General features: G+C 56.6%; 43 protein-coding genes and 1 tRNA gene. 32 read left to right on the forward strand and 12 right to left on the reverse strand.

All coding sequences use genetic code 11. The annotated features are described in order from the left end of the window. Positions 1 to 172 precede the first annotated feature (172 nt). Positions 173 to 1,228: a biotin/lipoate A/B protein ligase family protein gene (locus RUH64_RS15420; protein WP_313814565.1), complete on the forward strand. Its 1,056-nt coding sequence runs from the start codon at positions 173 to 175 to the stop codon at positions 1,226 to 1,228. A gap of 70 nt (positions 1,229 to 1,298) precedes the next feature. Here RUH64_RS15420 and pepN read toward each other — a convergent pair whose 3' ends face one another. After that, the gene (gene pepN / locus RUH64_RS15425; protein WP_313814567.1) at positions 1,299 to 3,941 is read right to left on the reverse strand and encodes an aminopeptidase N; all 2,643 of its coding nucleotides are present in this window, start codon (positions 3,939 to 3,941) and stop codon (positions 1,299 to 1,301) included. 160 nt (positions 3,942 to 4,101) lie between these two features. On the opposite strand from pepN, the gene RUH64_RS15430 reads away from it, so the two are divergent. Continuing rightward, complete coding sequence (locus RUH64_RS15430) at positions 4,102 to 4,665, forward strand: hypothetical protein (protein WP_313814568.1); 564 nt, start codon at positions 4,102 to 4,104, stop codon at positions 4,663 to 4,665. 120 nt (positions 4,666 to 4,785) lie between these two features. Then, positions 4,786 to 5,175 carry a VOC family protein gene (locus tag RUH64_RS15435; RefSeq protein ID WP_313814569.1) on the forward strand — a complete coding sequence of 130 codons (390 nt, stop codon included), beginning with the start codon at positions 4,786 to 4,788 and terminating at the stop codon, positions 5,173 to 5,175. Between the two features lie 746 nt (positions 5,176 to 5,921). Here RUH64_RS15435 and RUH64_RS15440 read toward each other — a convergent pair. Next, positions 5,922 to 6,476: a GNAT family N-acetyltransferase gene (locus tag RUH64_RS15440; RefSeq protein WP_313814570.1), complete on the reverse strand. Its 555-nt coding sequence runs from the start codon at positions 6,474 to 6,476 to the stop codon at positions 5,922 to 5,924. Positions 6,477 to 6,587: 111 nt separating this feature from the next. Here RUH64_RS15440 and RUH64_RS15445 point away from each other — a divergent pair, with 111 nt between their 5' ends. After that, positions 6,588 to 7,043: a VOC family protein gene (locus RUH64_RS15445; RefSeq protein WP_313814571.1), complete on the forward strand. Its 456-nt coding sequence runs from the start codon at positions 6,588 to 6,590 to the stop codon at positions 7,041 to 7,043. 63 nt (positions 7,044 to 7,106) lie between these two features. Here RUH64_RS15445 and RUH64_RS15450 read toward each other — a convergent pair whose 3' ends face one another. Together RUH64_RS15450 and RUH64_RS15455 are read right to left on the reverse strand one after the other, a co-directional pair. Next, positions 7,107 to 9,128: an acyl-CoA dehydrogenase gene (locus RUH64_RS15450; protein WP_313814572.1), complete on the reverse strand. Its 2,022-nt coding sequence runs from the start codon at positions 9,126 to 9,128 to the stop codon at positions 7,107 to 7,109. Positions 9,129 to 9,163: 35 nt separating this feature from the next. Then, positions 9,164 to 9,847, reverse strand: a complete 684-nt coding sequence (locus RUH64_RS15455; RefSeq protein ID WP_313814573.1) for a TetR/AcrR family transcriptional regulator — start codon at positions 9,845 to 9,847, stop codon at positions 9,164 to 9,166. Between the two features lie 74 nt (positions 9,848 to 9,921). Between RUH64_RS15455 and RUH64_RS15460 the strand changes: the two genes are divergently transcribed. The 3 genes from RUH64_RS15460 to RUH64_RS15470 are packed head-to-tail and all read left to right on the forward strand — an operon-like array spanning position 9,922 to position 13,409. Beyond that, positions 9,922 to 11,217 (forward strand): acetyl-CoA C-acetyltransferase, encoded by a 1,296-nt coding sequence (locus RUH64_RS15460; protein ID WP_313814575.1) that lies wholly within the window; start codon positions 9,922 to 9,924, stop codon positions 11,215 to 11,217. After that, positions 11,217 to 12,554: a 3-oxoacyl-ACP reductase gene (locus RUH64_RS15465; RefSeq protein ID WP_313814576.1), complete on the forward strand. Its 1,338-nt coding sequence runs from the start codon at positions 11,217 to 11,219 to the stop codon at positions 12,552 to 12,554. The genes RUH64_RS15460 and RUH64_RS15465 overlap by 1 nt, the downstream gene beginning before the upstream one ends. Beyond that, on the forward strand, positions 12,555 to 13,409 hold the full coding sequence (locus tag RUH64_RS15470) for a MaoC/PaaZ C-terminal domain-containing protein (RefSeq protein ID WP_313814577.1): 855 nt from the start codon (positions 12,555 to 12,557) through the stop codon (positions 13,407 to 13,409). A 63-nt stretch (positions 13,410 to 13,472) separates the two neighbouring features. Here the strand turns inward: RUH64_RS15470 and RUH64_RS15475 are convergent, their stop codons facing one another. Beyond that, positions 13,473 to 13,937: a hypothetical protein gene (locus RUH64_RS15475; protein WP_313814579.1), complete on the reverse strand. Its 465-nt coding sequence runs from the start codon at positions 13,935 to 13,937 to the stop codon at positions 13,473 to 13,475. Between the two features lie 180 nt (positions 13,938 to 14,117). Then, positions 14,118 to 15,239, reverse strand: coding sequence for a glycosyltransferase (locus RUH64_RS15480; protein WP_313814581.1), 1,122 nt, complete (start codon positions 15,237 to 15,239; stop codon positions 14,118 to 14,120). A gap of 492 nt (positions 15,240 to 15,731) precedes the next feature. Between RUH64_RS15480 and RUH64_RS15485 the strand changes: the two genes are divergently transcribed. After that, positions 15,732 to 15,816: transfer RNA gene (locus RUH64_RS15485), tRNA-Leu, on the forward strand. 176 nt (positions 15,817 to 15,992) lie between these two features. On the opposite strand, the gene RUH64_RS15490 is transcribed toward RUH64_RS15485, so the two are convergent. Beyond that, positions 15,993 to 16,628, reverse strand: a complete 636-nt coding sequence (locus RUH64_RS15490; RefSeq protein WP_313814582.1) for an NAD(P)-binding domain-containing protein — start codon at positions 16,626 to 16,628, stop codon at positions 15,993 to 15,995. Between the two features lie 119 nt (positions 16,629 to 16,747). Further along, positions 16,748 to 18,028 carry an Nramp family divalent metal transporter gene (locus RUH64_RS15495; RefSeq protein WP_313814584.1) on the reverse strand — a complete coding sequence of 427 codons (1,281 nt, stop codon included), beginning with the start codon at positions 18,026 to 18,028 and terminating at the stop codon, positions 16,748 to 16,750. Between the two features lie 257 nt (positions 18,029 to 18,285). Between RUH64_RS15495 and RUH64_RS15500 the strand changes: the two genes are divergently transcribed. The 5 genes from RUH64_RS15500 to RUH64_RS15520 are packed head-to-tail and all read left to right on the forward strand — an operon-like array spanning position 18,286 to position 23,888. Next, entirely contained in the window at positions 18,286 to 18,951 is a 666-nt protein-coding gene (locus RUH64_RS15500) for a response regulator transcription factor (RefSeq protein ID WP_313814585.1), read from the forward strand. After that, entirely contained in the window at positions 18,948 to 20,390 is a 1,443-nt protein-coding gene (locus RUH64_RS15505; protein WP_313814586.1) for a HAMP domain-containing sensor histidine kinase, read from the forward strand. The genes RUH64_RS15500 and RUH64_RS15505 overlap by 4 nt, the downstream gene beginning before the upstream one ends. Then, entirely contained in the window at positions 20,380 to 21,348 is a 969-nt protein-coding gene (locus RUH64_RS15510; protein WP_313814587.1) for a TAXI family TRAP transporter solute-binding subunit, read from the forward strand. Before RUH64_RS15505 ends, RUH64_RS15510 begins: the two co-directional genes overlap by 11 nt. A gap of 43 nt (positions 21,349 to 21,391) precedes the next feature. Beyond that, the gene (locus tag RUH64_RS15515; RefSeq protein ID WP_313814588.1) at positions 21,392 to 22,708 is read left to right on the forward strand and encodes a M20/M25/M40 family metallo-hydrolase; all 1,317 of its coding nucleotides are present in this window, start codon (positions 21,392 to 21,394) and stop codon (positions 22,706 to 22,708) included. 40 nt (positions 22,709 to 22,748) lie between these two features. Continuing rightward, entirely contained in the window at positions 22,749 to 23,888 is a 1,140-nt protein-coding gene (locus RUH64_RS15520; protein WP_313814590.1) for an acyl-CoA dehydrogenase family protein, read from the forward strand. On the opposite strand, the gene RUH64_RS15525 is transcribed toward RUH64_RS15520, so the two are convergent. Next, a complete protein-coding gene (locus tag RUH64_RS15525; protein WP_313814593.1) occupies positions 23,885 to 24,463 on the reverse strand; it encodes a GNAT family protein in 579 nt (192 codons plus the stop codon). The genes RUH64_RS15520 and RUH64_RS15525 overlap by 4 nt on opposite strands. Positions 24,464 to 24,475: 12 nt before the next feature. Continuing rightward, entirely contained in the window at positions 24,476 to 24,718 is a 243-nt protein-coding gene (locus tag RUH64_RS15530) for a DUF5703 family protein (RefSeq protein ID WP_313814595.1), read from the reverse strand. Positions 24,719 to 24,763: 45 nt separating this feature from the next. Here RUH64_RS15530 and RUH64_RS15535 point away from each other — a divergent pair, with 45 nt between their 5' ends. The 3 genes from RUH64_RS15535 to mshC all read left to right on the forward strand — a co-directional run bounded on the left by RUH64_RS15535 (position 24,764) and on the right by mshC (position 27,270). Continuing rightward, positions 24,764 to 24,973 carry a hypothetical protein gene (locus RUH64_RS15535; RefSeq protein WP_313814597.1) on the forward strand — a complete coding sequence of 70 codons (210 nt, stop codon included), beginning with the start codon at positions 24,764 to 24,766 and terminating at the stop codon, positions 24,971 to 24,973. Between the two features lie 79 nt (positions 24,974 to 25,052). Beyond that, positions 25,053 to 25,877 (forward strand): undecaprenyl-diphosphate phosphatase, encoded by an 825-nt coding sequence (locus tag RUH64_RS15540; protein ID WP_313814598.1) that lies wholly within the window; start codon positions 25,053 to 25,055, stop codon positions 25,875 to 25,877. Positions 25,878 to 26,004: 127 nt separating this feature from the next. Next, positions 26,005 to 27,270: a cysteine--1-D-myo-inosityl 2-amino-2-deoxy-alpha-D-glucopyranoside ligase gene (gene mshC / locus RUH64_RS15545; protein ID WP_313814601.1), complete on the forward strand. Its 1,266-nt coding sequence runs from the start codon at positions 26,005 to 26,007 to the stop codon at positions 27,268 to 27,270. A gap of 45 nt (positions 27,271 to 27,315) precedes the next feature. Here the strand turns inward: mshC and RUH64_RS15550 are convergent, their stop codons facing one another. Then, complete coding sequence (locus RUH64_RS15550) at positions 27,316 to 28,224, reverse strand: PAC2 family protein (protein WP_313814602.1); 909 nt, start codon at positions 28,222 to 28,224, stop codon at positions 27,316 to 27,318. 94 nt (positions 28,225 to 28,318) lie between these two features. Here RUH64_RS15550 and RUH64_RS15555 point away from each other — a divergent pair, with 94 nt between their 5' ends. From RUH64_RS15555 to RUH64_RS15630, 16 genes are all read left to right on the forward strand, one after another. Beyond that, complete coding sequence (locus RUH64_RS15555) at positions 28,319 to 29,032, forward strand: HAD family phosphatase (RefSeq protein ID WP_313814603.1); 714 nt, start codon at positions 28,319 to 28,321, stop codon at positions 29,030 to 29,032. Further along, complete coding sequence (locus RUH64_RS15560; RefSeq protein ID WP_313814605.1) at positions 29,029 to 30,156, forward strand: site-2 protease family protein; 1,128 nt, start codon at positions 29,029 to 29,031, stop codon at positions 30,154 to 30,156. Before RUH64_RS15555 ends, RUH64_RS15560 begins: the two co-directional genes overlap by 4 nt. 32 nt (positions 30,157 to 30,188) lie before the next feature. Further along, the gene (locus RUH64_RS15565) at positions 30,189 to 31,262 is read left to right on the forward strand and encodes a tRNA (adenine-N1)-methyltransferase (protein WP_313814607.1); all 1,074 of its coding nucleotides are present in this window, start codon (positions 30,189 to 30,191) and stop codon (positions 31,260 to 31,262) included. A gap of 242 nt (positions 31,263 to 31,504) precedes the next feature. Then, the gene (gene arc / locus RUH64_RS15570) at positions 31,505 to 33,157 is read left to right on the forward strand and encodes a proteasome ATPase (protein ID WP_313814629.1); all 1,653 of its coding nucleotides are present in this window, start codon (positions 31,505 to 31,507) and stop codon (positions 33,155 to 33,157) included. Further along, a complete protein-coding gene (gene dop / locus RUH64_RS15575; RefSeq protein WP_313814609.1) occupies positions 33,154 to 34,767 on the forward strand; it encodes a depupylase/deamidase Dop in 1,614 nt (537 codons plus the stop codon). The genes arc and dop overlap by 4 nt, the downstream gene beginning before the upstream one ends. A gap of 68 nt (positions 34,768 to 34,835) precedes the next feature. Continuing rightward, positions 34,836 to 35,018, forward strand: a complete 183-nt coding sequence (locus RUH64_RS15580; RefSeq protein WP_313814610.1) for a ubiquitin-like protein Pup — start codon at positions 34,836 to 34,838, stop codon at positions 35,016 to 35,018. 71 nt (positions 35,019 to 35,089) lie between these two features. Continuing rightward, the gene (pafA, locus tag RUH64_RS15585) at positions 35,090 to 36,463 is read left to right on the forward strand and encodes a Pup--protein ligase (protein WP_313814612.1); all 1,374 of its coding nucleotides are present in this window, start codon (positions 35,090 to 35,092) and stop codon (positions 36,461 to 36,463) included. Between the two features lie 115 nt (positions 36,464 to 36,578). Next, the gene (locus tag RUH64_RS15590; RefSeq protein ID WP_313814613.1) at positions 36,579 to 37,517 is read left to right on the forward strand and encodes an FKBP-type peptidyl-prolyl cis-trans isomerase; all 939 of its coding nucleotides are present in this window, start codon (positions 36,579 to 36,581) and stop codon (positions 37,515 to 37,517) included. Between the two features lie 34 nt (positions 37,518 to 37,551). Further along, positions 37,552 to 37,947: an FKBP-type peptidyl-prolyl cis-trans isomerase gene (locus RUH64_RS15595; protein ID WP_313814615.1), complete on the forward strand. Its 396-nt coding sequence runs from the start codon at positions 37,552 to 37,554 to the stop codon at positions 37,945 to 37,947. A 96-nt stretch (positions 37,948 to 38,043) separates the two neighbouring features. Then, positions 38,044 to 40,050 carry a WYL domain-containing protein gene (locus RUH64_RS15600; protein ID WP_313814617.1) on the forward strand — a complete coding sequence of 669 codons (2,007 nt, stop codon included), beginning with the start codon at positions 38,044 to 38,046 and terminating at the stop codon, positions 40,048 to 40,050. Further along, entirely contained in the window at positions 40,051 to 40,410 is a 360-nt protein-coding gene (locus tag RUH64_RS15605; RefSeq protein ID WP_313814619.1) for a hypothetical protein, read from the forward strand. Positions 40,411 to 40,443: 33 nt separating this feature from the next. Next, entirely contained in the window at positions 40,444 to 40,683 is a 240-nt protein-coding gene (gene tatA, locus RUH64_RS15610; RefSeq protein ID WP_313814621.1) for a Sec-independent protein translocase subunit TatA, read from the forward strand. A 75-nt stretch (positions 40,684 to 40,758) separates the two neighbouring features. After that, positions 40,759 to 41,559 carry a twin-arginine translocase subunit TatC gene (gene tatC / locus RUH64_RS15615; protein WP_396276069.1) on the forward strand — a complete coding sequence of 267 codons (801 nt, stop codon included), beginning with the start codon at positions 40,759 to 40,761 and terminating at the stop codon, positions 41,557 to 41,559. Between the two features lie 75 nt (positions 41,560 to 41,634). Then, the gene (locus tag RUH64_RS15620) at positions 41,635 to 44,421 is read left to right on the forward strand and encodes a DEAD/DEAH box helicase (protein WP_313814624.1); all 2,787 of its coding nucleotides are present in this window, start codon (positions 41,635 to 41,637) and stop codon (positions 44,419 to 44,421) included. A 71-nt stretch (positions 44,422 to 44,492) separates the two neighbouring features. Beyond that, positions 44,493 to 46,103, forward strand: coding sequence for an amidohydrolase family protein (locus RUH64_RS15625; protein WP_313814625.1), 1,611 nt, complete (start codon positions 44,493 to 44,495; stop codon positions 46,101 to 46,103). A 388-nt stretch (positions 46,104 to 46,491) separates the two neighbouring features. Continuing rightward, positions 46,492 to 47,220 carry a polyprenol monophosphomannose synthase gene (locus RUH64_RS15630; RefSeq protein WP_313814626.1) on the forward strand — a complete coding sequence of 243 codons (729 nt, stop codon included), beginning with the start codon at positions 46,492 to 46,494 and terminating at the stop codon, positions 47,218 to 47,220. 129 nt (positions 47,221 to 47,349) lie between these two features. On the opposite strand, the gene RUH64_RS15635 is transcribed toward RUH64_RS15630, so the two are convergent. Further along, complete coding sequence (locus RUH64_RS15635; protein WP_313814628.1) at positions 47,350 to 47,667, reverse strand: RNA polymerase-binding protein RbpA; 318 nt, start codon at positions 47,665 to 47,667, stop codon at positions 47,350 to 47,352. Positions 47,668 to 47,669: the final 2 nt, after the last annotated feature.

The following is a 47,669-nucleotide window of genomic DNA, read 5'->3' on the forward strand; positions in this document are numbered from 1 at the left end:
GGTCGTGTCGAGCGCTTCAACGCCCGCTTCAAGGGCTTCGGCGGCAAGAAGTAATCACTTCGCCCCTCGCAAGCTTTCGCGGCGTGCCTCCACTCAGGTGGAGGCACGCCGCCGCTGCTTTAATGACAATGGGCCGCAGGACCCACATTTCGTTGAGAGATAGAATGACAACATGACGCATCATGGTGAATACAAGGTAGTCGGTGGCAAATTAGTCGTTGTAGATCTGGAAATCGACAACGGGGTGATAGTCAAGACTTCGTTGAACGGGGACTTCTTCCTTGAACCGGATGACGCGCTAGATGATCTCAACTCGGCCATCAACGGACTTCCCAGCGATGCTACTCATTCGACTATTCGCGATGCAGTCACAGCCAACCTGCGCGAAGGAGCCGTCATGTTCGGTTTCGATGCCGACGCTGTGGCCCGCGTAGTGCGCCGCGCATTAGGTCATGCGACTAAATGGGGAGACCATGAGTGGGAAATTCTTGGCCCCGAAATCATTCCGGTAGCTGAACAAGTCGCGCTTGACGAGGTGCTTACCCGGCAGATCGCCAAGGGATTGCGCAAACCCAGCATCCGCTTCTGGGATTGGGATGAAAGTGCAGTGGTCATCGGATCGTTCCAATCACTGAAAAACGAAGTCGACATGGAACAGGCCACCAAGCATGGAATCAAGGTAGTACGCCGAATTTCCGGAGGCGGGGCGATGTTCATGGAAGCGGGAAACTGCATCACCTACTCGCTCTACGCTCCTGAGTCCTTGGTTGATGGAATGAGCTTTGCTGACTCTTATCCCTTCCTCGACGAATGGGTCATGCAGGCCTTGGCAAAGATCGGCATCAATGCCCACTACAAGCCGCTGAATGACATCGCTACCGATGCCGGCAAGATCGGCGGCGCAGCCCAAAAGCGACTGGCCAATGGCGCCATGCTGCACCACGTCACGATGAGCTATGACATCGACGCCGAAAAGATGACTCAAGTACTGCGCATCGGCCGTGAAAAGATCTCTGACAAGGGAATTACCTCTGCAGTGAAACGCGTTGATCCGCTCAAATCTCAGATTGAACTTGAACGACTAGACATCATCGAGGTAATGATGGATACCTTTGCAGAACGTACAGGAGCTACACGAGTGCAGCTTGACGACCAAGCTCGTGAGGCAGCCCGTGAACTGGCTGACACCAAGTTTAATACCGAAGCCTGGACCGCTCGCGTTCCGTAAATAACTGCTTGCGATACAAGAAGGCTCTGATCACCTGATACTGGTGCTCAGAGCCTTCTGTCATGCGTTGTTAGCGGCTGTTTCGGCTCAGCTGCTGCGCTGCGAGGGAACGCTGCAGTGAGGCGCGTTCTTCAAGCAAAATTCTCTTCAGGGCAGCGGGTGCACTTTCATGGCGTTCAAGCCACTTGTCGGCGCTGATCAACGCCGTATTCTCGGACACTGAACCTGCCAAATCTTGTGCCGCAGGGTAAAGGCCTTCAATTACGCGGGTGGAAAACTCCATGCTCATCGTTTCAAATACCGGCAAGATTGCGGCCCAGTATCGCTCTTCGAAGGGTGCCAGCAACGATGGTGAACCTAATACGAAGCCTGCAGCGGTGGCGGAAAGCGCATCATTGGACAGCGGTCCACGATCATCGCGCGCCATCAGTACAGTATCGAACGCAGCTTCCTTAACTGTGGCGTCTGGACGAGCCGCCAATGCAGTGCGAACCGCGTTGAGCGCAACACTGGTGGGGCTTGCGTTGGCTGTTTCATGCATCGCCGTTTCCGCAGTTGCATCGAGCCTGCCAGATGCGGCAACGGCGACATATGAATCCCAGAGCAATTGCTCATCCACTGGTACTTGATAAGAATTCTCACCGGCAATGAACGCGTCGACCACCTCATTGGCAACGCCAGCACGTGCAAGGCGTGCCAGTGTGCGGGCAGTGGTCATCTGCTGGTCGCTTCCTGGTTCGAAGGAAGTCAACCATCCGGTCAGCACTGTGGCAGCGCGCCGGCGCAATTGCTCGCGCCGTTCCGGTGCAGCATAGCGGGAAATGCTCAGCAGCAACTGGTCGGTAAGTACGGTAAAGACGCCGGCATCACCGACCGTCTGTGCATGATCGAGGATAGCGCTGATGTAACTCTGCGCATCCAGTGTCGCCGAACGTACCGCGTCCCAAAGGGACGCCCAGCAGGTGGCGCGAGGGAGGGAGTCGGTGAGTCCGGAGAGATTCTCGAGCAAGGTCGTCAGCGACGTTGGGTCGAATTCAATCAGGGCATAGGATTCGTCCCCGTCATTCGGCAAGATCAACGCCGGAGCCGGTTTGCCTACTAAGAAATCCAATGCGACGCTTTCGCCCGACAGCTCTACCGTCACAGCATCGGTGCGGTTTAGCCCTCCGTCAACCAGCGAATACGCTCCTACGCTGAGCACGTGTGGACGACGAATAGATTCCCCGGTCACTGGGTCGGTGCCGAACTGTACCAACGAGGCCGAGGTAATCGTTCCAGAATCGTCAGTGGTGTAGTCGACTCGCAGCTTCGGCACGCCACTGGACTTCAGCCAGGCCTGTGCCCACTGGCTCATATCGCGGCCACTGGCGGCTTCCAGCGCGTTGAGGAAGTCATCCAGCGAGGTGTTGCCATAGGCATGCTTGCGGAAGTAGGACCGGGCTGCGTCTCGGAACGCGTCGGCCCCGACGAATGCCGCCAATTGCTTCAGCACGCTGGCGCCCTTGGCATAGGTGATGCCGTCGAAGTTTTGATCGGCTGCCAGTAGGTCTGGGATGTCCGCCACGATGGGGTGGGTAGTAGGCATCTGATCGGCAACGTAGGCCCAGGCCTTGCGGCGAGCCGCAAAGGTGGTCCACGCTGTAGTGAAATCGGTGGCTTGGTCGTTGGCCAGCGTGCCGATGTAGTCGGCAAATGATTCCTTAAGCCAGAGATCATCCCACCACTTCATGGTGACCAGATCACCGAACCACATGTGAGCCATTTCGTGCATGATGGTATTCGCGCGCTGCTCATGCTGCGCTTCGGTGGCGTGCGAGGTGAAGACATAGCGTTCGGTGAAGGTGACCAGGCCAGGATTTTCCATCGCGCCCAGATTGTATTCGGGAACGAAGGCCGAGTCGTACTTGCCCCAAGGGTAGGGGTAGTCGAACAGCTCATGGAAGTAGTTCAGACCACGGCTGGTCAGTTCAAGTATTTCTTCACCGTCAAAATGCTCTGCCAGCGAAGCTCGGCAGGTTGCCGCCAGCTCAATGACAAGTTCTTCACCGTCGGCGAGTTCCTGGACATGCTCGCCCCTGACGACATGATATGGACCTGCCAGTACCGCAGTGATGTAGCTGGAGATTTGTGCGGTAGGGGAGCAGACTACGGTCTTGGTTCCATCGTCATGGAATACTTCATCCACGATCGGCTGGTTGCTGGCAAGATGCCACGCCGACGGGCCAGTCAGGCTGAAACGGTAGCTAGTCTTCAAATCCGGCTGTTCAAAGCAGGCGAAGACTCTACGGGCTTCTGAAGGCTCGAATTGCGTGTACAGATAAGTTTCGCCATCCTGCGGGTCGACGAAACGGTGCAAGCCCTCACCTGAACGTGAGTAGATGGCACGACCGGTCACGCGCACGGTGTTTGCCGCGTCGGTGAGCAATCCACTGAGATATATACGTGAGTCGAGCACCGACTCTTCGAGGTCAACTGGATTGCCGTTAACTAGAACTTCTTGTATCGATTCATGAATGAAATCAAGGAAAGTTTCTCCTGACGCGGAACTGAAATTCAGGGTAGTAACCGACGGGAAACTGGTTGCTTCCTGATCGGTGGCATTTGATAAGTCCAGCTGGACTTCGGCAAAGTGCCAGGTGATGTCCGCGGCGCGCAGCGCTGCTTCATCTCGTCGGAGATTTTCATTCGGTGCATAGCGTTCTAGTGTGTCCACCATCCCAGCTTAGCTGTGAAACGAATGTTTGAGACTAATACTCTCTGACTTTTTGTTGGATCGGAGGATTTCCGCCATCGAAATTGAAATTGGGTCGAAGTTTTCTTCTCGAATAGGCTAGGAGATTGAAACTAAACGAGCATATTTAGGGGAGCAGTCCATGGATACATTCATCAAGGGGCCATCGAAGCGCGATGTTGCAGGGATGAAGGCGGCCTTTGGCTCTGTCGCAACCGGCGACATCATTTCGGTGCTGTATAAGACTTCCCGATTTGGTAATTTCCTCATTACCGGCAAAGCACACGCCACGGTGTTGGACGATCTCATGGTTGGCGGTCTTAACGCCGCGGCAGCTGTTAAAAAGGCGAAGGGTGCTGACGGGGATGAAGTGAGCCAACGCCAACCGGATAAGGACGTGCGCGCCTTCCCGGCCGAATTCGACGGCGAGTTTGATCCAATTCCCGTTAAAACGAACGAGCTGCACCACGGCGATTTGGTAGTTGCCTCCTTCAACCAGGAGCCATATGGAGATTTTCTGGTGACCGGAGTGATTACCGAGGCAGAAAATGACCCCACTTACTTGATGGTCGGACCATGGATCGTACAAACAGACGAAGGTGCCGCCGACCGGTTGCTCGAAATTAAGCGTATTTTGGCCGGTGGAGAGCATGTTGCACCCGTTCCATCGCGACGCACCCGTGTAGAAGTTGCCGAGCTGGCTTAGCATAACTTCGCAGCCGGACAGGCAGAAGCCATGATTCCTTTGAGGGGCATTCGTGGCTTCTGCGCTTCGTGGTCATCAAAGGTGATGTAGGCTCGGGCCAAGCACCTAGTAGGAGGCCCCATGCGCCTGCATCATGTTCAGTTGTCTATGCATCGCGGAGAAGAAAGCCAAGCTCGAAGCTTCTATCAAGAAGCCTTGGGATTGGTCGAAGTCGCAAAACCAAAAGCATTAGCTGGTCGTGGAGGCTGCTGGTTCCGGTCAAATCCTGAGAACGCTGCGGTGGTGGAAATTCATTTGGGGGTTGAAGACGGTTTTGTCCCGTCAGCGAAGGCTCATCCTGCATTCGTTGTCGATTCGAGGGCTGAGCTAGACAATGTGGCGGCTCGCATCGTGAATCATGGCATGGAAGTGAATTGGGACGAAGAATTCACATTTGACGGCTTCACTCGTTTCCATTCCAAGGACCCGTTTGGAAACAGGTTGGAATTCCTCGCGCCGCTGCACGCATAATGCGTTCGAATGCCAATTCATTAATAATGATTCCCCGAAAAGTCAGGATGATCTCATTGGCTCAGGCAACACATTCTTCGGGGACCGGCACTCGGGTGAGGTGCTGAAGGTAATCTTCCACTGGTTTTGTGCCACTCTGAAACCCGAACGTCGCGAGCTTTAGCTCGGTCTTGAACAGTTGACTATGAACGATTTACCTCCCTGATGAGATTGGTCTTCCCAGTCGGCGACGAACCAAGCCAGCACTGTATATTCCGGGAGTAGGTGTACTGGCAACATCAAATGAAGAAAAGCTGAACGTAGAATTCACCGCATATCTAACTGCTGACGAGAACTTCTGGTCGGCGTTCCCAGAGGTCGAACCTAATCTTGTGGGGTTGCAAAGAGATGGGCTGAATCTTGGAGTAATGACCAACGGCAACCAAGAACAATGGCCATGAAGATTAAGCGGACCTGATTTGAGGAATCCTTGACGTGCTGGTGAGCCCGGAACAACTGGGTGTTGCTAAACTGTGGCAGGCCGCTGTCACGGGCCCTGCCATAGACAGGTATTGAACATGAATCGGTGCTCTTTGTAGCAGGCGATTATGAGGTCGACTATTACGGGACCCGCCGGCCGGTCTGAAATCTATCCAGCTTATACAGGTCGGTCCTGGCGAAGCATGGGCCCTGCCCAGCTTGGACTTGCTGTTAAGGATGAATTGCTTCCGCTGCAACTGTTGAGATTAAGCTGTCGCTCGCCAGGTTCATCTTGGTTCGTCTAATTCGAGCTCCACCAAGGTCATGCTTCGATTCCTGTTCAAGATCTTGAAGCCTTGGTCTAAAAAGCTGCTCAGTACCCCAGTGAACAACCCGGCGCTGTCTTTGGAAGTGATGGAAACATCGGTGGGGCGGGCCCGCAAGATGTGCGCACCGTTCTCTTTGGCATGCTCGATTGCCGCTTCCAGTAGAGCCTTGGAAATGCCTCGCCGTCGGAATTCTTCGCGGACCACAAAGCAGGTTGCAACCCATACATCCGCCGCCGATTGATGACCGCGCGGCTTGAACCGCGGATAGCGCTGGGCCGGTCCAACCTGCAGCCAGCCGGCGGGCTGGTCGGCGACATAGGCAATCAGTCCCGCTGGTATGCCTGTGGAGCAGACTTGCCCTTTAAGCGCTGCTTCATTGGCTCGGCCGCCCTGATTCCACTGCTGGTCGATGAAGTACTGGCACTTGCACCACGAGGGATCTCCCGAAGTTCCAAACACGGTGAGCATATCCTGCCAATGCTCATTTCGTGCAGGGAGTACACGAATTTCCATACTGTTAGCGCCTTCCTGTGCCAGACCTTCGGCACCCTATCGTGGATCGGATCGTTCGCGTAGCATCTGGGCAATCAGTACTAATGCCAATTATGAGGAAGGAAATTGCTGATGCCAACGATCAAGCGGATTGATCATGTAGGAATCACGGTGAAAGACCTAGAAGAAGCCATTGATTTCTTCCTGCTGTTGGGTCTGGAAGTTCAAGGGAGGATGGATGATTTTGAATCGGAATTCCTCGACACCGTCTGTGGTATGCCCGACTCAAAAACCAATATCGTGATGCTCGGTGTCCCAGACGGTGACGTTGGAATCGAGCTGTCGTGTTTTGACCGGCCCATTGGAGGTCCCGGCCAGCCGCAGGCGATGGCCAATGAAGCGGGTTTGCGGTCGGTGGCTTTTGAAGTCGACGATCTGCCAGGGCTGCTCATGGTTCTCGAAGAGCAGGAGTATCCGCTGGTCGGCGGCGTTGGAGAATACGAAGATGTTTGGAAAATGGCTTATGTGCGCGGGCCGGAAGGAATTATTGTCGCACTGGCCCAGCGGCTGGCTTCTACCAGCGACTAAAACCCCGTTGGGGGTGCTGGCACCGATTCGATGCCAGCACCCCCAAAGGGTGTGGGTTGGCTGCTAAGCGTGGGACTTTGCCTTTTTCAGCGACTTCTCACTGATTGGGGCATGGTCGCTGGCACGCAGCTTGCGGAAGTACTCCATCGCTTCATTCTGGCGCTCTGCTTCGCCGCCAGAGGAGATGTCTGCCCGCAGGTGGTCCTGGGTGTAGCCGAAGGCGTCGACCAGATCCTGGGCATGTGGGCGCAATCGGGCGAGCAGACGGTTGATGTACTCCGGCAGGGTGCGGGCGCGCTGCATGGACAGCCGACCGTTGGCCAGATACCAGCCGAGGTCTTGCTCGATGACCGTCAGTGCGAAGACATCGCGCAGCCAGGTCAACACCTCGCGGGTTTGCTCATCGGCAACCTTTTCCAAGGCCTCGGTGAATGCTTCCCAGCGCAGCAGCTGGCCGTGGTCGCGGGCTGCGGAAATTAGGAGGTCTTGGTTTTCATTGAATGCCGCGGCGGCCTTGGCCGGCTTCTTGCCTGCGCTGCGCAGGGCTCCGGCAACTTCTGCGACCTTTGAGTTGATGCGCGCGGCCAGCAGTTCACGCTGATTGGCGGGGTCCTTGAAGAAGTTGGCGCTCTTGCGCTCGTCATTCACGTCGGCGAACGCCTGTCCCGCGCTGCGCAGGCCGGTACGGTTCAGCGCCGTATTGCCAACCTGCTTGGCCACGAACAATGCCACGGCGCCGGTGTCCAACTTGCGGAACTCGGAGGCGTAGTCGGTCAGCAGACGCTTGCCGACAAGCTGTAGCAATACGTTGTTGTCGCCCTCAAAGGTGACGTAGATGTCCAGGTCCTGGTAGAGCTGGGTGAAGCGGTTCTTGGCAATGAATCCGGCGCCGCCGCAGGCCTCGCGGGTCTCCTGCAAGGTGTCCAGCGCGTCCCAGGTGCTCAGCGGTTTGAGCGACGCGGCCAGGGTTTCTAGGTCTTGGCGGTCCTCGTCGCTGTCTTCCCGTCCGGAGAAGACGGCATCGAACTTATCCAGCAGTTCATCGTGCGCGAAGGATGCTGCATAGGTGCGTGCCAGCCGGGTGATCAGCCGGCGCTGATGGCGCTGGTAATCGAGCAGGGTGGTTTCCTCGGTGTCCGAGGTGCTGTTGAACTGCCGGCGCTGGTTGCCGTAGGTTACAGCGATCTGCAGGGCGATCTTTGAAGCGTTGGTGCTGGCACCATCCAGGGATACACGGCCCTGAACCAGGGTGCCGAGCATGGTGAAGAAACGGCGCCCGGGGGAGGCGATGGGCGATGTGTAGCTGCCGTTGGCGTCCACGTTGCCGTAGCGGTTGAGCAGGTTGGTTCGAGGAACACGCACCTGGTTAAAGTGCAGTCGGCCGTTGTCGATGCCGTTCAGGCCGCCCTTCAGCCCGTCGTCTTCGCCGCCCACGCCTTCGAGGAAATCGCCCTGTTCATTGCGGATTGGAACGTAGAAGCAGTGCACTCCGTGATTGACGCCCTTGGTGATCAGCTGGGCGAAGACGGTGGCAGCCTTGCCATGAAGTGCTGCGTTACCGAGGAACTCCTTCCATGCCGCCTTGAAAGGGGTGTGGATGATGAACTCTTCGGTTGCTTCGTCGTAGGTGGCTGTGGTTGCCACCGCAGCGACGTCCGAACCGTGGCCGATTTCAGTCATGGCGAAGGCGCCAGGAGTTTCCAGGCTCATGGCCGAAGGCAACCATTTGGCATGGTGCTCTTCGGTCCCAAGGTGCAGGATCGCACCTGCGAACAGGCCCCACTGCACACCGGCCTTGATCTGCAGTGATGGATCAGCGGCGACGAGTTCTTCGAATGCCGCAAGGGAGCCACCGTGGTCGTCGTATCCGCCGAACTTCTTTGGGAAGGCGCGCTGTACTGCTTCTTCCTGGACCAGGATGCTCAGCTGGTCCAACACGCGTTCGCGGTGCTTTTCCATTCCCAGCAGCGGGTCGCGCTGCAGTTCCGGGCGGGCTGCACGGGCTCGGGATGCCTTGCGGATTTCGGCATAGGGGCCGAGCAGCTGCTCCGACAGGGCGTTGACGTCAATGCGGTGATCACTCATGTCTTTACCTTTCATTCACTGCGTAAATTGTTGTTTTAAGCTTTGGTTGTTGCCGCGATGCCATAGGCAAGCCAGCCGGTGAGTTCTTCGGCCAGCTCTTCGAGGCTCGGCTTCTGCTCCGACGGTGGTTGGCGCAGCCACTGTTCGCCTGCCGCGCGGACCATTCCCAGGGCCGCGCGGGGCCAAAGGTTAATCGCAGCGCTGGAGGCATTCGACGCGTAGAGCCGGGTGATGCGTTCGCTGATCAGCCCGGTGACTTCTTCGAAGAAGTCGTTGAGTGCTCCAGCAGATTCGTCCTCGGTGAACTTGGCCCCGGCAGTTCCATTCAGGACCGCTTCCGGCGGCGTTGCAGTCACGAAGAAATACAGGTTCGGGCTGTTGGCAGCGAGTTCTAGGTAGGCGGTGACCATTGCATGCAGGGCACTTGCTTCGTCGTCTTTGGCCAAGCCAGCGGAGATCACGCGTCGCCGGAAGTCGTTGATGACCATGGCACCCAATGCCTGGCGCAGACCGTCTTTGTCCCCGAAATACCGGTAATACACCGGCTTGGATGTTTTTGCGTGGTTGGCAATGTCTTCCATTGACACCTGCGGACCAAGCTTGTGCACGGCTTTGCGGGCCAGCTTCAGCAGTTCCTGATGACGTGCCGTGCGGTGGGCTTCCCAGCGCGCTGCGCGGCCGTCGGGCGCCGCGTCAAAATCTTCAGTGAGCTTGTTCACGTTACTCACAGTATCATGTACTCTTAGTTACAGTAATACTTCTCACAGCGAATTCTTTTCAGGAGTTATACAAGATGAGTCAACCCTCAGCGCGCAATGCAGTGATCATCGGCGGCAATCGCATCCCCTTTGCCCGTTCCAACACCGCGTATGTCAATGCGTCGAATCAGGATATGTTCACCGCGGCACTTGAAGGCCTCGTCGCCCGCTTCGGGCTGCAGGGACAGCGCATCGGCGCCGTCTCCGGGGGTGCGGTGCTGAAGCATTCCAAGGACTTCAACCTGATCCGCGAATCGGTGCTGGGGAGTTCGCTTGATCCGTCCACTCCTGCCTACGATGTCCAGATGGCCTGTGCCACAGGCATGGAGGCCATCGGTTCGCTAGCCAACAAGATCAAGCTCGGTCAGCTTGAATCGGCCATCGGCGGCGGCGTAGACACGACGTCGGATGCACCGATTGCGGTCTCCGAGCCGTTGCGCGCCATCCTGCTTGAACTGTCCCGAGCCCGCACCACGAAGGCCAAGCTTGCTGCGTTGGCAAAGATCCGTCCAGGTCATCTGGCACCGAGCGCACCGGGGACAGGAGAACCACGCACCGGACTGTCGATGGGCGATCACCAGGCGATCACCACCAAGGCATGGGGTATCACCCGCCAAGCGCAGGACGAGCTGGCCCTGGCCAGTCACAAGAATCTTGCCGCGGCCTACGATCGCGGATTCTTCAACGACCTGATCACTCCGTTCAACGGCTTGGCCAAGGACAACAACCTCCGCGCGGACTCCACCTTGGAAAAGCTGGGCAAGCTCAAGCCTGCCTTCGGCAAGAACCTCGGCGACGCCGCCACCATGACCGCCGGAAATTCCACTCCGCTGACCGACGGCGCGTCGGCCGTCCTGCTGGGCAGCGAAGAGTACGCAATGGAAAATGACCTCCCAATGCTGGCGAATTTCGTCGATTTTGAAGCCGGAGCGGTTGATTTTGTCCACGGTGCCGAAGGCTTGTTGATGGCCCCCGCTTATGCCACCGCACGTCTTCTCAAGCGCAACAACCTGACCCTGCAGGACTTCGACTTCTACGAGATTCACGAAGCATTTGCAGGAACAGTGCTCGCCACGCTCAAGGCTTGGGAGGATGAACAGTTCTGCCGTGAGAAGCTGGGTTTGGACGCACCATTGGGTGCGATTGACCGCAGCAAGCTCAACGTCAACGGTTCTTCGCTGGCCGCTGGACACCCCTTCGCCGCCACCGGTGGACGCATCATTGCAAGCACCGCAAAGATGCTGCATGACAAGGGGTCGGGCCGTGCGCTAATTTCCGTTTGCGCAGCTGGCGGTCAGGGAGTCGTAGCAATCTTGGAGGCACGCAACTAATGGCAGACAAGTACATGGAACTGGTCAACACGGGCTTAACTAAAAAGCTTGCAAAACTCTTGGGACTGCCACGTCCACCGCGTCTGCGCCGCTATGGGGCAGACACTCCGTTGCTACCGGGCCCCATTTTGGTTCTCGGACAGTCAGCCCAGGCCCAGGCGCTCAGCGACACACTTGTTTCTTGGGACCTCGATGTTCGCCGCCATGACGCAGGAGAGGCAAAGCTCGGCGGTATCATCCTGCTACTAGATGAGCTGACCCACCCGGAGCAGCTCTCTCCACTCATGCTTGCGGCAGGCAAAGCGCTGCGCAACCTTGTTCCAGGAGCGCGAGTCGTCTCGTTTTCACGACCGGCCATGGACAGCGACAAGCCAGCGGTGGCTGCGGTGCGCCAAGGCATCGACGGCGCAATCCGCTCGCTGGGTCGCGAAATGCGTGGCGGCGCGACCACCAACGGTATTGTGCTGGAGCACGGTACGGATCTGACAAGCCCTAGTTCATTGGGTGCTTTGAACTTCTTCCTTTCCGGACGCAGCGCGTACGTAGATGGACAGTTTCTCACCGTGAAGACCACGGACGGAACCCTGCCTGAGGACTTCCATAAGCCGTTGGCCGGTAAGGTTGCCGTGGTGACCGGCGCCGCCCGAGGTATTGGCGCCGCAATTTCGCGCACTCTGGCCCGCGACGGCGCCCAGGTGATCGTCGTCGACATGCCGCAGGCAGGTCAATCGCTGGCCGCGGTAGCCAACGAAATCGGTGCAACCACGCTGCAGCTGGACGTGACCGCAAAGGACGCGGGACAACAGATCATCGACCATGCAATGCAACGCCATGGGTCGTTGGACATCGTCGTGCACAACGCCGGGATCACCCGTGACAAGCTGCTAGCCAATATGGACGAAACCCGCTGGGATTCAGTCATCGCTGTCAACATCGCGTCCCAACTGCGCATGAACGAGGTATTTCTCGCCGCAAAGCTGCCTGGCCTGCGCATCGTATCGTTGGCATCCACCTCAGGCATTGCCGGCAACCGGGGTCAGACCAACTACGCGGCGTCCAAGGGGGGCGTCATCGGCATGGTTCATGCTTCGGCCAAGCTTTTTGCCGCACAGGGAGGCTCCATCGCCGCAGTCGCACCAGGATTCATTGAAACCGAAATGACTGCCAAGATTCCGCTGGGCACTCGAACGGTGGCACGCATGGTTCTGCCTTCGCTAATGCAGGGTGGACTGCCGGAAGACGTCGCGGAGGCTATTTCCTTCCTCAGCTCAGATGCCGCCGCGGGCCTCAATGGTCAGGTACTGCGCGTCTGCGGTCAATCATTGGTTGGAGCGTAAGTGGGGGCCGAGCTTGTTACGCAGATCCCCACAATGGGTTCGATTTATGCAAAATCGGTGAAGACTCTTGGCCGCAAACCGCGCGATCCGGCATTGCCGGAAACGGTTCTGGTGTATCAAGGTGCAGTTTCTGATGCCGGGAAACTCAATGAGTACAGGCGTGCGGTAGGCGCGTCGATGAACGGTGTGCTTCCGAGTCTCTATGTTCACACCTTGGCGTTCCCCTTGGCGATGTCGCTGATGCTGCGCGAAGATTTTCCCTTGCCGCTGCTCGGCATGATTCATCTGAGCAACTCGGTGATGGTCAGCGATCCGCTCAAGGAGGACGAGCCTTTCGATATCGAAGTTAAAAGCGAGAACCTGCAGCCTCACCACAGGGGCGCTACCTGTGATCTTGTGGTGCAGATCGTCGTCAGCGGACAAACTCGTATGGAGTTGCGCAGCACTTTCCTGGCCAAAGGGGTGAAGATTGGCGGGTCAGCTCAGCAGGCGACCGCACATGAAACGTTCACTGTTCCGACCCGAACTGCATCCTGGAAACTTGACGCAGGAACCGGACGGCGGTGGGCCGCCATTTCGGGCGATTACAACCCCATTCATCTTTATGGATTGAGCGCAAAGGCATTGGGCATGCCTCGCGCGATCGCCCATGGCATCTACCTGGCTGCACGCTCTCTTGCCGGGATCGAACCAGCGGCTGGTAGTTACCGTTGGAATATCGAGTTTAAGACCCCCGTGGTGCTTCCAGCCTCAGTTGATCTTGCCTTCGATGTTCAAGAAGACGGTTATCAAGTTCACGCTTGGAATCCGCGTAAGGGCAAACCCCACTTCGAGCTGAGTCTGGAACGTGGTTGATGCACAACCTATGACAGCGGTAAAACAGCTTCAATGCTGCTTTACCGCTGTCATAGGTTGTGGCTATCGCTGAGCCAAAAACACGCCAATTGGGACACTGAGAATGACCACGAGATAGACAACTCGTGCACACCAGGCCAACGCCGTACGCTTAGCGCCCCGTGAATGCGCCAAACACATCAGAAGCACGAAAACCAAAACAGCTCCGCCGACAATAATCAGCCATTGGAATTCGAGCAGTGCGCCCGCAATGACCAATGTGTTGCCCACAGCCCACAGCAAGGTGCGAAGCCAAAGTATTGAACTGCCGCGCGGGGGAGCGTTGAGCAGCTGCTCTTGCATGGAAACGACGTACTGCACTACTCCCGCTACCAATACTAGGTAGGCCGCGGCCCAGCTGCCCTTGTCTAGGTCCAAGGGTCCCGTCACCGCAGAGATCAGTCCTCCGGTAATGACGCATAAGATTCCAATGGTGACGCCGGTTCTGGTCGCAGACCGTACGGGAATTAAATTTTCAGGTGAACTCACAAACGTGCTTTCGTCGAACCTAATGGGCACGATTCTTCGCATGCCTTTGAGCGACACAACGAGTCGGGCGATCCAGCGGGCGAAGGCCCTCTGGATCGCCCGTTTTTCTACGCTAACACCAGTTGAGGTATGGGAATCGTGACATCTTTGACCTCGTCTTTTCTTTCGGGAGTCGGTTAGTTAGCCGAGTAAAGCTGATTGCGAAATCCTGTAGCTTGCCAGTGTTTCTACTGCTGCTCGCTCCCACGTGAATTCTCCGGAATGTTCCAAAGCGTTATGGCCGGCCCTTGTGACGGACGCTGGGTTATCCGCCAATTCGAGGAGCTTGCTCGCCCACAACTCAGCGTTCGGCGTGGGGATGAGCCAGCCTGAGATGCCGTCGCTGACCGCGTAGTTCAACCCGCCAACAGCATTGGCAATTACAGGAGTGCCACATGCCTGCGCCTCTGCGGCTACCAGACCAAAAGTCTCCGACAGTGAAGGCACCGCTACAACGTCTGCATTAGCAAAAACCGTTGCCAACTGCCTTGGCTCCAAGGGGCCAAAGAACCGGACTAGATCTTCAACTTCTTCTTGCCGGCAAATTTCTTCAAGATTGTAATCAGCGCTTCCGGAGGACGCGCCGAAGAGCGATACAGTGATTCGAACCTGTGGCTTTTCCTTTCGGGCAATACCTATCGCCTGCAGCAGTAAATGTGCGCCTTTAAGCGGTTGCAGCCTGCCTGCATACACCAGGTGGAGATCGTCGTCGCCTAAGGGGCGGCAAAGCTTGTCTTGATCGGGATGGAACACCCGGTGATTGACTCCGGGCAGCACCACGTCGAGGTTTGACTGGTCTAGGTCGTAGAACTTTATCAAGTGAGAAGCTTCAACAGGTGTATTGGCAATCACTCGATCGGCCCGACCGAGAAGTAGCTTTTCGGCGTTTTTTCGCATCGCAGGTTCGGCAATGCCGGATTCATGTTCTTTGGCCGCTGCCGACGTATGCATGGAAACGATCAATGGAACCTGAAAGAGTTCCGAAAGCTGCAGTCCAACCATGCCGGAGAGCCAATAGTGGGCATGTACTACGTCGATCTGGATCCCATGCAAGTGCTGGGCGATCGCTGCTACCGACGGGTCAATGATTTGAGGCAGCTGTTCTTTGCTCAATTGCCTGTCGGCTTCGATCTGAACGTGGTGCATCCACACACCCTCGGAAACTAGCTGAGACTCAGTTGGGTGGGCGCTGCGGGTAATCATGTGAACTTCGTGTCCGAGGGCCCCTAAAGCGAATGAAAGGTTCTGGATATAAACGTTCATGCCGCCAGCGTCTCCGGACCCAGGCTGCTGCATGGGGGAAGTGTGCAAGGAAAGCATGGCGATTCGCATCGAAGCTCCGAAGAAGTTGAAGTGGGCGTTCGTGGAAAAGTCCACGGTACTTTGATGCTATCAATTGGCAGGCCTGCACTATGGAATCGTGGCTCGCATTGGCACCTCTTTCCAGAACGCCCTGTCTACGCCACCGATGTCAATGTCATACCGAGGACGGATGCAACACCATATCCTTCTTTTTGTTTTTTGGTGTTGGTCGTCGTTGGAGCGAGGACAAAGTTTCGAGCGAAAAGTACTGTGACGCTCAACACGAAAATTCGAAAAATTGGCATGAAACCACTAATCAACCTCGAATTTTCCGCGTAATCACGGGAAATTTCTTGTATCTTGGATGCCTATCGGCCGATTGGTAATCGAGTGAAACGGGTGGTAAAGTTTTACTTCGTTGCCAGCGAAAACAACGCGAACAACAAACAACCTGCGCGGGTGGCGGAATAGGTAGACGCGCCAGCTTGAGGTGCTGGTCCTCGCTTAGAGGGTAGGGGTTCAAGTCCCCTTTCGCGCACAGGTAAACCCCTGATTGACTACGGTCTTTCAGGGGTTTTTGCATTCTCTGGATACTAGATTTTGATCATTATGGGATCGCCCAATTCTTAAAAGGCGGCGCGCAAACTACCAAACAGTTTGACGTGGTTCATAAGTCATTAGCTCTCTACGCTGAGATCCCTGCGTGCGGAAAAACTAGGAACTCATGAGTTTTTTTAACTGTGCTGAATCGAGAACTTCATTGAAAACCGGACCATCCGGTTCGAGTATCAGCCCGGACTTCAGGTTTGGAAGAATCACGGGGGAAAACCCCAGTTGTGTGGTGAGGTCCGCAGTGATTTCCGCTGCCGCGGCGTCGTCTGAGGCAATGCCTAAAGCCCGCTGGCCAGACGCTCTAGTCGTGCGGTCGGCGTCTAAATCCCAGTGGCTAATGTGATTAAACGCTTTAACGACTCTGGCCGGAGCAAATCTCGCGGCGACGACCTCGCTGCTTGAAAGCCCCGCATCCAGCATGTCCTCAAACCATGCTGGTACTGGTTCATCGTGCCATCGGTTGGTGGCGTCAATCAGAATCGAACGCGAAAACATCGATCTATCGACATCGTCCAGTTCTTCTTGTGGAACCATCAGCACGATAACTTCAGCGTTGCGCGCGAGGTCTTTCGCCATTACCGGATGGGCTTGTGGTGCGTACTGCGCCAAGTGATATTTCATCATTTGAGGTGTTCTAGTCGAAGCGATGTCGACGTCGATCTCGGACAAAGCCGCCACCCTAGCAAGGGCGGTGCCGGCACGGCCGGCGCCGAGAATCCCAATTCGTTGAATCTTCATAACACCATTTTCATGAACTTCCGACGAGGACGAAAATCAGACGATGAAGCCGGTAATCCGCGGATCCCACTATGGAGGCTGCGGACCACCGGCTTTAGCGATTATTTTGAATATTGAATCTAGCTGATCAGCGGAGCTAGGGCCTTCCACAATTGCTGACCGCCGAGAATAATGAACAAGATCGCAGTGATGGCCAATGCGCTGTTGGTGTGCCACTTATTGGCCCATTGCTTGGGAATGCGGCGACCGTTCAAGAGCCCAAGCAGGGTGACGGCAAGGAACGGCATGAACAATGCACCAAGGACTCCATAGGCAAGGATCAGCGCAATTGGCTTATCGAGAAGGAAAAGTACCATGGGCGGGAAGGTCAGCCAAAGAACATAGAACTTGAAGTACTTTCCGCCGGTCATGGTGTCCGGATGGTTTGCCGGCTTTTTGCGCATGTGGCCCCAGAAATCAGCGAACATCAGCGAAACGCCATTCCATACGCCGATGATCGACGAGAAGGAAGCAGCCCAGAATCCGATAAGGAAGCCATTGCCCACGACGACGCCATAACGGTCACGAAGCACGTCCGCCAGTTCCAGCAAGCCTTCGTCACCTCCCGAGATTGCCACCCCGGCAGCGCGTACCACTTCGGCGCCAACAATGAGCATCGCAATCACGAAAATGCCGGTCATGACGTAGGCCATGGTGTTGTCGATCCGCATCACGCGCATCCACTTCGGGGTGTACCAGCCCTTTTCGCGCAGCCAATAACCATAGGCGGCCAACGTAATAGTTCCGCCGACGCCGCCAGCCAAGGCCAGCGTGTAGACCACGCCGCCCTCGGGAATCATGGGAATCAGCCCTTTGAACATTTCAGGTACATTCGGCACCGCGATGAATGCGAGTCCAACTACGGTGACGAACATGATGCCCACCAGCACTGCCGTGATCTTTTCGAAGAAGTTGTACTTTCCGAACCAGACCAAGACGAAACCCAGTAGGCCCATAACTACCGCCCAGATCTTTAGATCAAGACCGGGGAAGAGCGCGGCCAGTGGCATTGCCGCCGAACTCATTGCGGTGGCACCGTAAACGAATCCCCAAATGATGATGTAAGGCCCGAAGTACCAAGTGGTCCAGCGGCCTAAGGATTTCCAGCCTTCGAAGATCGTCTTGCCTGTTGCCAGCGTGTATCGGCCGGCACCCTCAACCAAAACGATCTTTAGGATGACGCCGAGAATTACCGCCCAGAGCAGAGCGTATCCGTACTGACTGCCGGCAACGAGCGTAGCAACCATGTCGGCTGCGCCGACACCGGTGGCAGCAACTACAAGGCCAGGGCCAACGATCTTCCATTTGGGAGGTCGACCCCCGTCCCTGTCTACGTTGACTGATTGAGTTGTTTCAGACATTCCTTCATTCCTTTGCATGTGCGAGTTTCTCTACGAGATTCAATACCTGCGCATAAGGCTCCACTTGCGCATCTGCTCGTCTTCGAGCTGATCTCAAAACAGGTCCTACTTCGAATCTATGAGTGACCTGCGTTACTTCCAAGCCCGGCGTTGAGAACTAACACTTCCTTAAGGAAGCGACAGAAATGTGCGATAGCTAGGCCACTAGACTGTTAGCGTTAGTAAGTTGATAGTCCCGGAGAATCAAGGATGTGTTCGTGCAGCTAATGATCGTCGAGGATGACGATGCAGTGGCCACGGCCTTGGCTGACGCGGTGAGGGCATCGGGCCATGATGCTTTGCGTGTTTCCCGTGGCTCCGATGCGTTGCTGCAACATCACAGCGCGCAGATGATCTTGCTGGATTTGGGGCTGCCCGATCTGGACGGGCTTGAAGTGCTACGCAAACTCCGGCTCGTGACGAACGCGCCGATTATCATCCTCAGCGCCCGGAATGATGAGCGCAGTGTGGTTCGTGGTCTGCGGCTCGGTGCCGATGATTACCTGATTAAACCCATTGGGCTGGCCGTCTTGCTGGCTCGCATAGATGCAGTAGCTCGACGAGCGTTTGTGCAAACCCAAGGTGTGAGCGACTTACAGGTAGGGCCGTTGCATATCGACATTGAAAAACGCGCGGCATTCCTTCAGGGGCACGAGCTGGCCCTTACCGCTAAAGAGTTCGATCTTCTGGCACTTCTAGCGAATCATGCAGGTTCGGTTGTGACGCGAGAACAGATTCTCGATTCTCTTTGGGGTGATGCCTTCGTTGCGGTATCGAGGTCGCTGGATGTTCATTTGACCGGGTTAAGAGCAAAGCTCAATACGCCGGGAATGATTGTGAATGTACGAGGCGTAGGCTACCGGCTCGAAACTCCAGGGCCATGAGACTGAGGGTATTGGTCATCTTAGGCGCGTTGTTGTGCCTCATCGCGGTGATTCTGTCAGTGCTTCTTCTCCGGAATATCAGCAGCACCACAACTCAGGATGTCCAGCTTTCGCGGCTCGCAGCGATGAATCGTTTCGTTCAATTGGCTAGCTTTACCCAAAACCCCGCTGACTACAGCGCCCTTCAGCTGGAGATGGATACATATTCAGAGATTTTTGACGAAGGTCTGATTATCAACATAGGTGGAAAGCAACTTTCATCAGGAAATATTGATCCGCTAGACCCGGCCGTGAGCGGCGCGATCCGTGCTGCAAGCATCAACTTAGAGCAAACAGCACTACCGACCATTAGTCCGTTCAGCGAAACATCGGAGATCCTGGCTAGACCGTTTGGAAACGCCACACAGGTGCTCGGTTCCGTTATATTGCAAGCCAACTTGGATACTGCCCGCTCAACAATTCTCAGAAGTTGGTCGATCGTTGTGGCGGCAACGCTTAGTGCTTGTGCCGGAATGTTGCTACTTGCCGACCGACTTTCCACCTGGGTGCTGCGACCAGTTCAGCAGCTAATCCGTGCTGTTACAGATCTGGCGCGTACGCAGAAACCTAGCCCGCTGCAGGAAGCGGGTCCGCCTGAGCTACGGGCTCTTGCTCGTTCTTTCGGGGAAATGGCGCAATCCGTGAGTGACAGCCTCACCCAGCAACGAGAACTCATTGCTGAAACCTCGCACCAATTACGCAACCCCATCGCGGCTTTACGACTGAGGGTGGATTTGATGAAATTGCGATTGGGAGAGCAGACCGCAAGCTCCGAAGTGGCGGCAGTCGAAAAAGAACTTCAGCGAATGGAATCGTTGATCGATTCGGTGCTACTGCTAGCAAGTGCCGAACACAGGGTTTCGGAAGCGCAGTCAATTTCAACGCACGCTGACTTCACTCAGAAATCTGCTTCTATTCCTGCAGCAGAAATGCTCAGGGAGGAAATCGAAAGGCATACAGCGAGAGCATCACAAGTTCAAGCCGAATTAGTCCTCGTGCTTCACAATAATTCAGATGGGGAGGTGTTCGTTTACTGCAATGAGTACGAATTGCAGACCATGCTCGAAGAACTCATTGCCAACGCGCTGAAATATGCTCCAGGGAAACCTATTGAGTTAGCACTGCATCCGAAATCTGACTCGGTTGAATTTACTATTCGCGATCATGGTCCTGGTCTTCCGCCCGATGAGCTGGGCATGGTAACCCAGAGATTCTGGAGGGCCGAAGCAACCCGACAACGGCCAGGTACTGGGCTTGGCACGTCAATCGTGGACAGTTTGGCTAGGGCCAACAATGGTTCCTTAAGGATCGAAAATGCTCAAGGTGGGGGATTACGGGCAATCCTGAAATTGCCAAGAAGCAGAGGCAAACGGATAGTGGACGGCCGCGATGTCGACTAGTGGTATCACTCGACGCTCACTGTTGCGTCTTTCGTTGGGACTTCCACCGTTGGCTTTGGCTCCCGTGGCCATCGCCGGATGCAACAATTCAATGCCTGCCCAGGTCAATATTGCTGCTGGAGAACGCGGAGGAATGTATTTCGAGTTTGCTACGCTCCTAGCCGATGCCCTCGTCCGTTTCGGCATCGCCAAATCATCACGGGTTATCGAGACCGAAGCCAGCGTGCAGAATCTTCATATGTTGGCCAGTGGCCAGGCACAATTATCGTTAGCCTTGGCCGATACGGTGGCCGAATATAGGGAAGAATTAAATGCCGGAGGACCAACAGCTCTTGGGAGAATTTACCAGAATTATTTTCACTGCATAGTTCGCGCAGACGAAAAGATCCACACACTTAATGACCTGCAAGGACGCAGGATCGGTACAGGCGCAGCAGGTTCAGGTACTTGGGTGACCGGGCAACGAATTCTAAATCAGTCACAACTAAACACCTCCCGCCACGCACCACATGAACTTAAACTCGGTTACATCGACGGGCTCGCAGCCTTGGAGGACCGCGCCATTGACGCGCTATTTCTCTTCGGCGGCATGCCGGTACGCGCTGTGGCAGAATTGGCCCGACGCATCGATCTCCGTCTTTTGAACATGGATGAGGTGCTGACTGGACTGCGCGGTCGATACCCAGGCCTGTATGACCCGGTTGAGATTCCTGCCGGAACCTATGCGAGAGTACCGGAGTCTTCGAGCATTGGCGTGGCAAATTTGTTGATGGCACCCGGCAATATGGGCAATGAGCTGGTGGGAAAGATCGTGAAAATGATTGTAGGACATGCTCAAGAGCTGATTCCCCGAGAGACCGCTGGTATGCAGTTCTTGAGTCCGCAAACTTTAATTAGCACCTCAGGGCAACCGTTGCATCCCGGCGCCATAGCGGCTTATCGGCAATTGCACGGCTAAGGTTGAGAACAATAAGTCACTTAGTCCGAAAGGGTAATGATTGATGGCCGCGATTGACGAACCAGCATTGATGGAAGACGAAGCGATTGAAATATGTCGTCGGCTGATTCAGATCGACACCACCAACTATGGCAACAACCAGGGCAGCGGGGAACTAGAAGCCGCCAACTACGTGATGAGTTTGCTAGAGGAAGTCGGGCTATCGCCGAAACTCTACGAATCTGCTCCTGGAAGGGCCAATGTTGTTGTCCGGCTGTCGGGCTCGGATTCGTCATTGCCAACGTTGATCGTGCATGGTCACCTGGATGTTGTTCCTGCCATCAAGGAAGATTGGAGCGTCGATCCCTTTGGTGCCGAAGTCAAAGACGGCATGATTTGGGGTCGCGGTGCCGTGGACATGAAAAACATGGACGCCATGATTATTGCTTCAATCAGGCATATCTGCAGGGAAAAAATTACTCCGCCTCGGGATTTGATCATTGCCTTCTTTGCCGACGAAGAGGCAGGCGGAGAATACGGTGCAGAGTGGATGGTTGAACACCACCCGGAAGTGTTCGCTGGTGCAGCAGAAGCGATCAGTGAAGTAGGCGGCTTCTCCGTAGATATCAACGGCAAACGCGCATACATGCTGCAAACCGCCGAGAAGGGCATAGCTTGGCTCAAGCTCACTGCTCACGGAACCGCGGGGCATGGATCACAAATCAATGCGGAGAACCCGGTCACCAGACTCGCCTCGGCGGTCAGCCGAATTGGCTCGCATCAGTGGCCATTGTCGTACACCAAAACAACGAGGTCACTGTTGGAAAGCGTTGCGGAGATGACCGGATTGTCATTCGAAGAACGGGATCCAGCACCCTTGCTACACGCCATGGGCAATGTCTCGCGCTTTGTGGGTGCCACCTTGCAAAACACTGCAAACCCAACCGCGCTGGAGGCCGGATATAAGCACAACGTGATCCCGGGGCACGCGGAAGCCTTGATCGACTGTCGAACCCTGCCCGAGGAGCACGAGGCCACGATAGAAAAAATCCAAGAGCTCGCAGGCGACCACGTCGAGTTGAGCATGGTGCATGAACAGACTTCATTGGAAGTTCCATTTGCAGGTGCACTGGTAGACAGCATGATCGGCGCACTTTTGGCCGAGGACCCAGACGCCGTGGTGCTTCCGTATATGCTCTCTGGCGGCACGGACAATAAAGCCTTGGCACGTCTAGGCATCACCGGTTATGGATTTGCGCCGCTGCAGCTGCCTGCGGATCTGGATTTCACAGGGATGTTCCATGGCGTCGACGAACGCGTACCTGTTGACTCCATCAAATTCGGCGTGCGAGTGCTGGAAAAACTGTTGCTCTCCTACTAATTCAGAGATGAATATCCCGACAATGAAAGGATCTGCTGCGTTGTCTATCGCATCTGTCATCAGTGATGAGATTTTAGAGCGCTTCCGTCTCCGGGCCGCTGAGTACGATGAAACAAACAGTTTTGCAGATGAAGATTTTGCAGAGCTCGTTGAACTTGGATACCTCAAGGCATTGCTACCCGAATCCCAAGGTGGGCTGGGCTGGAACTTTGAACAGCTGGCCCTGGCCCAAAGACGCCTTGCCACCGCCGCTCCGGCGACCGCCTTGGCGGTCAACATGCATCAAGTGTGGGCGGGCGTGGCCTACCTGCTTACGGCGCGCGGCGACCACCGACTGAGCATGGTGAACCGTTGGATCGCCGAAGGTGAAGTCATAGCGTTCGGCATCTCCGAACCTGGCAATGACGCGGTGCTCTTCGACTCAAGGACAAATGCTGAAACCCAGCCAGATGGATCGGTGACCTATTCGGGGACGAAGATTTTTACTTCCCTTTCGCCAGCTTTCACACGTCTGGGAGTTTTTGGAAAAGACAGTAAAACAGAAGAACTGGTACACGGTTTCGTAGCCAAGGGCGACGGAGTTCAATCATTGGGCGATTGGAACACTCTGGGCATGCGCGCCAGCCAGTCGCACACAACTAAACTCGATTCGGCTGTGGCCCCAGCGCAGTGGGTGCACACTAGGCTGCCCGTAGGCCCCAATCCAGACCTGTTGATTTTTGGAATATTCGCTTCGTTCCTCACCCTTACTGCCAGTGTTTATGTCGGTATAGCTGAACGCTCCGTGGAACTAGGAAAGGATGCCCTGACAAAGCGCAAACATCACGATGGAAGCAAGTACTCGCAGGATGTGCGCGCACGGGGCATCCTCGCCGACGCCGCCATGCACATGATCACCCTCGATGCATTGCAGCGTTCCGTGGCGCGCGACCTCGACTTGATGGTTGATCATGGTGCGCAATGGTTCCCTAAGTTGGTGACCCTTCGGACCGTTGCCGGGGACACGGCACGGGCGAACATCCAATCCGCCGGTCAGCTCCTTGGCGGAGGTGCATATTTTAGAGGCAGTGAGTTCGAGCGGCTTTACCGCGACGTTCAGGCAAGCTGGTATCACCCATCGAATGCGGCTTCGGCGTCAAATACGGTTGCCAGCTGGTTGGTAGGGCCGCTGGAGGATTAGCCGCCTGCGGTAGACGGCAGATCGGAGGGCAGTAAGGAATACATGAAAAGGTCCTTGCGCTGCCCAGCAATCCGTCGCCAGCTGCGCATGAGCCCTTCACGCTGATAGCCGCAGGATTCAGCGGTGTGCCATGAGCCTTCATTCCAGGGTTCTAGATAAAGCTCAAGCCGATCGATGTGCGGTTGCGATAGACCCCATCGAGACATGGCGGCCAGGGCGTGGCCCGCCGCTCCGCGTCGTCGTTGTTCGGGATCCACCCAGTAGCCAATAGAAGCGATTCCATGCGTTAAATTGTGAAGCCACCGTCCGACCTGACCCACGGCCTGATCCGTGGCAGCGTCGGCGATCGCAAGTGAGTACCCGCTCCGGTTGATTAGCCGACGGTGCTGGCGCTGGATGAATGCCTGCAGGAGCGTTGGGTCGTCCGAGGTCGGTACCGAAGTGATTAACGGTATGTGCGGGTCTTTGCCCGCGCGGGCAATGAGCCCTGTGTCAGACATCGAAAAGGGCCGTAGCCGATACGGATGAGCTTCTATGGTGGGTGCGACCAGCGCAACCGATGCTTCTGGCTCCATGAAACACCTACCTTAAACGTCTACGATATCGAGCGTGCTCTTAATTCGCATGACTCTCCGACGCAGCCAGTATTTATAGGCGCCGCCTTCATAACGGCAGGTTCGGATGAGCTCCCATTTTCCGTTGTCTGCGTGTTCGCGCAAGGCTGCCCGTGCTAGTTGTTTCGGTTCACCGGGAAATGAAGTGATGATCATGTATTCAAATCGTGAATCATTTTCCTGATGCAATGGAGCCTTGATGAGTTCCTGAAGCATTTGACCCCCTATCGAAATGGAAGATTCGGTTGTACCGTGAGTCCCATGAGTACTGATCCGAACTACGCCCTGCGAACGCTTATAGCGCATTTGGAACAACATCTCGCTGTTGTCTCCCAAAGCAGGGGTTCAGCCGACGCTGCCGTTGATACAGCTTTTGGCGCTCTTGCCGATGCTTTCGAAGACTACGAAGATGCGTTGTACGAACAGTATTCTGAACTTTTGCCCTTCACAATACCCAATGATGACGAGTGACTACGACCACGGTCTGATTTTTGTCACCCTTGGTGTTTCCGGTATGCCTTTGGCGCGCCCGGTGAAGTAATGTCAGTGTGTGAATTGGTTTGAAGCAGCTTTCCTCGGCCTGATCCAGGGCCTGACAGAGTTCCTCCCGATCTCGTCCTCAGCACACCTCCGCATCGTTGGCGAATTGCTTCCCAACGCTCAGGATCCAGGTGCGGCATTTACCGCCATCACCCAGCTGGGCACCGAGACGGCAGTGATCGTGTTCTTCTGGCGCGATATCGTGCGCATCATTGGTGCATGGTTCAAGGCATTGATGGGTAAGGTTCCGCATTCGGATCCCGATGCCAAGATGGGATGGATGATTATCCTAGGATCCATCCCTATCGGCGTGCTGGGGCTCCTTCTCGAAGACTATATCGACACAAACTTCCGATCCCTGTGGATCGTTGCAACCATGCTGGTGGTATTTGGTCTGATCTTGGCGATTGCCGATCAATACGGCAAACAGACTCGCAAACTGGAAGATCTAACCGTGAAGCACGGTATCCTCTACGGCTTTGCTCAGGCACTTGCCCTCGTCCCTGGTGTTTCCCGTTCCGGCGGTACCATTACCGCAGGTCTATTGATGGGCTACACGCGTGAAGCAGCCGCCCGCTACTCATTCCTTCTTGCGATTCCCGCGGTGTTCCTGTCTGGTCTTTATAAGCTGGCAAAATCCTTCTCCGAGCCGGGTGTCTACACTTTGGCGCAGACAGGTCTCGCCACCGTTGTTGCATTCATCGTCGGCTTTTTGATGGTCGGTTGGTTCTTGAAGTATGTTTCAACCCACTCGTACCGATTCTTTGTCTGGTATCGAATTATCTTGGGTTTCATCCTCTTCATTGCACTCGGCTTCGGTCTGATCAACGCATAGATTCAATACACCCAGGTGTCCGTGATTTATCCCACGGACACTTGGTGGTTAATGGGAATAATCCAAAGCCTGACAGGCTTGGAGTTAAAGGAACAAAATCATCGCATCTGCGAAAGGACGTACCTAAGTGCACGCGTGGAAATCTCCGGAAGTACCGCATATCGTGGGCTCCGCGCCGATTCTTGAGGTTTTTGACACCTCTTCGGGAGCAACCCAGGCCACCGCTCCAGCGGATAAAGCCAATGCTCCGGCTAGCCTTTACGTCTGCGGCATTACTCCCTACGATGCCACCCACATGGGGCACGCTGCCACCTATGTCACCTTCGACCTGCTCCACCGCACCTGGCTAGATAATGGTCGCACGGTGACCTACACGCAAAACGTCACTGATGTGGATGATCCGCTGCTTGAACGGGCGGAGGCAACCGGTGTGGACTGGCGAGATCTCGCTGAGGATCAGGTTCAGCTTTTCCGCACGGACATGGAAGCGTTGAACGTCATTCCACCTCACCACTACGTCGGTGCAGTTGAGTCCATCCAGTGGTTAGTCCCGGTAGTTGAAGGGTTATTGGATGCCGGTTTTGCCTACCACGTCCCAGCTGGTGACGACGGAGTGGAGGGCGACATCTACTTTGATGCGATTGCCGCACAGAACGATGCGTGGAAGCTCGGCTCGGTTTCCGGCTATGACCGCGAAACCATGCTCGGTTTCTTCGCAGAACGCGGCGGAGATCCGCAGCGCGCCGGAAAGCGCGATGCCCTTGATCCACTGCTCTGGCGCGCCGCGCGTGCCTCTGAACCGTCCTGGGACGGAGGCAAACTGGGTGCGGGACGCCCCGGGTGGCACATTGAGTGTTCGGTGATTGCGCGCAAGACCCTTCCAGCCCCGTTCACCGTGCAGGGCGGCGGTTCTGACTTGATCTTCCCGCACCACGAATTTTCGGCCTCGCACGCATCCGCTGTGGACGGAAAGCAGCTGGCTCAGGCATATGTTCATACCGGCATGGTTGGTTTGGACGGCGAAAAGATGAGCAAATCACTGGGCAATCTTGTACTCGTATCAAGGCTTCGCGAACAAGGCGTCGAGCCTGTCGCGATTCGTGCGGTACTGCTGTCTCAGCACTACCGGACGGACTGGTTCTGGAATGAGCAGCTTCTAGCCCAGGCCCAGGAGCGGATTGCCACCTGGCGCGCACGACTCGAAGGAACCGGACTGGCAGAGGCTACCGCCCTGATCACCCGCATTCGGGCCCGCATGGCTGACGACCTGAACGCCCCAGCAGCACTGGAGGCCATCGACCAGTGGGCGGCCACCGAGGCTGAAGGCAGCGGAGAGGGCACCGAGCTTTTGACCCAGGCCTTGGATGCGCTGCTTGGCTTGAAGCTGCACTAACACCTGGATTGCTTTTATCCCAGGTAAGGGCCCGATCTCGCGATATTAGATCTCGAAGTCGGGCCCTTGCCCGTCGGTGCGGTTTCTCCCGCGACGACGGAGGTACCGCTCGAATTCACGGGCAATGGTCTCCCCGCTGGCCTCCGGCAGCTCGCTGGCATCGGTGGCTTCCTCCAGCTGCTTCACGTACTTTGCCACGTCGGGATCTGAGGCGGTCAACTCGTCCACGCCGTGACGCCAGGCAAGTGCGTCTTCACGCAGCTGATCGGTGGGAATCATCAACGGCAACAGCTCTTCGAGAAGCTCAAGCAACGCCAGCTCGACGCGTGGGCTCGGAGCCTGCGCCACATAGTGGGACAGCTGCGCCCACAAGGAAGAAGTCGGGATGCCTGATTCTTCTAGCGCCATCCCTAGGACCGAAGGGATTCCGGTGGGTCCCTCATAAGTGGACGCCGAAACCTTCAGGTACTCCTGCAACGCGGAATTGTCGCTGGTGAAGATGGTTGGCACGGGTCGGGTATGGGGGACATCTGCAAGCAGCGAGCCAAGGGTCAGGGCGAGTCCGACGTGGTGTTTTTGAGCTTCTTCAACGATCTGTGCACAAAAGGACTGCCAGCGAAAAGTTGGTTCGACGCCAAGGACCACCAGCAGATCCGCAGCGGCCTTCGGCCTGAAAATCTTGTAGATATCGGTCTTCGGCCACTGCACGATCCGCCCGTTCGGCGTGAGCTTTGTCGTGGGTCTGGTGAACTGATAATCATAGAAATCATCCAGTCCGATGCTTGTCAGGCGTTCGGCTCGGGTGGCGCGTAAAATCCTTCGCACCGCGTCGCTCGCGGCGGAACCAGCATCATTCCAACCTTCAAAGGCAGCCAACAAGATGCTGGGTCGATGCTCATGTTCGCTGTGCGCGATGAAACCATCGAAGGTCGGTGCGTGATACTCGGAGGTCACGGGCGACTCCTTAGCGATGCAGGACATAATCTCTGCTGTTTTCGGCAGCGGTGCCGAATCAGCTTAGCCCCACTCTTCCATCTAGAATGGACTCATGCCAAGCACCAGTTTTGCCTTTGACACAAATAGCCGACCATACCCCGTACAAGCAGTGCTATGGGATATGGACGGCACCCTGATCGATACCGAACCGTATTGGATCGCTGCCGAAGCTGAATTGGTTGCCCTACATGGCGGCAGCTGGTCTGACGAGCAGGCCCATGCGTTGGTTGGTTGCGCGCTACCGACCGGAGCACGCGTGCTTCAGGAAGCAGGCGTGAGCCTGTCCGTTCGAGAAATCATCGACTGGCTCAGCGAACGGGTAGCCACAGGGGTGCGCCAGCATATTCCGTGGCGACCGGGAGCACGAGAACTGCTCGCCGCGATGAACGAGGCTGGAATTCCGCAGGCGCTGGTGACAATGTCTGAACGCTCCATCGTCAACGACCTGCTCGAACGAATTCCTGAAGATACTTTCCAGGCCACGGTGACGGGAGAAGAGGTGGGCCAGGGCAAGCCAAACCCGGAGCCATATGTGCAGGGCCTGCGATTGCTCTCGGCGCAGACGGGCAGCGAATTTGATCCAGCGTACTGCATCGGGTTTGAAGATTCTGATCCGGGGATACGCTCGGCCAGCGCGGCCGGCCTGCACGCAGTGCTGATTCCCAATGCTACAGATCCCGGCCAGGGCCCATGGCGTCGGATCGCCAGCCTGGAAGACGTCGACGTCGAACTCATGGGCGAGTGGTTAGTACGGGTAGGCGCGTGAGCGAAGCAACCGAAAAAGCACCCGGAATCAAACTGGGAAAGATCGGCGGGGTCCCCGTTTACCTTTCCAGCTCATGGTTCATCATCACCGCGGTGATCACCATATCCATGGGCAAGCAGCTCTCCCAAAGCGCGCTGGTTCCGGCGACCTATGCATTTATCCTGGGGTTTGCCTGCGCCGTGGCGATTGCAGTTGCCGTACTCATCCACGAGGTCGCCCACGCCATGGTCGCGCGCGCCTTCAAGTGGCCTAATGCCCATATAGTCCTCACCTTGATGGGTGGGCACACCCAATTTGGCTCTTTTAAAGCGACCCCCGGCGCATCGCTGTGGGTTGCGTTGGCCGGCCCGGTCTCCAACTTCGCCCTGGCAGGTATTGCCTGGGGGCTGTTCCACGTCGTCGACCCGAACATCTACCTGACTTTGCTCCTGAACTTCTTTATCTATGCGAATCTCCTGCTGGGGGCGTTCAATGCGCTGCCCGGGCTGCCGCTGGATGGCGGGCGACTCGTTGAGTCAATCGTTTGGAAGGCGACCGGTTCCCAGTTCAAGGGAACTATCGCCTCCTCGTGGGTCGGCCGGGGCATCGCCGCTGCGGTGGTCGTGTACTTTGTGGTGTGGCCGATCATCACTGGCAAGGAGCTGGAAATCGTCACCGCCGTCGTCGGCGCGATGGTGGCGGTCTTCATGTGGCAGGCGACAACGCAGTTGATTGCCCATTCGAAAATGATGCTCAATCTGCCCAAGGTCGTCGCGGCGGATCTGATGCATCCTGCCAGCGCGATGGTTTCCCAGGCCACCGTAGCCGACGTGTTCGTGCGACGCAGCGAACGCGGGGGACAGATCGTCCTCGTCGATCCCCGGGGCATGCCGGTAGGGGTCGTCGACGAGCAGGCGATCTCGCGGGTCGATCCGATGCAGGCCGCAAGCATCCCTGCCTTGGCCGTCTCGCGCGCCCTGGGCCAGGGTGCCGTGGTCGCCGAAGACTCCGACGGCCGAGAGCTCATCGACTACCTCGCGAGCGTGTCCACCGCAGAGTATGCAGTCATTTCCAATCGCGGAGTCGTGGTGGGGATCCTGCATCAGCAAGACATTATCAACGCGGTCATCGGCCGCAAAAAATAACACATCAACGTACGAACTAAGGACAGCTAACAGTGAGCCAGACGCCTGACACACAGGAGAATTCAGCGGCGCCACACGGTGCCGACGCACGACGCGGCCCCTTCCGCGTGGGCGACCGCGTCCAGTTGACCGACGAGAAGCGCCGGATCAACACCATCACCCTGCAGGAGGGTGGAGAGTTCCACACCCACAAGGGCGTGCTGCCGCACGAGGAGATCATCGGCCTGCCCGAAGGTTCGGTCATTGAGAATGTAGACGGCTTCCGCTACCAGGCGCTGCGTCCGCTGGCCAAGGACTTCGTCCTGTCGATGCCGCGCGGCGCCACCGTCGTCTACCCCAAAGACGCAGCGCAGATCATCCAGTTCGGTGACATCTACCCGGGTGCCCGTGTCGTCGAAGCCGGCGTCGGATCGGGCGCGCTGTCCATTTCACTGTTGCGTGCGGTAGGGGACCAGGGGTACCTGCACTCCTTCGAACGCCGCGAAGAGTTCGCCGACATCGCCCGCGGCAACGTGGCCACGGTTTTCGGGGGAGAGCACCCTGCCTGGCAGATCTCCATCGGAGACTTCCAGGACAAAGTCGTTGAGCTCGAAGAGCCGGGAAGCATCGACCGGGTGGTACTCGATATGCTCAGCCCCTGGGAATGCCTCGACGCGGTGGCCACGGTACTTGCCCCGGGCGGGGTATGGACCAACTACGTCTCCTCGGTGACGCAGATGTCTCGCGTGGTGGAGGCTATTCGTGCTTCGGGCCAGTTCACCGAGCCCGAGTGCTTCGAAACCCTGCTGCGCGGCTGGCACGTTGACGGTCTTGCTGTGCGCCCCGATCACCGCATGGTCGCTCACACGGCATTCTTGATCACCACCCGACGCCTGGCCGATGCACAGGACGGCATCCCCAAGGCCAAGCGCATCAAGGAACACGGCTACTCGGCCGAGGACCTCAGCGCTTGGACCCGCGATCACGATGAGAACGAATGGACCGCCCAGGCCCTTGGTGAACGGGGGCTGTCCGACAAAAAGCTGCGCCGTGCCGCCCGGGACGCGAACCAGTCTGTACGGGTCCGCGCTGCCCAAGCCGAGGCCGCGGACCCCGAGAAAGGCTAGCCCGAAGCACTCTTGGTGACCATATATTGAGATAATACGTCTCAATAATTGGATACGTGGCCCTGTTGACGCACGTTACAGGGCCATTTTCCGTACTATGGAATTGTAGGTTCCCGCCCGTGCAACCGTATCCGTGAAGGCGAAGGTCACAGGTGGATTTACGGGGTAAGCGCTGAACAACCGCCCGCCCGCTAGTTAAGTGTTGGGAGAACAACGTGAGCGAAAGCTTCGAGGCGCAGCAAATGGCTGAACGCCTGCAGATGACCGAACGACAGGTCAATGTGCTGCGTGATAAAAATAGGAATCTCGACAAGCAGCTGGCGAGCATCAGCGGCAACAACCAGCGCCTCGTCGCGCTGCTTGAAACTACCCGTGAGCAGATCATCGGTCTGAAGTCGGCCCTGGAGAAGGACGGCGACGCCCCCTTCAGCTACGGCACGATTGTCGCCAAGCACCCACGCAAGCATCCTCAGCCCGGAACTGCCATTGAGTCCACGGCCATCCAGGCGGTCGACGTGGTGTACTCCGGACGCAAAATGCGCGTGGGCGTCAGTCCGCTACTCGACTTCGACAAGCTGAACGTGGGGCAGCAGGTGCTGCTTAATGAGGCGCTGGTGGTCATCGCAGCGCTCGGCTATGAAGAAACCGGCGAACTGGTAACCATTAAAGAATTGTTGGAGGACCACCAGGCGGTGGTCATGGCCAGGGCCGATGACCAACGCGTGATCACCTTGGCCCAGCCGCTGCGCGAAGAGCACCTTCGGGTGGGCGACCAATTGACCATCGACACCAAGACCGGACTTGGCGTCAAGCGGGTGCAGTTGACAGACATGCAGTCGCTTGTGCTCGAGGAAGTGCCGGATATCGCGTACTCGGACATCGGCGGCCTTAATTCGCAGATTGAAGCGATCAAAGACTCCGTCGAGCTGCCTTTCTCTCACCCGGAGCTCTATCGTGAACACGGCCTGAGTGCGCCGAAGGGCATCCTGCTCTACGGTCCTCCAGGCTGCGGTAAGACGCTGATCGCCAAGGCCGTGGCGCACTCGCTGGCGCAGCGTGCCGCGTCGCGCGTCGGCGGGGAAAGCACCCGCAGCTACTTCTTGAACATCAAGGGCCCCGAGCTGTTGGACAAGTACGTCGGCGAAACAGAGCGCCACATCCGGCTCATCTTTGCCCGCGCCCGGGAAAAGGCGTTGCACGGCGATCCGGTAGTCGTGTTTTTCGATGAGATGGAGTCGCTGTTCCGCACCCGCGGCACCGGTGTCTCCTCCGACGTGGAAACCACCATCGTGCCGCAGCTGCTGGCTGAAATCGACGGCGTCGAGCGCTTGGACAACGTGATAGTCATCGGAGCATCTAACCGCGAGGACATGATCGACCCGGCCATCCTGCGCCCCGGTCGACTTGATGTGAAGATCAAGATTCGTCGTCCGGATTCGGCCGGCGCGGTGGAGATCTTCAGCAAGTACCTGACCACCGACCTGCCCATCCACGAGAGCGAACTCTCACAGGATGCCGATGCACAGGCCACCGTGAACCGGTTGATCGAAGCCGCCGTTGATGCCATGTACTCGACGGATCAGATCAACGAGTTCCTTGAGGTCACCTACGTCAATGGCCAATCCGAGGTGCTGTACTTCAAGGACTTCGCATCCGGTGCGGTGATCCACAATGTGGTTGACCGAGCCAAGAAGCATGCGATCAAGGCGCTGATCACCACGGGTGAGCGCGGGCTGAAAGGCGAATACCTGCTGCGTGCGGTGCGCGAAGAGTTCGCCGAGCACGAAGACATGCCGAACACCACCAACCCAGACGACTGGGCTCGCATTTCAGGGCGCAAGGGCGAGCGCATCAGCAACATCCGTTCGCTGGTCAGCCACAAGGCCGCCAAGTGAGCGCCCGCCGCTTGGTCGGACTGGAGACCGAATACGGCATTATCCGCCCTTCGATGCCCAGGGCGAATGCGACGGTGCTGTCTGCACAGATCGTCGATTCCTACGCACAGCTTGTTGCAGAAAGCGATTCGCAGGTGCGGGGCGCGCGATGGGACTACGCGGATGAATCGCCGCTGAATGACGCCCGCGGATTCACCGTAGACAGGGATCAGGCGCACCCAACCCAGCTGACTGACGTTGAACCCGAGGTTGAGGGCACCGTGTGGACCTCGGAATCCGTGGCGCTGGACGGCAACGACGCACGCGTCGGGTCCACGCTCTACCAGGAGAAGGACTCCACCGATGTCGTGATGAATATGGTGCTGGGCAATGGCGCACGGTTGTACGTGGACCACGCCCACCCGGAGTACTCGAGCCCCGAGTCGACCACGCCGCGCGCAGCCGTGCTGTGGGACCAGGCCGGCGACGAGGTCATGCGCCGTGCCATGCTGAACGCCGCCCGGTTGGGCAGCGGCGAATTGCTGATGTACAAGAACAACACCGACAACAAGTCGGTGTCCTACGGTTCGCATGAGAATTACCTGGTTCCCCGCGATGTCGAGTTCTCCTCTCTGGTGTACGGGTTAACCCCGTTCTTCGTGACTAGGCAGATCTTCTGCGGTGCGGGCCGGGTGGGCAAGGGCATGCTGGGGCAGCGCAAGGAATTCCAGATTTCACAGCGCGCGGATTTCTTCGAAGCAGAAGTGGGGCTTGAGACGACGGTCAACCGACCGATCATCAACACCCGCGACGAGCCGCACTCCAATTGGGACAAGTACCGCCGTTTGCATGTGATCATCGGAGATGCAAACCTCGGTCAAATTTCGACCCTGCTGCGTGTCGGCACCACCAATCTGGTGTTGAGCCTCATCGAAGCGGGGGCGGCACCGTCCATGGAATTGGCCGACCCGGTGGCGGCCCTGCAACAGATCAGCCATGACCCGTCGCTGAAGTCGGCAGTTCGACTGCGCGACGGCAGGAAGCTGACGGCCATCGAAATCCAGCGCGAATATCTGAACGCCGCGGCGGACTATTGCCAGAAATACGGGCATCAGGACGCGGACACAAACGAGATCATTACCCGTTGGGCGCAGATTTTGGACCTGCTCGAACGCGACCCGCTGTTGGCCGCCGATCAGATCGACTGGATTGCAAAGTACAAACTGATCACCTCGTTTGCACAGCGTCATGGCCTGGGGATGGATGATCCGCGGATCGGGCTCATGGATCTGCAGTGGGCAGACCTGCGTCAGGACAAGGGACTGTACTACAGGCTTGCCGCCCGCGGGGCAATTCAGAGCATTTTCAGTCAAGAGGAGATCAATCGTGCGGTCACTGAACCGCCGGAGGATACCCGAGCCTATCTGCGCGGGATGACCCTTCAACGCTATGCACCATTTGTGGTGGCGGCGAACTGGGATGCACTCTCGTTCTCGGTGCCCGGAGCACGGCGAGTCAGCCGTATTTTCCTGCCGGAGCCGTTGGCCGGAACGCGCAGCGACGTAGGTGAACTCTTCGACGCGCAGCTGGAAATTAACGAGTTCATCGAGCAGTTGGCGCAGCGCGCCTAGAACGCGCAGAATTGAAATTAGTGCTGGTGCGCTCAGAACGCGCACCACAAAAGATGTAGGAGTAGAACATGACACAGGAAAGCTTTTCAGCCCGTCGTCACAACGAATCCCAGGAAGCTGCCGAGCAGATCCAGGTCAACACCACCGGTCAGTCTGCAGGCGTTGATGACCTGTTGGACGAAATCGACTCGGTGCTGGAATCCAATGCCGAAGAGTTCGTACGCGGATTTGTGCAAAAGGGCGGACAGTAAGCCGAAAGGCTGCAACGCAAGATCATTAGAGGCGCCGCAGCGGCGCACCAATTGAGGGGAAGTAACTTCGCGTGGATCGTAGAATTTTCGGTCTGGAAACCGAATTCGGACTGAACTATGTACCATCCGACGGCAGGAGGCTGACCCCCGAGGACGCTGCTCGGCACCTTTTCAAACCGATTGTTGCCTGGGGGAGAAGTTCCAATGTCTTCCTCGAGAATGGGTCCCGCCTCTACCTCGATGTCGGTTCGCACCCCGAGTACGCAACCGCAGAATGCGACCAGCTGCTGCAATTGATTGCGCATGACCGGGCGGGCGAAGCGCTCATGCTTGATCTGGTCGATCAGGCCGAGGACCAGTTGGCAGAAGAAGGGCATGAAGGAAAAATCTTCATGTTCAAGAACAATGTGGATTCCGCTGGAAACTCTTACGGATGCCATGAAAACTATCTGATTCCGCGCAAGATCGAGTTCAAGCGACTCGCCGACATGCTCATCCCGTTCCTGGTGACCCGTCAGCTGTTGTGCGGCGCAGGTAACCTTGTCCAAGTGGGCGAAGAAACCAAGTTTGTCTTTTCCCAACGCGCGGATCACATGTGGGAGGGCGTCTCCTCGGCAACTACCCGCTCGCGCCCGATCATCAACACCCGCGACGAGCCCCACGCGGACGCCGAGTACCACCGCCGCCTGCACGTCATCGTCGGTGACTCGACCATGAGCGAGACGACCCAGCTATTGAAGATCGGCGCGACAGATTTGGTACTGCGCCTGATCGAATCTGGCGAAATCTATCACGATCTGCGCCTAGAGAACCCCATTCGTTCCATCCGCCAGATCTCCCATGATTTCACCGGACAGACCGTCGTGCGCCTGATGGGCGGCGACGAGCCGACCGCGCTGCAGATTCAACGGATCCTGCTTGACTCGGTCAAGCAATTTGTAGCCCGTCACGGCGCACATCATGACCGGGTTGATCAGATTCTCGAGCTGTGGGAACGCGTGCTCAACGCGATCGAAGCCCAGGACTTCACCAGCATTGACAAAGACATCGACTGGGCGATTAAGCGGAAGCTCTTATTGGGCTATGCCCAGAAGAATTCACTTGAGCTGTCCTCGCACCGCCTGGCCCAACTGAATCTGACCTACCACGACATCGACCCTACGAGGGGTCTGTTCCACCTGCTGCGAAAGCGCGGCCTGGCCACCTCGGTGGTCAGCGATGCTCAGATCCGGGACGCGATCGTCAACCCGCCGGCAACCACAAGGGCTGTCATCCGCAGTCATTTCATCAAGGCGGCCCGTGCCACCGGCCGACGCTACAGCGCCGACTGGGTACACATGAAATACGAAGAGGGGCAGGGCGGAATCGTACTGTGCAAGGATCCCTTCGCCATCCAGAACGACCAGGTAGATGAACTGATCGAAATCATGAGTAGGCCGATTTAGGGAGCTGTTGGAAAGTATTTTCACAGCAACTGGTTTTAAGCTAGTAGCAAGCGCGTTCAGCTGACATGCTAGTTCGCCATTCGGTTAAGCAATTTCAACGAACGAAAGTAGATTCGTGCGCAAAGTTATGGCAGCAGCCGCCACCGCATCAATCCTCGCCTTGGCAGCTTGTGGTTCGACCTCCGGTAGCAGTTCCCTTTCAGACATCAAGGTCACTCCCGGCAAGGATGCCAGCTCCGCGCCGGAGGTCAGCTTTGACACCCCGTTCTTGACCGAAAAGGATGAGGCAGTCAACGTTGTCAAGGGCGACGGTGCTGAGGTGAACCCTGGCGACACCATCAAGGTCAAGTCAGGTCTGTACAAAACCATTGACGGTAAGCTCACCAACGAAAACTTCACCGGCGCCGCCACCGACATGACCCTCGATGACCAGTTCAAGCAGTCAATGCCTGAACTATATGATGTATTGATCAATTCGAAGGTCGGCGACTGGGTTGCCTACTCGGCCATTGAGGGCACTCAGCAGGCCAACGGAACGACCAGCACTCCGGAAGCGGGAACCCGTGCCGAGCGCATCATCCTCATCGATATCGAGGACACCACCCCTGTCAGTTCCAAGCTCTCAGATGACGAGGTTGCCAAGCTGAAGAAGGAAGGCAAGCTGCCAACCGTCAGTTTCAAGGACAAGCAGCCGACCATTAGCATTCCGAAGGACACCGAAGCTCCTAATGGTCTAGTGGTCGACGTGCTCGAAGAAGGCAAGGGCACCGAAGCTACGGCTGATTCGAAGGTTACCGCCAAGTACCTTGGCGTCACCTATGCGGACGGAAAAAAGTTCGACGGCAACTTTGACAAGGAGCCTACGACCTTCAGCCTTAACCAGGTCATCAAGGGCTGGACTCAGGGCATGACAGGCCTTAAGGAAGGCTCGAAGGTCATGCTGACTATTCCTGCCGATCTGGCCTACGGTAATACTTCCCAGCAGGGCTCGCCGACCGGCACGTTGGTCTTTTACGTAGAATTGACCAATGTAGAAGCCCCAGCCAGCAAGTAGCTGGTTGAGAACCGACTAACGAAAGGCCGTGACTATGTCGTTCGGAGAACGCAACTACGACCGCACCAAGCCCGAGATTGATTTTCCGGGCACCGACGCACCAGCCGAATTGGTAATTACCGATCTGGTTGAGGGTACCGGAGCCGAGGTAACTCCCGGCACTACCGTTCAGGCTCACTATGTTGGTGTTGCCTGGTCCACCGGTGAAGAATTCGATTCTTCCTGGGGCCGCGGTCAGACCCTTGATTTCCCTGTCGGCGTCGGAATGGTCATCCAGGGATGGGATCAGGGTCTCTTGGGCATGAAGGTCGGCGGTCGTCGTCGTCTGGATATTCCGTCGCATCTTGCCTATGGCGAGCGCGGTGCTCCGGGGGCAATCGCACCAAACGAAGCATTGATCTTCGTTGTGGACCTGATGGGTACCAAGTAGCATTCGCTGAGTTTCAAATACAACTGTGGCCCCGTTTTCGGGGCCACAGCTGTTTTAGAATCGGCATCTGATAAGAAAAGTGATTAGGCTAGGGTCGTGAGCACAAAGCATTCTTCAGGGCCAAGCAAGGCAGAACGACTGACTAGTCTGATCTATGCATTGGCAACGACTCCGAAGAAGTTTACTTCCGCGATGATCGGTGAATATTTAACTCCCGACGGAAGTGACGCAGCGAGAGAAAAGTCGGTTGAACGGCTTCGAGAAGACATCCGCAATGAATTCGGTGTCAGACTGATCGCGGACGATATCGATGGAGTCATCTACTACAGCCTTGATACGAGCGACTGGTTTCTGCCTGCAATTGAATTCACCCCGGCGGAGTCCGCGATGATTGCTCTAGCAGCAAGTCTGTGGAAAGACAGCAAACTTCAGACGCTTGGTCTTAAAGCCGCCGCACGTATTACCGGCAGTGTGGATGAAACAGCCGTTGCCCCGATCACCGGCACGCTCTTGCCTCGCTTGTCTCTTGACGAACCAAATTTCCGTGAATGCGCACTCGCTGTCTTCAACCGCAAGACAGTGAAATTCACGTACACCACGGCAGACGGCGTGGAATCGGATCGCGAAGTTGATGTGTGGGGGATCGGCCAGAGGTTCGGCAACTGGTATTTTGCCGGATACGACCACACGAGAAACGCAGTGAGGGTTTTCCGCCTTTCGCGGATCAAGGGCAACCTCAAAACCATCATCCGTCGCCAAGGTCCAAGCAGCCAAAGTTATCAACGTCGTCCCGTCGACTTCAGCATGACTCAGGTTTTGATCGACTTTGATTCAAAAAACCCGGGCCATCTTGCAACAGTGCAAATCCTAGACGACTCAGCTACGCCGTTAATTATCCAATCAGTCAGCGGGGACATGGGCGATCGCCGGTATCGAGTGGCATACTCTGATGCCGAGTCTTTTGCCTCCGAATTGGCGGCTTACGGTCCAGCCGTCAAGGTCCTTGAACCGCAGGACTTGGCCGTGAAGGTCGCAACAACACTCTCTGATGCTCGAAACGTTCAGAATCTCATCTCTGATCAAGCAGATTCGCTGTCGACAGTCGGTTTCAGGCAACATAGGGCAACGGGGCGCGGCACGACAGCTGCCCAGGTGCTACGTAACATCGACATGATCCAGTACGTGGTCGCGCACGGTGTTGTAGAGATCAAAGAGCTTGCTGACCGCTATCAGATGCCGGTGGAAAAAGTTCGCGAAGAGCTGGCGATGATCATGATGTGCGGCGTGCCCAACGGCCAGCACGATGAACTAATCAATGTGAACGACGGAGACATTGACGCCGACACCGTGACGATTTCCAATGCTGAGATTCTCGCTTCGCCGCAGAAACTTGCCCCGCTAGAAGCTGTAGCGGTTCTCGGTGGTTTGAACGCCTTGGAGAGCATCCCCGAATTTGAGCACCGAGAGGTCCTGCACTCGGCACTAACCAAGATCAATGCTGCAGTAGCCCGATTTGACGGCTGGAATGGAGCGTTGGGATTCGCCTTGTCGCAAGCACGACACAACGACATCCCAAGTCAATTGATCAGTGCCATCCGGTCACGAAGTGTGTTGAAGATCGACTATTATTCTGCGCGATCTGAAAGCCACGGTTATCGTGAGGTGGAGCCCCTCCGGTTGGTCGAAGACGGACCTGTTCAATATCTTCGTGCATGGTGCAGGAACCGACAAGATCTCCTGACTTTCAGGGTTGATCGAATTCTTGATGTCAAGCGCACCGATGAGACCTTTGAAATCGGTACTCGTCACGATGATGATCAGGAACTTGACTTGCGATATCGTGGGTCTGCCGATGATTTGCAGGCCACCGTTTTCGTACACGAAGAAGTATTGCCGGCAATCGAGTCTTTCCGACCTTCGGAATGGTCAAGCTCCAAGGTAGGTGGGGGTTACCTTGCCAAAATTCAGCTTTCCTATGATCTGGTGCCTGCACCGTTGATAGCAAGGCACGGCGGTAAAATAGCTGTTGTTTCGCCGGAGTCAACACGCGCTCGTGTGAACGAGTGGTTGGACGCCGCTATCCGAATGTATGAGGGTATATAAATGCTTCCCTGGTGGTTCTGGGTGCTGTTGTGGACGGTACTCATTTTGGCAACTTTATTGTGCGCAGTATTGGCAGGTATTCGACTATTTCGTCAAGGAATGGGCGTCATGCAGTCATTGGGCGCCGCATCCGAGCAGCTCAGTGAAGAATTTGCGAAACCAGGCAAGGTTGTCGAATACACTCCCGTAGGTCGCAGGTACCCGCATGGTACTGATGCAACGCACGCCGACCCGAAAAAAATCAAAAAGCTCCGTGAAAAGGGAAAATCCGAGCGCATTGAAGCTCGGCGCGTACGTAGAGTGACCCGTCGCACAGAGCGTGGTCAGGCACAGAACATGCACGATTTAGGTCTGTTCTAACGTAGAATTAAAGACAAAAAGAAGGGAATCCTCATGGGTGGATTGCAGGGATGGCATCTGGTCATCATTATCGTGCTGGCACTTTTGCTTTTCGGCGCTCCAAAGCTTCCTGGCTTGGCTCGATCGATGGGCCAGTCGTTGCGTATTTTCAAGTCTGAAGTACGTCAGATGAAGGAAGATGATCCTAAGTCAGAGACCATCGACGGTACCGTGAATGAGAAGTCAGAAGGTACCGCCAATGAGAAGTCGACTGACGAAAAGAACAACTCGTAGTACTTTTCAGTGACAGACAAAACATCGAAAACACCGCGCGCCAAGAAAAAGCGGGTTAAGAACGACGAAGGGCGGATGTCTCTCAAGGAGCATCTCGTCGAAGCGCGGAATCGCTTGTTTAAAGCGCTTTTGGCGCTGGCGGTGGGCACCATTATTGGGTTCTTCGCCTACGACTGGCTATTGCAGTTGCTTATTTCTCCGGTGATACAAGCCGGTGGCATCGTAATGTTCACCGCTGTACTCTCGCCCTTTGACATCATGATCAAGGTTGCGATTTTCGTCGGTGTAATTATTTCGTCGCCTGTCTGGATCTATCAGATCTGGGCCTTCATCGTTCCCGGTCTGAAGAAGAAGGAACGCCGCCTATCGCTGGCGTTCGCCGCGGTCGCTGTTCCGTTATTTCTGTTCGGCATCGCAATGGCATATTTTGTTATGCCATTCGCACTGCAGTTCTTCAGTAGCCTGACGCCCGATAACTCCGAACTAAACGTAACGATCGACAGTTACCTGCCATTCGTATTCAGACTTCTACTGGCATTTGGCATTGCTATGTTGGTTCCAGTACTCATGGTGGGCCTCAACATGGCCGGTGTTCTGTCATCAAAAGTCATTCTCAAGAACTGGCGTATTACGGTATTTCTCATTGCTCTTGTGGCCGCAATGGCCGCTCCGGGCGGCGACGCGATCACCATGTTCGCATTGGCTGGTCCTCTATTCCTTACCTTCGCAGCGGCAACGTTGTTCTGCGTAATTAACGATAAGAAGCGTGCAAAGAAGCAACTTGCACAGGACGCTGAGAATGAACGACTGGCAACCGGCGAAGCAACCGATATCGACGCTCCAATTAAGATCGACGATCCGAAGTCTCAGATTTAGCCATCAGTCGGAAAATACCTTCAAGTCTTGCTCTTCGGTGTGGAGCAAACCGCACCAGAAAGTGAACGGTCTCCATTGACTTCCGCTGCGGAAAATTATGCGCACGCCAAGGCCCGACAGATTGAGGTTGGAACGCACCTGCCAGACTTCCGGGCGAGTATTGCCTTCGATCTTGATCAATTTCAGGCCGAGGCCTGCCGCAAGGTTGCCGTAGGAAATAGTGTCCTTGTGGCTGCGCCGACAGGTGCTGGAAAGACCGTCGTTGGTGAGTACGCGATCTTCCAGGCCATTAGGGAGAACCGCAAGGCTTTCTACACCACGCCGATCAAGGCGCTGAGCAATCAGAAGTACTCTGACTTGGCCAAGCAGTACGGCGCGAATAAAGTGGGCCTGCTAACCGGCGATACGTCAATCAATTCGGAAGCCCAGATCGTGGTGATGACCACCGAGGTGCTTCGAAACATGCTCTACGCCGATTCCCAGACTTTGGACGGTCTCGGCTATGTGATCATGGACGAGGTGCACTATCTGGCAGATAAGTTCCGCGGAGCAGTCTGGGAAGAGGTCATCATTCATCTGCCGTCCAACGTGCAGATCATCTCGTTGTCGGCCACCGTCTCCAACGCCGAGGAATTCGGAGGCTGGCTTGATACGGTGCGAGGCAATACCGACATCATCGTCTCGGAGGTTCGCCCTGTTCCACTGTTTCAACACGTCATGGTGGGGCCGAACCTTGTGGATTTATTTGCCGAAGACGTCGCCTTTGACAAGGTAGCCAACGGCGACAGCAAGGCAAACGTTAATCCAGAGCTACGTAAACTCGTACGAAGCCAGAGCGCTGGAGGCCGAGTTCAGCGAGGACGCAGCGCACGCGGATATCGTGGAGCTTCAAGAGCGCCTAAAATTGGCCAGCGGACCAGCCGCTCGTCGGTCATTGCAAAGCTCGACAAGGCCGGCCTGCTTCCAGCGATCTTCTTCATTTTTTCCCGTAAGGGTTGCGACATGGCTGTCCAGCAGTGCGCCATGGCTGATTTACGGTTGACCACAAATGAAGAATCCGCGGAGATTGCACAGGCTTTGGACGAGATTGCCTACCGCATTCCCAATGAAGACCTTGACGTTCTTGAATTTTGGAGTTGGAGAGACGGGCTGACCCGGGGCTTTGCCTCCCACCATGCTGGTCTGCTCCCGATCTTCAAGGAGATCGTTGAAGACCTCTTTGCCCGGAACCTGATCAAGGTAGTTTTCGCTACCGAAACCCTCGCGCTGGGTGTGAACATGCCAGCGCGATCGGTAGTTCTGGAAAAGCTGGTTAAATTCAACGGGGAATCGCATGTACAGATTTCATCGGGGGAGTACACACAGCTGACCGGACGAGCCGGCCGGCGCGGGATCGACGTCGAAGGCCATTCGATCGTCCTGTGGAACCCAGACATGGAACCTGAATCCCTGGCAGGGCTGGCCTCACGGCGAACCTATCCGTTGAATTCTTCATTCCGCCCGACCTACAACATGTCGACAAACCTGCTGGCCCAGTTCGGCAGGGAGCAGACAAGACAGATCCTCGAAAGCTCCTTCGCTCAGTACCAAGCTGACCGGTCGGTAGTAGGTATGGCGCGGGAAGTGCGCTCGAAAGAAGAATCCTTAGCCGGATACGCCAAGTCGATGGAATGCCATCTTGGGGACTTCTCCGAGTATCTGAAACTTCAGCGCGATCTCGCAGCGCTTGAAAAAACCGCTTCCAAAGAGCGCAAACACCACCGGCGATCAGCTGCTGAACGTTCCTTGCAGGCGGTGATCCGAGGCGATGTTGTTGACCTTCCCGGAGGCCGACGGTTCGGCAGGGCAGTGATAATTGCCTTAGACACGGCAATGTACAATCCGCGCCATACGGTACTCACCGAAGAAGGCCAGCTGCGCAGGCTTTCGGCAGAAGACCTCAACGGGCCGTTGCAAATTGTTTCCCGTATTCGAATTCCCAAGGGCTTCACAGGACAGACGCCCAAGGAGCGGCGAGACCTTGCCTCCTCGCTGCGCAATGCAATCTACGACCACCGGCCTCCACGCCAGGATGCGCAGAGCTTTGACTACACGGGCAGCGATACCTTTGAGCGCCAGATTCAAGAGCTGCGTTTGCAGATGCAGGACCACCCGTGCCACGCGTGCTCCGAGAAGGATGCCCACATGCGCTGGGCGGACCGCTATTGGAAACTGAAGAAAAGCGCTGACAAGGCACGTCGGCAGATTCGCGGACGCACCAATTCGATTGCCACTCAATTTGACCGGATCTGCAATGTTCTGGAGCAGTTTGGCTATCTGCAGTCGGACTCGGCGAGTGAGGAATTTACCATAACCGACGCCGGGCGCAGGCTGCGCCGAATCTATGGCGAGCGGGACCTGCTCAGCAGCCAAGTCTTGGAGACAGGGATGCTGACGAATCTGAAGGCAGAAGAGCTCTGTGCCGTGGTCGCTTTCCTGGTCTATCAGGGACGGCGAGACTTCGACCGACCTGACCCAAGCATGCCGACCCAGAAGATCGGTGATATCTGGACCCGTACCATTAATATCTGGGGCAAGCTTTCGGACGCGGAAGAAGCGGCGAACCTAGAGCCCACGGCTCCACCGGAATCAGGACTCATCTGGCCGATCTACAAATGGGCTCGGGGCGCAAGCCTCAACAGCGCACTGCGTGGAACCGATCTGGCTCCCGGAGACTTTGTGCGATGGGCCAAACAGGTCATCGACACCCTCGACCAGTTCGCTAAGAACACCGACCTGCCTCCGCGGTTGGTGCGCAATGCCTACACGGCAATGGACCTCGTCAAACGCGGTGTCATCGCCTACTCAAACGTGCTCGACTAACATCTAGCCGCGCCTGACATCCTACGTTAGCTGCCACCGCAGAGCGTGGGAATAGAAAAGGAAGTTAGCTCATGGCAAAAACGCTGTACCACAACGGTTCGGTCTACTCCTCAGCAGATCCATTTGCCACCGCGATGGTCGTCGACGGCGACACCGTCGCCTGGATCGGCGGTGAGGAAGCAGCCGAGCGCCACGCCGAAGCGGTCGATCAGATCATCGATCTGAACGGCGCCTTGATCACCCCGGCCTTCGTCGAGTCCCATACCCACCTCGCGGCGCTGGGAAGATCGCTGTCGGGCGCCGACCTTTCATCGGTAGGTAGTGCTGGCGCTTTGCTCGAAGCAGTATCGCTGCGTGCTTCGGGCACCGAAGGACCGGTTCTTGCCCAGGGATGGGACGAAAGTACCTGGGATGTGCGTGTACTTCCCACGGAGGCTGAACTGACCGATGCCGCCTCCGGCCGAGGCTATTATCTGGTTCGGCGGGATGTGCATAGCGCGCTGGTCAATCGTGAGCTGCTGGAGCAGCTGGGACTGGAACAGATTTCCCCAGGCGTGGTCAGCGGCAATGAACACGACCAGGTTCGCCTGGCACTGTCCTCGTTGCAGTCGACCGATGTGGACTTCCAGCGCCGTGCGCTAGAGCACTACGCCTCGCGCGGCTACGCCACCGTAGTTGAAATGGCGGCCCCGCAGCTGGAAGGACGCCGGGCCCTCGATAACCTGCTGGCAATAGAAGACCAACAGCTGCCGCAGGTCTACGCGTTCTGGGGCGAGCTCGTTGGGGATGGCGAACACGCAAGTCAGCTGGTCTCCAGCTTTCCCGCCGGGCGTGTGCTGGGCCTGGGCGGAGACTTGAGGGTTGACGGTTCACTGGGCAGCCGTACGGCCTATCTTCGAGAGGACTACGCCGACCAGCCAGGGCATCGGGGAGTGCTCCACCTGAGTAAGGATCAGATCGTCAAACACCTGATCGCCTGCAGCCAGCAGGGCATCCAAGCCGCCTTCCACGTCATCGGCGATGGTGCGTTGGATGTTGTGCTCGACGCCTTCGACGACGCGGCGCAGCAGATCGGCGTTGCGAAACTGCAAATGTGCCGACACCGCATCGAGCACGCTGAAATGGTCGACGCCTCGAATCGGGCCCGATTGCTGCAGTATTCGATCATGGTGTCCATGCAGCCGGAATTTGACGCGCAGTGGGCTGGCGAGAACGGCATGTACCAGGCGCGCCTTGGCGACCGCTCCCGGGGCATGAACAACCTCTCGGCCATGCTGTCTTCCGGCGTTCCGCTGGTGCTGGGTTCCGATGCTCCCGTGACCGAGGTCGACGGCTGGAAAATTGTGCGCGCTGCGATGAATATGTCGGATCCGGAATCGCGGATCTCGGCACGGGCGGCATTCCTGGCCCAGACACGTTCAACCTATCGAGCGATGGGGGAGATGAACCCAACTGCCGGACAATTGGTGATCGGAGCCCCGGCGACCTTTGCGATCTGGAGCGCATCGGAGCTCGCGGTGCAGACGCCGGATGTGAGAATCAGCTCGTGGAGCACCGACGCCCGCGCGGGCACCCCCATGCTCCCCGTGGTCGACGAGCAGATCCCTGACTGCCTGCGAACCGTACGTGCCGGTAATATTCTGCACGATCAGTTGGACCCGGCTGCCGTCCGCAACCTCTAACAAACTGTAGAAGTTCTTGAATCAAGTAACTGACCTGTAGATTTTCAATGAAGGTTCTGGTCATGAACTGGTTGACAGGTGCGGTGGGTCAAGCATTAGGCTGTACTAAGCGCCTCTTCGTGATGCACCTCGCATTGTGTTTGAAACGACGCAATTGAATAACGATCCCCAGTGACCTTAGATAACATTTCCCGAGTTTTCGAACCTGGGAAATAGGGCCGAAGTCACTGGGGATCGTTGCGTTTGGCTGTGTCCGTGGAAGCGCGGACAACCTAGGGTGCGTATACTTTGAGATTGGGCTTCTGTTGATTCACGGCCGGATTTTGTTCATTTTCCGTCCGTTGACCTAGAGCCCGTTGTTGCTGTCTATGAAGAAAGGTGCCGCCGAGTGCGCGTCATTACGATCATTCCAACTTACAACGAATTGGAATCGCTCCCGCTGACCGTCGGAAGGCTCCGAACCTCGGTTCCAGACTCGGATGTACTGATCGTCGACGATAATTCTCCAGACGGCACCGGCGAACTGGCAGACAAGATGGCTGCGGAAGACGGCAATATCTTCGTCCTGCACCGTACCGGCAAGGACGGTCTCGGCGCCGCCTACATTGCCGGTTTCGAATGGGCCCTGGCCCGTGACTACGACGTGCTCGTCGAAATGGATGCCGACGGCTCCCACATGCCAGAGCAGCTTCCGCGTTTGTTGGAAGCGAGTGCCGCAGGTGCAGACCTCGTCATCGGCTCACGCTGGGTCAAGGGCGGCGAGGTAGTGAACTGGCCGCTGCACCGTAAGATCATTTCCCGCGGTGGATCGTTCTACTCGCGTACCCTCTTGGGTCTGCCGTTGCGGGATATCACCGCCGGCTACCGGGCTTTCAAACGTGAAACACTAGAGGCTATCAACTTCGACGATATTGAGTCACGCGGATACGGCTTCCAGGTTGACATGACCTTCCGCGTCGCAATGATGGGCAAGCGCATCGTTGAAGTTCCGGTGACCTTCGTCGAACGTGAGCTCGGGGCGTCGAAAATGAGCGGAAATATCGTTGTTGAAGCCATGTGGAACGTGACCCGTTGGGGCCTTGGGGCCCGTTGGAAGAAACTGACCAGCAAGAAGTAACTTCTTTTGCTAGTAGTGCGGCCTGGAGCGATACCGCTGCGGGTCGCACAACTATTTAACACGCGGGTTATAAGAAAAACGGCCGTGACGCCCCCAAAGGGGAATCCCGGCCGTTTTAGGCTGAAGGTCTTAGACTGCTTCGCCGCGCGACGCACGCAGCTGAGTCAGGCGATCAGCCAAGATCTTTTCTAGCTCTTCCTCGGTACGGCGTTCGAGCAGCATGTCCCAGTGAGTACGCACTGGCTTTTCGTTTGCTACTTCCTCAGCCTTTGCTTCACCATGAACCAGCTTGGCTTCCTTGCCGGTCTTTGTGTGCCAGGTTGCAGGGATTTCTGCCTCGGCCGCAAAGACAATGAAAACGGTTTCGCCGTCTTCGGTACGGTATTCGACGCGCTGACGGGCAGCCGGCTCCACACCTGCCTCAGATTCCATGCTCTGTGCACCCAGGC

This window comes from Glutamicibacter sp. (genome assembly GCF_032154645.1).
Classification (GTDB): Bacteria; Actinomycetota; Actinomycetes; order Actinomycetales; family Micrococcaceae; genus Glutamicibacter.

What these genes read in the sequence shown, in the direction of transcription:
- RUH64_RS15420 (WP_313814565.1), top strand. Translation starts at nt 173, where the DNA reads ATGACGCATCATGGTGAATACAAGGTAGTCGGTGGCAAATTAGTCGTT.
- RUH64_RS15430 (WP_313814568.1), top strand. Translation starts at nt 4,102, where the DNA reads ATGGATACATTCATCAAGGGGCCATCGAAGCGCGATGTTGCAGGGATG.
- RUH64_RS15435 (WP_313814569.1), top strand. Translation starts at nt 4,786, where the DNA reads ATGCGCCTGCATCATGTTCAGTTGTCTATGCATCGCGGAGAAGAAAGC.
- RUH64_RS15440 (WP_313814570.1), bottom strand. Translation starts at nt 6,476, where the DNA reads ATGGAAATTCGTGTACTCCCTGCACGAAATGAGCATTGGCAGGATATG.
- RUH64_RS15445 (WP_313814571.1), top strand. Translation starts at nt 6,588, where the DNA reads ATGCCAACGATCAAGCGGATTGATCATGTAGGAATCACGGTGAAAGAC.
- RUH64_RS15450 (WP_313814572.1), bottom strand. Translation starts at nt 9,128, where the DNA reads ATGAGTGATCACCGCATTGACGTCAACGCCCTGTCGGAGCAGCTGCTC.
- RUH64_RS15460 (WP_313814575.1), top strand. Translation starts at nt 9,922, where the DNA reads ATGAGTCAACCCTCAGCGCGCAATGCAGTGATCATCGGCGGCAATCGC.
- RUH64_RS15465 (WP_313814576.1), top strand. Translation starts at nt 11,217, where the DNA reads ATGGCAGACAAGTACATGGAACTGGTCAACACGGGCTTAACTAAAAAG.
- RUH64_RS15480 (WP_313814581.1), bottom strand. Translation starts at nt 15,239, where the DNA reads ATGAACGTTTATATCCAGAACCTTTCATTCGCTTTAGGGGCCCTCGGA.
- RUH64_RS15490 (WP_313814582.1), bottom strand. Translation starts at nt 16,628, where the DNA reads ATGAAGATTCAACGAATTGGGATTCTCGGCGCCGGCCGTGCCGGCACC.
- RUH64_RS15495 (WP_313814584.1), bottom strand. Translation starts at nt 18,028, where the DNA reads ATGTCTGAAACAACTCAATCAGTCAACGTAGACAGGGACGGGGGTCGA.
- RUH64_RS15505 (WP_313814586.1), top strand. Translation starts at nt 18,948, where the DNA reads ATGAGACTGAGGGTATTGGTCATCTTAGGCGCGTTGTTGTGCCTCATC.
- RUH64_RS15510 (WP_313814587.1), top strand. Translation starts at nt 20,380, where the DNA reads ATGTCGACTAGTGGTATCACTCGACGCTCACTGTTGCGTCTTTCGTTG.
- RUH64_RS15515 (WP_313814588.1), top strand. Translation starts at nt 21,392, where the DNA reads ATGGCCGCGATTGACGAACCAGCATTGATGGAAGACGAAGCGATTGAA.
- RUH64_RS15525 (WP_313814593.1), bottom strand. Translation starts at nt 24,463, where the DNA reads ATGGAGCCAGAAGCATCGGTTGCGCTGGTCGCACCCACCATAGAAGCT.
- RUH64_RS15530 (WP_313814595.1), bottom strand. Translation starts at nt 24,718, where the DNA reads ATGCTTCAGGAACTCATCAAGGCTCCATTGCATCAGGAAAATGATTCA.
- RUH64_RS15535 (WP_313814597.1), top strand. Translation starts at nt 24,764, where the DNA reads ATGAGTACTGATCCGAACTACGCCCTGCGAACGCTTATAGCGCATTTG.
- RUH64_RS15555 (WP_313814603.1), top strand. Translation starts at nt 28,319, where the DNA reads ATGCCAAGCACCAGTTTTGCCTTTGACACAAATAGCCGACCATACCCC.
- arc (WP_313814629.1), top strand. Translation starts at nt 31,505, where the DNA reads ATGGCTGAACGCCTGCAGATGACCGAACGACAGGTCAATGTGCTGCGT.
- RUH64_RS15580 (WP_313814610.1), top strand. Translation starts at nt 34,836, where the DNA reads ATGACACAGGAAAGCTTTTCAGCCCGTCGTCACAACGAATCCCAGGAA.
- RUH64_RS15595 (WP_313814615.1), top strand. Translation starts at nt 37,552, where the DNA reads ATGTCGTTCGGAGAACGCAACTACGACCGCACCAAGCCCGAGATTGAT.
- RUH64_RS15605 (WP_313814619.1), top strand. Translation starts at nt 40,051, where the DNA reads ATGCTTCCCTGGTGGTTCTGGGTGCTGTTGTGGACGGTACTCATTTTG.
- tatA (WP_313814621.1), top strand. Translation starts at nt 40,444, where the DNA reads ATGGGTGGATTGCAGGGATGGCATCTGGTCATCATTATCGTGCTGGCA.
- tatC (WP_396276069.1), top strand. Translation starts at nt 40,759, where the DNA reads ATGTCTCTCAAGGAGCATCTCGTCGAAGCGCGGAATCGCTTGTTTAAA.
- RUH64_RS15625 (WP_313814625.1), top strand. Translation starts at nt 44,493, where the DNA reads ATGGCAAAAACGCTGTACCACAACGGTTCGGTCTACTCCTCAGCAGAT.